At 32.5% G+C, this 57671-nt stretch carries 54 protein-coding genes, 1 riboswitch and 2 other annotated features (2 of these 57 only partly in view); of the genes, 6 read left to right on the top strand and 48 right to left on the bottom strand.

Annotation, left to right across the window (positions count from 1 at the left end):
• The 30 genes from LQ673_RS07070 to LQ673_RS07215 all read right to left on the bottom strand — a co-directional run.
• Positions 1–543: the beginning of a valine--tRNA ligase gene (locus LQ673_RS07070; protein ID WP_191835662.1), read on the bottom strand. The gene continues 2088 nt to the left of window position 1, outside the view; only the first 543 of its 2631 coding nucleotides appear in the window; its start codon is at positions 541–543; the stop codon falls past the left edge of the window.
• 40 nt (positions 544–583) lie between these two features.
• Positions 584–796, bottom strand: a binding site (T-box leader).
• Between the two features lie 48 nt (positions 797–844).
• Positions 845–1915, bottom strand: a complete 1071-nt coding sequence (locus LQ673_RS07075; RefSeq protein ID WP_191835663.1) for an AbrB family transcriptional regulator — start codon at positions 1913–1915, stop codon at positions 845–847.
• A 55-nt stretch (positions 1916–1970) separates the two neighbouring features.
• Positions 1971–3260, bottom strand: coding sequence for a glutamate-1-semialdehyde 2,1-aminomutase (hemL, locus tag LQ673_RS07080; RefSeq protein ID WP_037588456.1), 1290 nt, complete (start codon positions 3258–3260; stop codon positions 1971–1973).
• A 1-nt stretch (position 3261) separates the two neighbouring features.
• Positions 3262–4245, bottom strand: a complete 984-nt coding sequence (gene hemB, locus LQ673_RS07085) for a porphobilinogen synthase (RefSeq protein WP_025904284.1) — start codon at positions 4243–4245, stop codon at positions 3262–3264.
• On the bottom strand, positions 4242–4925 hold the full coding sequence (locus tag LQ673_RS07090) for a uroporphyrinogen-III synthase (protein WP_191835664.1): 684 nt from the start codon (positions 4923–4925) through the stop codon (positions 4242–4244). Before LQ673_RS07090 ends, hemB begins: the two co-directional genes overlap by 4 nt.
• 15 nt (positions 4926–4940) lie before the next feature.
• Complete coding sequence (gene hemC / locus LQ673_RS07095; protein WP_191835665.1) at positions 4941–5864, bottom strand: hydroxymethylbilane synthase; 924 nt, start codon at positions 5862–5864, stop codon at positions 4941–4943.
• Between the two features lie 18 nt (positions 5865–5882).
• Positions 5883–6716 carry a cytochrome C assembly family protein gene (locus LQ673_RS07100; RefSeq protein WP_037588464.1) on the bottom strand — a complete coding sequence of 278 codons (834 nt, stop codon included), beginning with the start codon at positions 6714–6716 and terminating at the stop codon, positions 5883–5885.
• A gap of 20 nt (positions 6717–6736) precedes the next feature.
• Positions 6737–8074: a glutamyl-tRNA reductase gene (hemA, locus tag LQ673_RS07105; RefSeq protein ID WP_204171241.1), complete on the bottom strand. Its 1338-nt coding sequence runs from the start codon at positions 8072–8074 to the stop codon at positions 6737–6739.
• A gap of 74 nt (positions 8075–8148) precedes the next feature.
• On the bottom strand, positions 8149–8736 hold the full coding sequence (yihA, locus tag LQ673_RS07110; protein ID WP_025904289.1) for a ribosome biogenesis GTP-binding protein YihA/YsxC: 588 nt from the start codon (positions 8734–8736) through the stop codon (positions 8149–8151).
• A 149-nt stretch (positions 8737–8885) separates the two neighbouring features.
• A complete protein-coding gene (gene clpX, locus LQ673_RS07115) occupies positions 8886–10148 on the bottom strand; it encodes an ATP-dependent Clp protease ATP-binding subunit ClpX (RefSeq protein ID WP_025904290.1) in 1263 nt (420 codons plus the stop codon).
• A gap of 123 nt (positions 10149–10271) precedes the next feature.
• Complete coding sequence (gene tig, locus LQ673_RS07120; RefSeq protein ID WP_025904291.1) at positions 10272–11552, bottom strand: trigger factor; 1281 nt, start codon at positions 11550–11552, stop codon at positions 10272–10274.
• A gap of 93 nt (positions 11553–11645) precedes the next feature.
• Complete coding sequence (locus LQ673_RS07125; RefSeq protein WP_191835667.1) at positions 11646–12575, bottom strand: hypothetical protein; 930 nt, start codon at positions 12573–12575, stop codon at positions 11646–11648.
• 2 nt (positions 12576–12577) lie between these two features.
• Positions 12578–13201, bottom strand: a complete 624-nt coding sequence (locus tag LQ673_RS07130) for an NUDIX domain-containing protein (protein WP_025904293.1) — start codon at positions 13199–13201, stop codon at positions 12578–12580.
• Positions 13202–13350: 149 nt separating this feature from the next.
• Entirely contained in the window at positions 13351–13710 is a 360-nt protein-coding gene (gene rplT, locus LQ673_RS07135; RefSeq protein ID WP_025904294.1) for a 50S ribosomal protein L20, read from the bottom strand.
• Between the two features lie 42 nt (positions 13711–13752).
• On the bottom strand, positions 13753–13953 hold the full coding sequence (gene rpmI / locus LQ673_RS07140) for a 50S ribosomal protein L35 (protein ID WP_016910907.1): 201 nt from the start codon (positions 13951–13953) through the stop codon (positions 13753–13755).
• A 25-nt stretch (positions 13954–13978) separates the two neighbouring features.
• The gene (gene infC, locus LQ673_RS07145; RefSeq protein ID WP_025904295.1) at positions 13979–14509 is read right to left on the bottom strand and encodes a translation initiation factor IF-3; all 531 of its coding nucleotides are present in this window, start codon (positions 14507–14509) and stop codon (positions 13979–13981) included.
• A 23-nt stretch (positions 14510–14532) separates the two neighbouring features.
• Positions 14533–14658 (bottom strand) — a sequence feature (ribosomal protein L20 leader region).
• Between the two features lie 52 nt (positions 14659–14710).
• Positions 14711–16204, bottom strand: coding sequence for an amino acid permease (locus LQ673_RS07150; RefSeq protein WP_159315695.1), 1494 nt, complete (start codon positions 16202–16204; stop codon positions 14711–14713).
• Positions 16205–16292: 88 nt separating this feature from the next.
• Positions 16293–16465, bottom strand: a riboswitch (Lysine riboswitch).
• 69 nt (positions 16466–16534) lie between these two features.
• Entirely contained in the window at positions 16535–18463 is a 1929-nt protein-coding gene (gene thrS / locus LQ673_RS07155; RefSeq protein WP_239745026.1) for a threonine--tRNA ligase, read from the bottom strand.
• A gap of 314 nt (positions 18464–18777) precedes the next feature.
• Positions 18778–19698, bottom strand: a complete 921-nt coding sequence (dnaI, locus tag LQ673_RS07160; protein WP_191835668.1) for a primosomal protein DnaI — start codon at positions 19696–19698, stop codon at positions 18778–18780.
• The gene (locus LQ673_RS07165) at positions 19698–21080 is read right to left on the bottom strand and encodes a replicative helicase loading/DNA remodeling protein DnaB (protein WP_191835669.1); all 1383 of its coding nucleotides are present in this window, start codon (positions 21078–21080) and stop codon (positions 19698–19700) included. The genes dnaI and LQ673_RS07165 overlap by 1 nt, the downstream gene beginning before the upstream one ends.
• A gap of 11 nt (positions 21081–21091) precedes the next feature.
• Entirely contained in the window at positions 21092–21550 is a 459-nt protein-coding gene (nrdR, locus tag LQ673_RS07170) for a transcriptional regulator NrdR (RefSeq protein WP_025904300.1), read from the bottom strand.
• Positions 21551–21729: 179 nt separating this feature from the next.
• Positions 21730–22764 carry a glyceraldehyde-3-phosphate dehydrogenase gene (locus tag LQ673_RS07175; protein WP_191835670.1) on the bottom strand — a complete coding sequence of 345 codons (1035 nt, stop codon included), beginning with the start codon at positions 22762–22764 and terminating at the stop codon, positions 21730–21732.
• A gap of 162 nt (positions 22765–22926) precedes the next feature.
• Positions 22927–23523 carry a dephospho-CoA kinase gene (coaE, locus tag LQ673_RS07180; RefSeq protein WP_191835671.1) on the bottom strand — a complete coding sequence of 199 codons (597 nt, stop codon included), beginning with the start codon at positions 23521–23523 and terminating at the stop codon, positions 22927–22929.
• An 8-nt stretch (positions 23524–23531) separates the two neighbouring features.
• Positions 23532–24404 carry a bifunctional DNA-formamidopyrimidine glycosylase/DNA-(apurinic or apyrimidinic site) lyase gene (mutM, locus tag LQ673_RS07185; RefSeq protein WP_126477565.1) on the bottom strand — a complete coding sequence of 291 codons (873 nt, stop codon included), beginning with the start codon at positions 24402–24404 and terminating at the stop codon, positions 23532–23534.
• A gap of 21 nt (positions 24405–24425) precedes the next feature.
• Entirely contained in the window at positions 24426–27047 is a 2622-nt protein-coding gene (gene polA, locus LQ673_RS07190) for a DNA polymerase I (protein ID WP_191835672.1), read from the bottom strand.
• 191 nt (positions 27048–27238) lie between these two features.
• The gene (gene pnpS / locus LQ673_RS07195) at positions 27239–28945 is read right to left on the bottom strand and encodes a two-component system histidine kinase PnpS (RefSeq protein ID WP_191835673.1); all 1707 of its coding nucleotides are present in this window, start codon (positions 28943–28945) and stop codon (positions 27239–27241) included.
• On the bottom strand, positions 28938–29648 hold the full coding sequence (locus LQ673_RS07200) for a response regulator transcription factor (protein WP_037588492.1): 711 nt from the start codon (positions 29646–29648) through the stop codon (positions 28938–28940). The genes pnpS and LQ673_RS07200 overlap by 8 nt, the downstream gene beginning before the upstream one ends.
• A gap of 144 nt (positions 29649–29792) precedes the next feature.
• Entirely contained in the window at positions 29793–30725 is a 933-nt protein-coding gene (gene mdh / locus LQ673_RS07205; RefSeq protein ID WP_191835674.1) for a malate dehydrogenase, read from the bottom strand.
• A gap of 62 nt (positions 30726–30787) precedes the next feature.
• The gene (gene icd / locus LQ673_RS07210; RefSeq protein ID WP_025904308.1) at positions 30788–32056 is read right to left on the bottom strand and encodes an NADP-dependent isocitrate dehydrogenase; all 1269 of its coding nucleotides are present in this window, start codon (positions 32054–32056) and stop codon (positions 30788–30790) included.
• A 47-nt stretch (positions 32057–32103) separates the two neighbouring features.
• Positions 32104–33222 carry a citrate synthase gene (locus tag LQ673_RS07215; protein ID WP_037588495.1) on the bottom strand — a complete coding sequence of 373 codons (1119 nt, stop codon included), beginning with the start codon at positions 33220–33222 and terminating at the stop codon, positions 32104–32106.
• 427 nt (positions 33223–33649) lie between these two features.
• Between LQ673_RS07215 and LQ673_RS07220 the strand changes: the two genes are divergently transcribed.
• The gene (locus LQ673_RS07220; RefSeq protein WP_037588496.1) at positions 33650–35005 is read left to right on the top strand and encodes an amino acid permease; all 1356 of its coding nucleotides are present in this window, start codon (positions 33650–33652) and stop codon (positions 35003–35005) included.
• A 189-nt stretch (positions 35006–35194) separates the two neighbouring features.
• Here the strand turns inward: LQ673_RS07220 and pyk are convergent, their stop codons facing one another.
• The 8 genes from pyk to LQ673_RS07260 form a co-directional block, all read right to left on the bottom strand.
• Entirely contained in the window at positions 35195–36955 is a 1761-nt protein-coding gene (gene pyk, locus LQ673_RS07225) for a pyruvate kinase (protein WP_191835675.1), read from the bottom strand.
• Between the two features lie 30 nt (positions 36956–36985).
• Positions 36986–37951 (bottom strand): 6-phosphofructokinase, encoded by a 966-nt coding sequence (gene pfkA / locus LQ673_RS07230; protein ID WP_037588500.1) that lies wholly within the window; start codon positions 37949–37951, stop codon positions 36986–36988.
• 238 nt (positions 37952–38189) lie between these two features.
• Complete coding sequence (locus LQ673_RS07235) at positions 38190–39134, bottom strand: acetyl-CoA carboxylase carboxyltransferase subunit alpha (protein WP_126477571.1); 945 nt, start codon at positions 39132–39134, stop codon at positions 38190–38192.
• Complete coding sequence (accD, locus tag LQ673_RS07240; RefSeq protein ID WP_025904314.1) at positions 39127–39996, bottom strand: acetyl-CoA carboxylase, carboxyltransferase subunit beta; 870 nt, start codon at positions 39994–39996, stop codon at positions 39127–39129. The genes LQ673_RS07235 and accD overlap by 8 nt, the downstream gene beginning before the upstream one ends.
• A gap of 18 nt (positions 39997–40014) precedes the next feature.
• Positions 40015–40470, bottom strand: coding sequence for a FadR/GntR family transcriptional regulator (locus LQ673_RS07245; protein WP_025904315.1), 456 nt, complete (start codon positions 40468–40470; stop codon positions 40015–40017).
• A gap of 19 nt (positions 40471–40489) precedes the next feature.
• On the bottom strand, positions 40490–41719 hold the full coding sequence (ystJ, locus tag LQ673_RS07250) for an NADP-dependent malic enzyme (RefSeq protein ID WP_025904316.1): 1230 nt from the start codon (positions 41717–41719) through the stop codon (positions 40490–40492).
• A gap of 134 nt (positions 41720–41853) precedes the next feature.
• The gene (locus LQ673_RS07255) at positions 41854–45045 is read right to left on the bottom strand and encodes a DNA polymerase III subunit alpha (RefSeq protein ID WP_191835676.1); all 3192 of its coding nucleotides are present in this window, start codon (positions 45043–45045) and stop codon (positions 41854–41856) included.
• An 11-nt stretch (positions 45046–45056) separates the two neighbouring features.
• Positions 45057–45983: a DHH family phosphoesterase gene (locus LQ673_RS07260; RefSeq protein ID WP_191835677.1), complete on the bottom strand. Its 927-nt coding sequence runs from the start codon at positions 45981–45983 to the stop codon at positions 45057–45059.
• A 74-nt stretch (positions 45984–46057) separates the two neighbouring features.
• On the opposite strand from LQ673_RS07260, the gene LQ673_RS07265 reads away from it, so the two are divergent.
• Positions 46058–46408 carry a YtpI family protein gene (locus tag LQ673_RS07265; RefSeq protein WP_191835678.1) on the top strand — a complete coding sequence of 117 codons (351 nt, stop codon included), beginning with the start codon at positions 46058–46060 and terminating at the stop codon, positions 46406–46408.
• Between the two features lie 34 nt (positions 46409–46442).
• Here the strand turns inward: LQ673_RS07265 and LQ673_RS07270 are convergent, their stop codons facing one another.
• Together LQ673_RS07270 and LQ673_RS07275 are read right to left on the bottom strand one after the other, a co-directional pair.
• Positions 46443–47738, bottom strand: coding sequence for a DRTGG domain-containing protein (locus tag LQ673_RS07270; protein WP_037588511.1), 1296 nt, complete (start codon positions 47736–47738; stop codon positions 46443–46445).
• A gap of 195 nt (positions 47739–47933) precedes the next feature.
• Positions 47934–48623 carry a metal-dependent hydrolase gene (locus LQ673_RS07275; RefSeq protein ID WP_037588512.1) on the bottom strand — a complete coding sequence of 230 codons (690 nt, stop codon included), beginning with the start codon at positions 48621–48623 and terminating at the stop codon, positions 47934–47936.
• Between the two features lie 108 nt (positions 48624–48731).
• Here LQ673_RS07275 and LQ673_RS07280 point away from each other — a divergent pair, with 108 nt between their 5' ends.
• Together LQ673_RS07280 and LQ673_RS07285 are read left to right on the top strand one after the other, a co-directional pair.
• Positions 48732–49790 carry a M24 family metallopeptidase gene (locus tag LQ673_RS07280; protein ID WP_371683274.1) on the top strand — a complete coding sequence of 353 codons (1059 nt, stop codon included), beginning with the start codon at positions 48732–48734 and terminating at the stop codon, positions 49788–49790.
• A complete protein-coding gene (locus tag LQ673_RS07285) occupies positions 49787–50416 on the top strand; it encodes a copper homeostasis protein CutC (protein WP_126477576.1) in 630 nt (209 codons plus the stop codon). Before LQ673_RS07280 ends, LQ673_RS07285 begins: the two co-directional genes overlap by 4 nt.
• Before the next feature lie 46 nt (positions 50417–50462).
• Here LQ673_RS07285 and ald read toward each other — a convergent pair whose 3' ends face one another.
• Entirely contained in the window at positions 50463–51575 is a 1113-nt protein-coding gene (gene ald, locus LQ673_RS07290) for an alanine dehydrogenase (protein WP_126477577.1), read from the bottom strand.
• 232 nt (positions 51576–51807) lie between these two features.
• Between ald and LQ673_RS07295 the strand changes: the two genes are divergently transcribed.
• Positions 51808–52314 carry a universal stress protein gene (locus LQ673_RS07295; protein WP_025904325.1) on the top strand — a complete coding sequence of 169 codons (507 nt, stop codon included), beginning with the start codon at positions 51808–51810 and terminating at the stop codon, positions 52312–52314.
• 25 nt (positions 52315–52339) lie between these two features.
• Here the strand turns inward: LQ673_RS07295 and LQ673_RS07300 are convergent, their stop codons facing one another.
• From LQ673_RS07300 to sppA, 7 genes are all read right to left on the bottom strand, one after another.
• Positions 52340–52567: a hypothetical protein gene (locus LQ673_RS07300; protein ID WP_126477578.1), complete on the bottom strand. Its 228-nt coding sequence runs from the start codon at positions 52565–52567 to the stop codon at positions 52340–52342.
• A 219-nt stretch (positions 52568–52786) separates the two neighbouring features.
• A complete protein-coding gene (locus LQ673_RS14795; RefSeq protein ID WP_257213200.1) occupies positions 52787–52915 on the bottom strand; it encodes a hypothetical protein in 129 nt (42 codons plus the stop codon).
• Between the two features lie 128 nt (positions 52916–53043).
• Positions 53044–54240: an acetate kinase gene (locus LQ673_RS07305; RefSeq protein WP_037588517.1), complete on the bottom strand. Its 1197-nt coding sequence runs from the start codon at positions 54238–54240 to the stop codon at positions 53044–53046.
• Between the two features lie 75 nt (positions 54241–54315).
• A complete protein-coding gene (locus tag LQ673_RS07310; protein ID WP_107577536.1) occupies positions 54316–55260 on the bottom strand; it encodes a class I SAM-dependent methyltransferase in 945 nt (314 codons plus the stop codon).
• A 60-nt stretch (positions 55261–55320) separates the two neighbouring features.
• Entirely contained in the window at positions 55321–55821 is a 501-nt protein-coding gene (gene tpx, locus LQ673_RS07315) for a thiol peroxidase (protein ID WP_025905504.1), read from the bottom strand.
• A 79-nt stretch (positions 55822–55900) separates the two neighbouring features.
• Positions 55901–56452 carry an RDD family protein gene (locus LQ673_RS07320; protein ID WP_037588520.1) on the bottom strand — a complete coding sequence of 184 codons (552 nt, stop codon included), beginning with the start codon at positions 56450–56452 and terminating at the stop codon, positions 55901–55903.
• Positions 56453–56464: 12 nt separating this feature from the next.
• Positions 56465–57460 carry a signal peptide peptidase SppA gene (gene sppA / locus LQ673_RS07325; protein ID WP_037588522.1) on the bottom strand — a complete coding sequence of 332 codons (996 nt, stop codon included), beginning with the start codon at positions 57458–57460 and terminating at the stop codon, positions 56465–56467.
• An 85-nt stretch (positions 57461–57545) separates the two neighbouring features.
• On the opposite strand from sppA, the gene LQ673_RS07330 reads away from it, so the two are divergent.
• A protein-coding gene (locus LQ673_RS07330) for an NAD kinase (protein WP_025905507.1) crosses the window boundary here: on the top strand, positions 57546–57671 show its 5' end (the start). It continues 678 nt past the right edge of the window; 126 of the gene's 804 nt are visible here — the first part of the coding sequence; it begins with the start codon at positions 57546–57548; the stop codon falls past the right edge of the window.

A 57671-nucleotide genomic window follows, 5' to 3' on the forward strand; every position in this document is an offset into this window, starting at 1 on the left:
TTTAGTTTGTGGATCCCAGTTAATAATTCTTTCACCACGATAGATAAGACCTTTGTTATACATATCAACAAACACTTTTTTAACTGCTTGAGATAAACCTTCATCTAACGTAAAACGTTCACGACTATAGTCTAATCCTAAACCTAATTTAGCCCATTGAGCTCTAATAAAGTCAGCATATTCTTCTTTCCATGACCAAGCATGCTCAAGGAATTTTTCTCTTCCTAAATCATGTCTTGATAAACCTTGTTCTCTTAATTTACCTTCAACTTTAGCTTGAGTCGCAATACCTGCATGGTCCATACCAGGTAAATACAATGTGTCATAGCCTTGCATTCTTTTCATTCTTGTTAAAATATCTTGTAAAGTTGTATCCCATGCATGACCTAAATGCAACTTCCCTGTTACGTTTGGTGGTGGAATAACAATTGTGTATGTTTCCTTTTCTTTATTTTCACTTGGCTTAAAATAATTATGATCTAACCAAAATTGATAACGGCCTTCTTCAACCTTTTTAGGGTTATACTTAGGTTCCATTTCCATTAAAATCACTCCTTTTATAATATAAAAAACCCGTCCTAATAAATAGGACGGGTTAAACCGTGGTACCACCTAAATTCAATATAATCACTTATATTGCACTCTAACGATTATCGCTCGCACACGCATTAACCTACTTAGTTTCAATTAACGTTCAATTTAAGGCTACCTTCAATCATCATTAATATGCATTTACACCAACCATGCACTCTCTATCATTAATCAATGATTTACTCTTCCTTGATAAATATTCGATTACTTTAATAATATAAGCAGAATCCATATAAGTCAATATTGATTCATTTTAATTTCCATATTTTCTAGATCTAACTGTTAAGAATATTTTAATTAATGGTGCAACGATCAACAGAATAAAGAATATCCTAAATATGTGATAACTTGATATCATCGCAACATCTCCACCAGTTTCTAATGCTACAACGATGATTTGAGCCATACCACCAGGTGCTGCACTTAAGAATAAGTCGTTTATATTGTCGTCTATAAATATCTCAAATACAAAAACTAGTACAAATGCACCAATAATCAGTGATACATTTTGAAATGCGATAGCAAATATCGTCTTTTTCGTTAAATTATTAATCAAATCAGATATTTGAACACCTATTCTTATGCCAAATAATACTTGTGCAACAACAATGATCGGATAATCCAATGAAAAGATTTGTCCAGTATATAAATTCCATACTAATAATACAAATATCGGTGCTAGTAACTGAGGTACAGGTACTTTAATTTTATAGAATATATAAAATAAAGCGAGGATACTCATTAGTATCACAAATAGTCCTGAGATATCTAGCGCTGTAAATATAGATGGCGCTTTTTCAATTTGTCCTGACGCCGTACCATCATTACCATAAATAGATGAAATAATTGGAACTAATATGACGACAAACATGATTCGAGATGTTTGAGTCAATGTAACGATTAATAAATCTGCTTTTTTATTTTCTTCTGCCATTATAACCATCTGACTTAAAGCACCTGGAATTGCACTTAATAATGCTGTTTCGAATGTAACATTTGCAATTTTTCTAAATGCTATAGACACAATTAACGCAAGTATTAAAATAAATACTGACATTAATATAATTTGTAGCCATTCATCTTTAATATCATGAAGGACAGTAGGCGTAAATGTTGAGCCCATTTGTATCCCTAATATAAGTAAACCGATATTACCTAACCATACTGGCCATTTAATCGTGCGTTTTAATACTTTAATCATTATTAAACTCGCAAATATAGGTCCAAACATCCACGGTAATATCATGTGAATACTTTGTAACACAAAACCGAGTATAATGGCTAACAAGCATACAAATACAATGTTCCATTTATTTCTATTCATGATTAACACCTCAAAAAGATTATATCATTTATGTTTCTATATTTTGAGGTAAGTTTTATTCGTTTGTAATTCTTTCTAATGCTGTATCAAAAGCTTGAATTGTTTTTTCAATATCTTCTTTAGTATGAGCAGTAGATAGGAATGTACCTTCAAATTGTGAAGGTGGTAAGAATACGCCCTCTTGAGCCATTTCTCTATACATTTTACTGAATAGTTCTAAATCTGAAGAATTTGCTTCTTCAAAATTAGTTACAGGTCCTTCATTTAAGAAATAACCGATCATTGAACCTGCTCGATTAACCGTAATCGGTACAGCGTGTTTCGCAAATACTTCTTTAAGACCTTTTTCAAGTAAATCTCCAAGTTCGTTAAAATATTGATAGCTTTCTTCAGTTAATTCACTTAGTGTTGCGTAACCACTTGTCATTGCTAATGGATTACCTGAAAGTGTACCAGCTTGATATACATTACCGACTGGTGCTATTTCTTCCATAATTTCTCTCTTACCACCGAATGCGCCAACTGGTAGTCCACCACCAATAACTTTACCTAAGCATGTTAAATCTGGTGTCACACCAAAGTAACCTTGTGCACAGTTATAGCCAACTCTAAATCCAGTCATGACTTCATCGAAAATAAGTAATGAACCGTATTCTTTCGTAATATCACGTAAACCTTCTAAGAAGCCTTCAACAGGTGGGACAACGCCCATGTTACCAGCAACTGGTTCAACAATAACGCCTGCAATATCTTCACCAAAGTGTTCAAACGCAACTTTTACTGCTTCAATATCGTTATATGGTACAGTTACAGTGTTTTTAGCTGTGCCTTCTGGTACACCAGGAGAATCTGGTAAACCTAAAGTCGCGACGCCAGAACCTGCTTTAATTAATAATGAATCACTATGTCCGTGATAGCATCCTTCAAATTTCAATATTTTATTTCTGCCAGTGTATCCTCTAGCAAGACGTAATGCGGCTAATGTCGCTTCAGTACCTGAAGAAACCATTCTTACCATTTCAATAGATGGCACACGTTCAATAACAAGTTTAGCCATTTTATTTTCAAGTTCAGTTGATGCACCGAATGAAGTTCCTTTATCAACTGCTTCATGTAATGCAGCTTTTACTTTTTCATGTGTATGACCTAGAATTAACGGGCCCCAACTTAACACATAATCAATATATTCATTACCATCTACATCATAAATTTTAGATCCTTGTCCGTGGTCCATAAAAATCGGTGGTGTATCTACTGATTTAAAAGCACGTACTGGACTATTTACGCCACCTGGCATTAAATTTACAGCTTCATCATAGGCATTTATTGAACGTTCATATCTCATATTAGTAGTCTCCTCCGTCTAAGTATTTACAAATATCTTTAGCAAAATAAGTAATAATCATGTCAGCGCCAGCACGTTTCATTGACGTCATTTGTTCCATCACGATTTTTTCTTCATCAATCCAGCCGTTTAATGCAGCTGCTTTTGTCATACTGTATTCTCCACTTACATTATATGCAACAATTGGTAAGTCTGAGCGATTACGAACATCTCTAATGATATCTAAATAGCTTAGTGCTGGTTTAACAATCATCATGTCGCAACCTTCTTTAATATCACTTTCTAATTCTCTGAATGCTTCTAATCGATTACTTGGATCCATTTGATAAGTCTTACGATCACCAAATGAAGGTGCTCCTTCTGCTGCTTCTCTAAATGGGCCATAGAAGCTAGATGCGTATTTAATACCATAACTCATAATAGGAATATTTATAAATCCTGCTTGATCTAAGCCTTCTCTAATTTCAGCAACAAATCCGTCCATCATATTACTTGGCGCAATAATATCTGCACCAGCTTTAGCTTGTGATACAGCTGTTTTCACAAGTAATTCTAATGATTGGTCGTTATCTACATCTTTTGTTTCTTCGTTTATCACACCGCAATGTCCGTGATCTGTATATTCACATAAACACGTATCCGCTACAACTAACATATCTGGAAATTTACTTTTAGATAATCGTGTTGCTTTTTGTATAATACCATCATCAATAAAAGCACCTGTTCCACAAGCATCTTTCTCATTAGGTATACCAAAGAACATAACACCTCTAATGCCTAAATCATAAGCTTCTTTAAGCTCTTGTTCTAATAAGTTTAAACTTAATTGATAAATACCTGGCATTGAAGATATTTCGTTTTTAATATTATCTTCTTCAATTACAAAAATCGGATATATTAAATCTGATTTATGAACATACGTTTCTTTCACCATATTTCTCATAACTTGAGATGATCTAAGTCTTCTATGTCTATCAAATTTCATGATTTTACCTCTTTCAAAATTGTATTTATCATGCCTTCTAATGTGTATTCTTCTGCTACTTTAGAAGGTTGATGATATGTATTTAACTTTCGCTCTGTTATCGCACCAATTGCATAAACTTCGACTGAGTCTGGAATTCGATGATAGTTATCAAAATAACTTGATACAGCCGATGAACTTGAAAAAGTAACATGCGTTACTTCTTGCTGTTGAATCAATTCATGTACTTTTCTAACATTTTCTATATTTGTAACAGGCTCATATAGATGCAGTACTTGTACTTGATTATCCCATTTCATAAGTTCTTTCGCCAGTTTATCCCTAGCTTGTTTACTACATGGAATTAATATAGATTGATTGGTGAACTGATCTTTAAATTCATGTAATAAACCTTCTTGAGTAAATGAATCTGGCATTAAATCTACTGGGATATTGTACTGATCTGCTATTTTTTTAGTTTTTGTACCGATAACAGCAATACGATCGACTTCTATTTGATTTAAATATGGTTCAAATATTTTGATCGCATTTACAGACGTAAAAATAAGCCAATCATAGTGCGGTTTTAAACAAGATTGTTCAAATTTGATAGGAACAATATCAATGAACGGATAATGACGAATTTCGACATCTTCACGTTGAACAGTTCTTGTACTTGTAACCACAATGATTGGCTTCATGTTAACGACTCCTTATTATGCTTCTTCGTTCAATTTCTTAATGATTTCATATGCACCTTGTGCTTTTAATTCTTCAGAAACTTGTTTACCTATTTCAACAGGGTCAGTTCCTTTTATTGTTGATTCATATCTTTCTTTACCATCTGGAGACATGATTAAACCTGTAAATGAAATTTCATCATTTTCAAGTGTTGCGTAACCAGCTATTGGCACTTTACAACTACCATCCATTTCATTTAAGAAAGTTCTTTCACATGTTACACATGTTTCTACATTCTCATCATGAACTGATTTAAGAATATCTAATAATTCTTGATCATCACTTCTACATTCGATACCTAGTGCACCTTGCCCTATAGCAGGTACCATCGTATCTTCTTGTAAATATTCAGTAACGATATCATCACTCCAGCCCATACGTTTTAATCCAGCTGCAGCAAGTATAATCGCATCGAAGTCTTCAGTTTCTAATTTATTTAAGCGTGTATCAATATTTCCACGAATCCACTTAATTTCTAAATGAGGATATTTTGCTAATAATTGTGCACCACGTCTTAATGAACTTGTACCAACGATGCTACCTGGTTTCAAATCCGCAAGTTTAACATGGTTATTTGCAATATATGCATCAAATGGATTTTCACGTTCTGGAATACATCCTAAAGTTAATTCTTCAGGTAATTCACTTGGAACATCTTTTAAGGAATGAATAGCAAAGTCAATTTCATGATTGAATAATGCTTGTTGGATTTCCTTAACGAATAATCCTTTACCACCGACTTTAGATAATTGAACATCAACAATTTTGTCACCTTTCGTAACGATTTCTTTAATTTCAATATCTAAATCTGGGTGTTTTTCTTTTAATTTATCTATAAATTGCTGACTCTGCGTCATAGCTAATTTACTTTTTCTAGAACCTACAATAATTTTACGCATAATTTCCTCCACCATTGTTTAGTTAAACCATTGATGAAATCCTGAAAATTTTGAGACCACCAAATAATTTATCATACACACGAGAAACATCATAATATTTGCTATAACTAACGTTTTTGTGTTGATTGATTTTCTTACTCTTAAAAATAAATAAATACCATAAAGTAGTAAGACAATTAAAGAACCGACTACTTTACTATCAATCCAAATTTCACTACCAATTATAATAAGTCCCCATTGAATGCCAAGTATTAAACTAATTAATAAGACTAAAAATCCTACTAATGTAAATCTAAATACATTTTGTTCTAATTGGTCAATACTGCCCATTCTAAAGAACTTTTGATTAAATTTTTTCTCTTTTAAATTTTTTCTTTGTAACAAATACAAAATTGCATGTGATGTACTCAATGCAAAAAGAACATAGCTTAAAATAGCTAAAGAAATATGTATTAAAAGTAATTCATTCATTATATTTGCAGCAGTATTTTCTGTGTCATACTGTTCTGGTCTAAATGTATGAATAACTAAAAATACAAATCCAATCAAATTGATAATAAAGACTGTTAAATCTGTGGATTTAAAATAATTTAAAACTAATGAAACAGTGATAATCATCCATGTATAAAAATAAAATCCTTCAAAAATTGTTAGTACAGGGAATTGTTTCGTTGTAACAATATACATGCACAAAAAGATTGTTTGAAAAATCCAAACAATCCCTAGCGCATAATACCCAAACTTTCTAACTTTAGAATTCTTTTGAATAAAGTCATAAAAATAGCACCCTAAACAAATCATGTAAATAATTAATACTATTTCATGCAAACGTACAGAAATTACATCTTGCATAGCATCACCATTATTTTGTATTAAGATTCAACTGTTTTAGGAGACAATTGATCTTGTTTTAATTCTTTCTTAGTTTCATTTATTCGCTCAACTTCACTTGAGATATTGAAGATTTCTTGGAATAATTCTAATTTTTCTTTTGATTTTTTGTCCGTTGATAATTCTTTTGCTTGTGTAATCGGATCTTTTAATAGTTGATTGACGATACTCTTCATGTGTTTAGAAATAACTTTACGCTCTCTGTCAGTCATATCAGGAAGCTTTCTTTCAACACTCATCATTGTATCTTGTTGTATATGTGATGCTTTGTCTCTTAATGCCGTAATAATTGGCACAACACCTAACATATTCACCCATTCATCGTGTTTATCAATTTCTTTAGCAATTAATAATTCAATTTCACTTGCTGCTTGTTCACGTTCTGCTAAATTAGCATCAACAAGTCCGTTTAAATCATCCACGTCATAATTAAACATTGAATCTAAATCATTTACTGCTGGGTCTATATCTCTAGGTACCGCAATATCAATTAATACTAACGGTTTATTTCTTCTAAAACGCTCTACATCACGCATCATATCTTTAGTTAATACATAATGTTCAGCACTAGTAGAACTGATCACAATATCAGCTTCCATTAATGAACATTGTAATTCATTGATGCTTTTCGCTACGCCTTTATATTGCATTGCAAGAGATTCTGCTTTAGCTACTGTACGATTTAAAACAGTGATGTCTTTAACGCCACTGCCATTTAAATTCGCAACAGCTAACTCAGCCATTTCCCCTGCACCAATGATTAATGCTTTCTTATTATCTAATTTACCTAAAACTTTTTTAGATAATTCAACAGCTGCATATGATACTGAAACAGCATTTGACGCAATATCAGTCTCATGATGCGCACGCTTAGCTAAAGTAATTGCTTGTTTAAACAGACGGTTAAACATCGTTCCAGTTGTAACCTCTGTTTGAGCAATTTGAAATGCGTCTTTCATTTGACCTAGAATTTGAGTCTCTCCTAGAACCATAGAATCTAATCCTGAAGTCACTCTAAATAAATGTTCCACTGCATCATTCTCAGTTAAAACGTTCGTATATTGTTTAATTGTATCTAAAGATTGATCAAACCAATCTGCTAAAAATGACTGAATATAATATTTACCAGTGTGAATTTGATCTACAACCGCATATACTTCAGTTCTATTACAAGTCGATAAGATTACACATTCTAATATAGATTTTTGATTGTTTAGTGTTACAAGCGCATTCTCAATTTCTTGATCATTAAAAGCTAGTTTTTCACGCATTGCAACATCTGCAGTCTTATAGTTTACGCTTACTACAACAACATGCACTTCTAACGCCCCCATTAATTTATGTCCAATGTCTAAATTATAACATTTCTAATCTAGAAATGTGAGTAATTTGTTTAAATAAATTGTGACAATAATGCCCAAATATTGTCTGTCTTATCTTTGTTTAAAGATGAGTAACTAATCAATTTATCTTCAGGATCTAATTCTAAGGTTTGTCTAATGATTTTTAAATGCTTTTGTACTTTACCTTTAGGAATTTTATCCTCTTTAGTCGCAATGACGATAGTTGGTATTTCAAAATGTTTCAGATAGTTATACATCAACACATCATCTTGAGTCGGTTTATGTCTAATATCAACTAATTGAATTACACATCTTAATGCTTCTCTAGTTGTTAAGTACTGTTCAATCATCTTACCAAACTGTTCTCTTTGTTTTTTACTAACTTTAGCATATCCATAACCTGGCACATCTACAAAGATAAGTTGCTCATCGATATTAAAGAAGTTTAATGTTTGTGTCTTACCTGGTTTCGATGACGTTCTTGCCACTTTTTTTCTTGAAATTAACGTATTGATAAATGTTGATTTCCCAACATTTGAACGTCCGCTAAGTGCTATTTCTGGCAAACCAGTCTCAGGATATTGTTTTGGATCTACTGCACTGATTATAATATCTACATTATTCGGATTAATTTTCATCGTTTTCTCCTACAAGTTTGTTTCTTTTATTATATCTTATCTTACTTATATTTTAAACACAGTAACGATAGGTCTATCAAATCACTTTTAAACATTAAAGAAGGCTGAGACAGTTAATAACATGTCTCAGCCTTTATAATCATATGTGATTATGCTGATGTTTTTTCATCATTGATTAAATTACCTTCACTATCATATAAGTTTGGTAATTTATGATCTCTAATTGTATCTTCAGTAATAACTACTTTACTTACATCAGAGCTAGATGGAATATCAAACATAATATCGATTAAAGCTTCTTCAATAATTGAACGAAGTCCACGTGCACCTGTTTTACGTTCTATTGCTAATTCACTAATAGCCGTAAGTGCTTGTTCATCAAATTGTAGTTCAACATCATCTAATTCAAGCATCTTAGTATATTGTTTAACTAACGCATTCTTAGGTTGCGTTAAAATATTTTTCAATGCATCAACATCTAATGTTTCAAGGTTAGCTACAATTGGAATTCTACCAATAAATTCAGGAATTAAACCATAAGCCTGTAGATCTTCAGGTCTAATTTGTGATAATAATGATTCTTCGTCACTAATTTCATCACCTGAACTACTAAAGCCGATAACTTTTTCACCAAGTCTACGTTTAATAACTTCATCAATACCATCAAAGGCACCACCAAGGATAAATAGAATATTTGTTGTATCTATTTGAATAAACTCTTGGTTTGGATGCTTTCTTCCACCTTGTGGCGGTACACTTGCTGTCGTACCTTCTAAGATCTTAAGTAACGCTTGTTGTACACCTTCACCAGATACGTCACGTGTAATTGACGTATTCTCTGATTTACGTGCAATCTTATCAATTTCATCCACGTAAATGATACCTTTTTCAGCACTTTCAACATCGAAATCTGCTGCTTGGATTAATCTTAATAATATATTTTCAACGTCTTCACCAACGTAACCTGCTTCAGTTAAACTTGTTGCATCTGCAATTGCAAATGGTACATTTAATGATTTAGCTAACGTTTGTGCAAGCAATGTTTTACCACTACCAGTAGGTCCGATTAATGCAATATTACTTTTCTGTAATTCAACACCATCTTCACTTTCAGAAGGTTGTTGTACACGTTTATAATGATTATAAACAGCTACAGCTAATGATTTTTTCGCATTTTCTTGACCGATAACATAATCATTTAATTGTTCCATAATTTCTTTAGGTGTAGGAACATCAGTAAACTGTTCTGGTTCTTGTGACTTTAATTCTTCCTCTACAATTTCAGAACACAATTCTATACATTCATTACAAATATATACGCCACTACCAGCAACAAGTTTTTTAACTTGATCCTGTTCTTTACCACAAAAAGAACATTTTAAGTTTTCTTCACCATCGTTAAATTTAAACATTTTTACACCCCTATTCTTTTTAGACTATACTAAATGTTTTTTACTTTTTCAAATTAAACGGACTAAAAAAGAATAGTAGCAGAAATATTCTGCTACTATAGTTACTTTAATACCGAATAATTATTATTCTCCAGCTGATTCAGCTACTAATAAATCGATAACTTTTTGGATTTTAAGGTCATTAACTAAAATATCGTTATTACCTAATGTTGCTTTAATATCTTCAACAGATAATCCAAATTGTTCGCTCATTTTAGCGAATTCAGCTTCAACATCTGCATCAGATACTTCGATATTCTCTGCATCAGCAATAGCTCTTAAAGTTAAATTAGTTTTAACGCGTTTTTCAGCATCTTCTTTCATTTGTGCTTTAAGTTCTTCTTCTGATTGACCTGAGAATTGATAGTATAACTCAAGGTTTAAACCTTGTTGAGAAATACGTTGTTCAAATTCTTGCATCATACGATCTAATTCTGTATTAATCATAGCTTCTGGAATATCAACTTTTGCATTGTCAGTAGCTTTTGTAATAGCTTCTTCTTTTTCAGTTGCTTCTGCTTGATTAACTTTAGCTTCTTCTAAGTCTTTACGTAATTTTTCTTTATATTCATCAACTGTGCTAACTGATTCATCAAGTTCTTGTGCTAACTCGTCATCTAATTCTGGAATTTCTTTAGATTTCACTTCGTTAACTTCACATTTGAAAGTAGCTTCTTTACCAGCTAATTCTTCAGCGTGGTATTCTTCTGGGAATGTGACAACAACATCTTTGCTATCGTTAGCTTTAAGACCGATTAATTGTTCTTCAAATCCAGGGATGAATGATCCAGAACCAATTTCAAGATCATAACCTTCTGCTTGACCACCTTCGAAAGCTTCACCATCAACATAACCATCAAAGTTAATGTTAACAACGTCTCCTTCAGCGATTTCGCCTTCTTTAACTGTTAATTCAGCTTGACGGCTTACTGCATCTTCAATTGCTTGATTGAATTCTTCGTCAGTTACTTCACGATCTTGTTTCTCGATTGAAAGACCTTTATAGTCTCCTAATTCAACTTCTGGTTCAACAGTTACAGTTGCTTCAAAGATAAGTTCTTTACCTTTTTCCATTTGTGTAACGTCGATTTCTGGACGATCAACTGGGTTGATTTCTGCCTCTTCTACTGCATTGCCATATGCTTCAGGTAAAATGAAATCTAAAGCATCTTGGTATAATGATTCAACACCAAATCTTTGTTCAAATAATGGTCTTGGCATTTTACCTTTACGGAAACCAGGTACATTAATTTGTTTAACAACTTTTTTGAATGCTTTGTCTAATCCTTTATCTACTTCTTCTTTAGGAACCGTAACAGTTAATAAACCTTGGTTACCTTCTTTCTTTTCCCATGTTGCTGTCATGAATAAAAACCTCCGTGATTATCCTAATTTTATAAATTTTCAACTCTTTAATTATAACATAGCTTTCTAATGTTTCAACTATAGTGTTTATATTCATTGCAATTTTTGAATGACTTCAATGAATATGTCCCAATCTTGTTGAGTCACACTTTCGTAGTTAGCGTCTATATTAAAACGTTCTGATAAAAGTTTCAAGTAACATGCAACTAAAACATCATCATTTATATCATTTAGTGTAATTGGATACATAATAATGGCATGTTGGTTTAATAAACTTTTAGCTAACTCTATAGATGAAGGACTATCAATTTCAAGTTGATCAATTACTTTAGGAATGATATTTTGTGTAAAATTTGTTCTTTCTATACCAGGTAATTCAGTCGGTATAACAGTAATATTCTCATCTATTTTATTGAATTTAACTTCAGCTGACCATTCACTTAATCTTAAATATTCTAATATTAAACTTTGCACATTAGGATGTAATACTTCATTCTCAATAATTTGAGCTAAAGTTAAATTAAATATACCTAAGTGATGATCAATTAAATCTATAAGTAGATTAATTTGTTCTTCAAATTGTGTTTCTTGAAATGTTCTCAATACCTCTGAAGCTTTCAATTGCCTTTGGTTCAACTTTTCTTTAGCCATATCTTGAATAGGTAGCAATGCCATTCTCGTAGCGTGTTCGATATTTTCATCTTTAATTTGATTAATAATTTCAACTACTGTTTGATATTGTTCTAAAAAGTATAAACTTTCTACAAAATAAATGACTATTTTGTCATAGAATGGATGACCTTGATTCAGCAATATACTCGCTTCTTCTCGCAATTCAAGATAGTAACCGCAAGATTTTAAGACTTCACATTTCTTTATTGATAAGTCATCATCCATCTCAAAATGTTGCTCGTATGTTTCAAACAATTCATACGCTTCATCAAATTGTTCATTTCGAATCGCAAGATTAATATTGTTAACCAGTTGTTTTTTTAATTTTGGAAATGGAATAATTTCACTCAAGGTTACTCACCTCTTCTGTATATACCATCTATAATTAGACTACTCCATGTTTCATAATTCTTATGATTCAACAATTCTGTTTGATCAGCCCACTTAATTTTTAATGTATCTGTTTCGACTGCTTCAACGCTAGATTTATTAACTTTTAATTTAAAAACAACACCAATATGAACTTTACCTACTTCATCTTGATCATCATTTATAAATCCAATTAACTCCATGTTTGCTACATCTTGTTTATTTAAACCAACTTCTTCTTCAAGTTCTCTTGCAGCATTCTCTCTGATTACCTCTTCAACTGTCACAGCTTCAGGAACATCATTCATATGTCCGCCTACTCCTATTGAACTTAAACCATGTAATCGACTTTCGCCACCACCAGTTAACCTTTCATATACAAGTACTTCGTCGTCCTCATTTTCTAATATACAATATGAAATGAGTTGTTTATATGAAGGATCTTCTTCCATATCACCACGACGTTTTGTTTCAAATTGACTAATTGTTTCATAAATATATTTAGTTTCTTCATCTTGAATAGATTTAAACCCATCAAATTGATAAGCTTCGTCTTTAAATATTAATTTACGTGGTACTACTGTAATCATTTCATCAAATTTAGACATAATAAACTCCTTATTCTTATTTCTACACTATTTTATCAAAGCGAATTTGAAGCGTAAAGAAGACGCACTTTCTACTATATTATTTCATAAAAAAAGCCATCAATAAAGTTAATAACTTTATTGACAGCTTATACAACAATGAAATGCAATTATTTAGCTAAAGCGTCTTTAGCTTTAGTAGCTAATTCAGCAAATGCTTTTTCGTCTGAAATAGCGATTTCAGAAAGCATTTTACGGTTAATTTCAATACCAGCTACTTTAAGACCATTCATTAAACGGCTATAGCTGATGTCGTTTTGACGAGCTGCTGCATTAATACGTGCAATCCATAATTTACGGAATTCACGTTTTTTCTGACGACGGTCACGGTAAGCGTAGTTACCAGATTTCATAACTTGTTGCTTAGCAACTTTATATAATGTATGTTTTGAACCAAAGTAACCTTTAGATAATTTTAAAACTTTTTTACGACGAGCTCTCGTCACTGTTCCACCTTTAACACGTGGCATGATAATTCCTCCTTAAAATGGACCATTAGTCCGCTATGTTTATTATTTTACGTACGTTAACATTTGTTTAACTCGTTTAGTATCTGATTTAGAAACTAATGAAGCTTTACGCAATTTACGTTTTGCTTTTGTAGATTTGTTTGCGAATAAGTGTGAAGTGAACGCTCTAGAACGTTTTAATTGACCTGAACCAGTTCTTTTAACACGTTTTGCTGCTCCACGATGAGTTTTCATTTTAGGCATTGAGATTTCCTCCTATAATTTCGGTTTATTTGTCGTTTGAAATTGGCGCTAACATTAAGAACATTGAACGCCCTTCCATTTTAGGTCTTTGTTCAACTGTTGCTATGTCTTTACAAGATTCTGCAAAGCGTTCTAACACACGTTGACCAATTTCTTTATGCGTGATCGCACGACCTCTAAATCTAATAGATACTTTAACTTTATCTTCTTTAGATAAGAATTTTTGAGCATGTTTCAATTTAGTTTCGAAGTCATGTTCTTCGATAGTTGGACTTAATCGAATTTCTTTAACATTGACTACTTTTTGTTTCTTACGCATTTCTTTTTCTTTCTTCTGCTGTTCGAATTTGTATTTACCGTAATCCATAATTCTTGCAACAGGTGGTTTAGCATTAGGCGCTACGATTACAACATCTAAATCTACTCGTTCAGCCATTTCAAGGGCTTCATATTTAGATTTAACACCAATTTGCTCACCATCTTGGCCAATAAGGCGAAGTTCTTTTGCACGAATTTTGTCGTTAACTTGAGTCTGATCTTTAGCTATGGTTGACACCTCCTAGAATTTTACGAAGTCGTCCAAGAAAAAAAGAACGAATGCATAATGCACCCGTTCTCATCCATAAACTTTAAAGGTTTATTGTACCTGCTAACTGCTTTACGCGTCACTACAGGTGAGAAGCGGGTATGCTTCTACTTGGTCCGTTTCGTATTCAACAAAACTTATCTTACCAATTATAAACCCTTATGTCAATGTTTATTTAATATTCTTTTCAAATTCTTTCATATCCACATCTTGACTTAAGTCAACTTTATCAAGTGGAATCATTTTAGTTCTATATTTTAGTTTATGGAAAATATAAAACGCTAAAAATACAGGAATACCCATATAAGTAATAAAGAATCTTCTTGGTTCGAATTCACCAGTTTGGATGAAATCAACATCTTGTCCTACAATTACAATCGCACATAAAGCAAATGCAAACAATGGACCAAATGGGAACCATTTAGCTTTATATTTTAATTTAGTCTTATCATAATCTTGTAGATCAAATGCTCTTCTAAATCTATAATGGCTGATTGCGATTCCTAACCAAGCAATAAAGCCTGTCATACCTGAAGCAGCGATAATATATTCGTATGCGCCACCACTTAAATGCTCAATTGCAAATATAAGTATAACAACTACTGCTGTTGCAAATAATGCTGTGTATGGAACACCTGATTTATTTGTTTTTGAAAATACTGGTGATGCTAATTTATCTTTACTCATTGAGAATAGCATTCTAACTGAAGCGTACATACCAGAGTTACCTGCTGATAATACTGAAGTTAAAATAACAGCATTCATAAATGAAGCAGCAAATGCTAAACCTGCATTCTCAAATACTAGTGTAAATGGTGATTTCGCAATTTCGTCTCCACCCATTAAGTTTGGATTTGTATAAGGAATAATCATACCAATTACAAAGATTGCTAAAATGTAAAATAATAAAATTCTCCAGAATACTTGTTTAATCGCTTTAGGAACTGCTCTTTCAGGATTTTCAGATTCTCCAGCTGTAATACCAATTAACTCGGTACCTTGGAATGAGAATCCCGCAACTAAGAATACACCTAATACAAGTAAGAATGTATTAACGTTCGAGTCACCTAAGAATGGTGCATCACCTGCTACAAAGTTATCGAATCCTAAGTATTCGCCACCTAGTAAACCAAATATCGTTAATAAACCTACACCAATGAAAATAATTACTGTAGCTACTTTAATAAATGCAAACCAGTATTCACTTTCCCCGTATACTCTAACTGAAAGTGCATTAAGGCCAAATATGATAACCATAAAAATGATACTCCATAACCATGATGGAATGATTTCTAATGGTTCCCAGTAACTCACAACTTGAGATGCAATTGTAATATCAGCTGCAACTGTAATAACCCAGTTAAACCAATAGTTCCATCCCAATGCAAATCCTAGTGAAGGATCGACAAATCGAGTTGCGTAAGTACTAAAAGAACCTGAGACTGGTAAATAAGTCGCCATTTCTCCTAATGATGTCATAAGGAAGAAGACCATCAAGCCAACTATTGCATATGCTAGTAATGCACCACCCGGTCCAGCATCTCTAATCGCTCCGCCAGAAGTCATAAATAAACCAGTACCAATACAACCACCGATGGCTATCATAGAGATATGTCTATCTTTGAGTTTCCTTTGAATATTGTTCGTTGATTTTTCTTGATTCATTGCTATTTCCTTTCTCCATTCCACAATCGAGCCACTAAAAAAGTCGCATATCTCAAGAGATATGCGACCGATATATGAACATTCCATACAAATTGGTAGCACATCACTTAGTGTGACAGTCCAGTATCTATTAAACACTGACCCAACAAATCATATTATGGATATGATTCGTTTCGGCGATGCACCCTTTCATTATTTCAACATACGCGCCATTTCGCTTCTGAATAATTACTCTTGAACATCGCAACCTCTAACTCATTACTGAGGAATATTTAATTAAATTTCACTATTAAAACTATACCCGATGATTCCAGAAATTTCAATAGGATATTACTTTTTTAGTCGAATTTCATCCACAATATTCCAGATGAATTCGCCTTTTTCAACTGTTTTTGAATCTTTAGATCCGTATTGACGTACATTTACTTCTTGGTTTTCTACTTCTTTATCACCGACTACTATTTGGTACGGTATTTTTTTCATTTGAGCTTCACGAATTTTATATCCCATTTTTTCGTTACGGTCGTCAATATGAACACGCACACCTTGAGATTTTAATTCATCGTTTAATGCTCTTGCATAATCGTAATGTAAGTCAACATTTACAGGTATAATTTCCACTTGTTTTGGTGCTAACCAAAGTGGGAATGCACCTTTAGTTTCTTCTATTAAGAATGCAGTAAATCTTTCCATAGTAGAAATTACGCCTCTATGAATAACAACTGGACGATGTTCTTCACCATCATTACCGATATAAGTTAAATCAAATTTTTGTGGTAATAAGAAATCTAATTGAGCAGTAGAAAGTGTTTCTTCTTTACCCATTGCTGTTTTAACTTGAACGTCTAATTTAGGGCCATAGAATGCCGCTTCACCGATTGCTTCTTCGTATGGTAATGCCATTTCATCGATTACTTCTTTAAGAACCGCTTGTGCTTTATTCCACATTTCGTCATCATCGAAGTATTTTTCTTTATCTTCTGGATCGCGATAACTTAATCTGAATTTGTAATCCTCGAAACCGAAATCTTTATACACATCAAGAATCATGTTAACAACACGTTTAAATTCTTCTTTAATTTGGTCTGGACGAACAAAGATATGTGCGTCATTTAAAGTCATACCTCTAACACGTTGTAGACCAGATACTGCTCCACTTGCCTCATATCTATGCATCATACCTAATTCAGCTATACGAATTGGTAACTCTCTATATGAATGACGACTATTTTTATAAATCATCATGTGATGTGGACAGTTCATAGGTCTAAGCACAAGTTCTTCATTACCTAAATCCATTGGTGGGAACATATCTTCGTGATAGTGATCCCAATGTCCAGATCTCTTGTAGAAATCTACATTAGCCATAATTGGTGTATACACATGGTCATACCCCATTGCGACTTCTTTATCTACAATATAACGCTCTAATTCACGTCTAATTGTCGCACCATTTGGTAACCATAAAGGTAATCCAGCACCAACATCTTGGTTAGTAGTAAATAATTCTAGTTCTCTACCGATTTTACGGTGATCACGTTCTTTTCTTTCTTCTAATACTTTCAAGTATGCTTTTAATTCCTTTTTATCAAAGAATGCTGTTCCGTATATACGTTGCAACATCTTATTGTTTGAGTCACCTCTCCAATAAGCACCTGCAGTAGATAACAATTTAAATTCTTTAATTTTTGAAGTTGAAGGAACATGTACGCCTCGACATAAATCTGTAAATTCACCTTGAGAATAAAGTGTTACGTTTTCGTCTTCAGGAATAGCATCGATCAACTCTAATTTATACTCATCATTTTTAAAGAATGCTTTCGCTTCATCGCGACTTACAACTTTACGTTCAATTTTAAAGTTTTCATTCACAATTTGTTTCATTTCTTTTTCGATAGTTTCAAAGTCGTCACTAGAAATTTTATGTTCTGTATCTACATCGTAGTAGAAACCACCTTCGATTACAGGACCTACGCCAAACTTCACATCTCCGTATAATCTTTGTAAAGCTTGTGCCATTAAATGTGCAGTTGAATGTCTTAACACTTCTAAAGCTTCATCGCTTCCTGGTGTAACGATTTCAATTTCTCCATCATTTTCTAAAGGTCTTGTTAAATCTACTAACTGACCATTAAATTTACCAGCTACAGCTTTCTTTCTTAAACCTGGGCTAATAGATTGAGCGATTTCTTCAGTAGTTGTGCCTTGCTCAAACCCTTTTACATTACCGTCCGGAAACTTAATATTTATCTCACTCATAACGACTTCCTCCTCTTTTTTATTAAAGAACACAAAAAAGAGACCTCATCCAAAGGGACGAAATCTCTCGCGGTACCACCCTCATTAACGTACTTAACAAATAAGCACGATAACTCTACATAAGATAACGGTCTTGAGCCGAATGTGGATTAACACATCATGTATTGAGGGAGTAACTATTTATATTGCATTATCTCAATTTCAGCTCAATGAGACTCTCTGTGAATGCTTTATAGACGTCATGTCCTCTAAATTTGTATATTCATTTAAGATAATTCAATTATACAACTCTACTGTAAAATATCAAGCTAAAATTAAGCGCGATAGTTTTTACCATCTAATTCATATGGCTCAGAGATTGTTTTAATACGTTCCATTATTCGACTAGCTTTCGTTATTTCTGAACCTTGTCGTGTTTTGCTCAAATGAAATTCTAACTCTTCAAAGTTAAAATTCGAACTAAAGAATGTCGGTAATTTATGGACCATTCTATAATGCAATAATGGACCCAATATTTCATCACGAACCCATGGTGTCAGTTCTTCCGCACCTATATCATCTAGCATCAACACTTTAGCTTCACGTGCCGCTTCAAATCGACTACTGAATGATCCGTCATTAAATCCATTTTTAAGCACTCTAATAAATTCAGGCAAATATATAATTGTAGAAGGTTGCTTTTTGACTTTTAGCTGATTTGAAATTGCACCTAATATATACGATTTACCCGTTCCGAATGGACCATGAATATATAGTCCTTTAACTTCATCACCAGCTACAATTTTATTACAGATATCCATAGCCTTCTTAATAATTTGCATACGAGATTCATTATCGATATATATATCTTTGATCGTCGCTTTCAACGTTTCTTCTGGCATTTGGAATGATGTCACTAAACTTGATTCAAATCTTTGTTCATCGTATTCGATTTTGTTCGGACATGGTAAGTACCTTGTTTTGATGTGGTCATTCTCAATGTATAGTTCAGGTACATGACCTTTCACAAAGTTGATACAAGTGCCATAACTCCCACATTTCTCACAACATTTCGATTGATCTTTATATGCTTGTAATTGATCTAAATCTCTATCAATCATTTCGTTCGTTAATTCAGATTGATGTTCTTCTAAAAATGCCTTTACTTCATTATGAGACAATGTATCTTTTTTAATTTTTTCTAATCGTTTTTGAAAATCTTTATTTTGTTTCAAATGTTGTCCAAGTGGTTCCATTATTGATCACCTTCTTTCCAAAAAGCTTCCATTTCTTTTTGAAGCGCTTGTTTTCTTTTTTCAAACGCAGCATCAGATTCATGATCATTTTGTTTCTCTTCTTTAGTTGATTCAGAAGATTTTTGTTTTAATAACCATTCTGGTGTCTTTTCAATTGATTTTAATTTATAAGGGTTATTTGCATTACTTTTACGTTCTTTTTTCTTCTCTGCTTTTTGTTTATCGAGATTTTTAACGTAATGATAAGCTTCTTCAGCTGAAGATAATTTAAGCTTTTTCCAATTCGAAGCAATTTCTTCAATATATGCTTTCGGTAATTGCATATTATTTTTAAACATTACATACTCTAACAATATGTTAATTACACCATACGGTAATTTTTCGCGTGTAATAATATCTTCAACAGTTCTCTTTTGTGATATTGTCGGTTCAGACTGCGTAAATGATGATAACACGTCTATTGGACTTGTCGTATCCAACAGTTCAAACCAAGACAATAAAGAGTTCACTTCACTGTTTTCAGCATGCGCATTTGTTTTAGGCTTTTCATTTTTTAAATCTAATGTTGGTAGTTCACCTTCATGCTCAATTTGATAAATTGTACGTGCATGTTTTCTTAAATCTTGTAATGAAATCGTTTGGTTTTCTGTAATGGATTTTAAAATAATAGACTTCATTTCAACTGGTGTAATACCATATAACGTAGCAATTTGTATGATGACTTCTTTCGTCTGTTTATTTAAAATCTCTTTAGAAATCAAATGATTACTCAACAATAATTCTAACATTTCAAAATCAAATTGAACGTCTGACAAATCGAGACCTTTACTTTTATATTCGGGTCGAATATTGATATCATCTTGTTGTTCAACATTCGTCAACTTTGGCACTTTAAATACATCAGTAAAGCTCTTGGTCACTTCATGAAAACCTTCTGTTGTCACACTGTCATCTTTATATCTATTTTTTAATCTAATATATCTCGACTTCCCAATTTGTTGATATAAAAATACAGATAATAAAGGATCATTAAAAAATTGTTCTGCTGTAGCAGGTTGCTCTAATTGATAAATAAATGATTGCGCTTCTTGATTCGTCTTAAAATATGTCTTCAGTAAGCCAATACCTTCTAACAAGTCTAAAGCATCTCTAAAGCTAGATAAATTTATTCTTAAATCATTCATAATTGTATAATGATTATACGCTTCTGTTTCATGATGATAATTAAACTGCGATAAATATAAATAAACACCAATTGCATCAGTTCCAATTAATGGCGTATATAAACTAACTAATATATCTTGATGTACATGTGTATAATTATAATTCGATTTAACATAGAAGCCATCACTTGGCTTGATACCACTAAAATATTCCGCCATTAATACTCACCTTACTTTCGGTCTTTCAATATGCCTTGCATAGACTTTAATAATTGATCGACATCTTTAAATTCTCTATATACTGATGCAAATCTTACATAAGATACTTGATCGACATCCATTAAATGTTCCATAACTTTTTCACCAATATCATTTGAAGATACTTCTGTGTTACCTTCAGATCTTAATTCTTTTTCAACTTGATTTGTAATTTCTTCTAATTTTTGATAAGCAACCGGTCTTTTTTCACAAGAACGTACTAAACCGTTTAATATTTTATCTCTATTAAATGTTTGTCTTGCGCCGTCTTTTTTTACGACGATTAAAGGTGTGAGCTCTACTCTTTCAAAAGTTGTGAAACGAAATCCACATGATTCACATTCTCTTCGTCTTCTAATTGCTACTAAATCATCCGCGTGTCTAGAGTCTACAACTTTGGAATTTTCATATTTACAGTTTGGACATCTCATTCGTTTCACCCCTCATATACTTATTACATAGGTTGATTATACAGTAGTTTGTTATTTTTTTAAACGCTCACTACTTTTCAAAATGCACTTATAGATACTTAACAGTATTATTATTCAATAAAAAAACGTAATGCGGTATTTAATTTACCACATTACGTTTTAAATGTACCTTATATCACTTATGAAATTTTTTGTTCTCTCACTTCTGAAAGTATTTGAGCAATTTGTTTTGCTAGTTCAACAACTCTCATTGAGTAACCCCATTCATTATCATACCAAGCAAGTACTTTCACTTTATTATCTGCAATGACCATTGTAGATTGTTCATCAACGATTGCTGAATGTGGATTCGTTTTGAAATCAATTGAAACAAGCGGCTCATCATTAACATCCATAATCCCTTTTAATGGTCCATTACTAGCTTGACGTAATGCTTCATTCACTTCTTCAACTGTTACATTTTGTTTTAAATCGACAACTAAATCTACAAGAGAAACATTAGAAGTTGGTACTCTTAATGCCATTCCATGCATTTTCCCTTCTAATTCAGGTAATACAAGTGACAATGCTTTTGCTGCACCTGTTGAAGTTGGAATGATACTATCCGTACAAGAACGTGCTCTTCTCAAATCTTTATGAGGATTATCTAAGTTCTTTTGGTCATTCGTAAATGCATGTACAGTTGTCATCAATCCATTTTCGATTCCAAATGTATCATTTAAAACTTTGACTACCGGGCTTAAACAATTCGTTGTACAAGATGCATTTGAAACAATATCAAAATCATTTAAATCAAGTGCATCATCATTTACACCTCTAACAATTGTTTGAACATGGCCACCTTTAGATGGTCCTGTTAAAATAACTTTCTTAGCGCCAGCGTCAATATGTGCAATAGCTTTATCTCCATGATTAAATTTACCAGTTGCTTCTATAACAATATCAATTCCTAAAGTTCCCCACGGTAATAATTTAGGATCTCTTTCAGATACAAGTAAAATTTTATGACCATCAATGATGATGCCATCTTCAACTGCTTTAATTTCTCCATCTAATTTGCCATGTGTAGAATCATACTTAATTAAATGAGCAATTGTTTCTGGTGGATATGAAGCATTAATAGCCACAATATTTAAATCATTTGATTTAAGTGCACCTCTTAAGACCATTCTTCCAATTCTTCCTAAACCATTAATTGCGATATTTTTCTTCATAGTCGAGAACCCCTTTTAATGTGATATACTATTTATTGCAATTAGTATATCACATTAAAAGTTTGTTGAAAACGTTTTCTATTATCTTTTTCTAAAATAATTTAAAAAAGTGGAAGAATAACAAATGCTATTCATCCACTTTCATTTTAAGCTTATTTAATTTTAAAGATTTAATGCCTTATTATTAAGTAAATCATCAATATTTTGATGTAAATCCTCTAAACTTCCATTGTTATCAATTATACAATCGGCTAATGCTTTCTTTTCATCTATTGGTATTTGTGATTGTATTCTTGCTTCCGCTTCTTCATCACTTAACTGATTACGTTCTTTAAGACGTTGTATTTGAGTTTCTTGATCTGTATAAACTAACCAAGTTTCATCGACTGTATTTTGCAATTTGTTCTCAAACAATAACGGAATATCCATTATGACATTTTTACCATGATTTAATGCCTCTTCTTTTTCTTTATCCATTATTGTTCTTACTATCGGGTGAATAATATTGTTTAGCTTTTCTCGCATTGTTGAATCTTTAAATACAATAGAACCAATATATTGTCTATTCATTTCACCATCTATAATTGCATCTTCTCCAAATACTTCTTTAACTTGTTGTAGACCAACGCTACCTTTTTCGACTGCTTTTCGACTAGCTACGTCGGCATCTACTATACAAAACCCTTTATCTTGTAAAATACGAGATACTGTAGACTTGCCGGTAGCAATACCTCCAGTTAAACCTATTACTTTCGCCATTTTTACACCTACTTTTGACAATTTGGACAATAGTGCGTGTTTCTTGTGGCAATGACTTTTTGTAATACTTGCCCGCCACATTGACCACACACTTTTTTACCATATATTCTATGCTTTTCTTGCATTGTCCCTTTTTCACCATCTGCATTGTAGTAATCAGATATACTTGAACCACCGTTATCGATACCTTCTTGTAACACGTTAACCACTTCATCAAAGACCGCTTTACGTTCTTTTGAAGTTAAGTCTTTCACAGGTCTCATCGGTAGAACGCCCGCTCTTAACAAAGCTTCACAAGCATAAATGTTACCGCAACCTGATATAACTGTATGGTCCAATATCGCGACTTTAATTGGTTTATTGATAAATTTATTTGACATCACTTTATTTAAGTAATGTTGGTAAGCTTCTTCAACAAACGGTTCTGGTGCAATTTTTAAGACTGAAGGATATTCACTTAAATCTTCCAATGCTCTTAATTCACCAAACCTTCTAATATCTGTGTATATAAGCTGTAATCCGTTATCTAATTCAAATATAACGTGCCAATGCTTCCTATGGTTATCAACTTCAATATGACTTAAATCTGGAACTGTAAAAAATGCCCCCGTCATACCGAAGTGACACATGATAACATTGCTATTTTCACCGTTATCAATTTCCATAAAAATATATTTACTTCTACGATAGACACTCATAATCTTGTAATGTTCAGTACGTTCTTTGAATACAGCTAATGAACTACCTTTTATAATTGTTTCTTTACCTGTCGATTTGCCCAATTCAACTTTTTCTGAAAAAGTTACATTTTGTATTGTGGCACCGACAATTTTAGGTTCTATCACTTTTTTAACACTTTCTACTTCTGGTAACTCAGGCATATATAATCTTCTTTCCTTTTATTATTTAGCATCATACCATGTTTGTCCTGAACTAGATTCTACACTTAATGGCACAGATAACTCGAGTGCATTATCCATGATGTCTTCTACAAACGGTTGAAATGCTTCTAATTCATCTTCTGGAACTTCAAATATTAATTCATCGTGTACTTGTAATAATAATTTAGCTTTAAAATCTTTATCTTTCATCTTATTCGCAAATTGTACCATTGCTAATTTAATAATATCCGCTGCACTACCTTGAATTGGTGTATTCATAGCTGTTCTCTCAGCAAAACTTCTTAAATTAAAGTTACGATTTGTGATGTCTGGTGTATATCTTCTTCTGTGAAGTAGCGTTTCTACATAACCTTTTTGTTTAGCATCTTGTACGATTGTATCCATATATTCTTTTACTTTAGGGAAACTGTCTAAGTAATCATCAATAAATTGCTTAGCAGCTTTTCTTGTAATACCTAAACTTTGACTTAAACCATAATCACTAATACCATACACAATACCAAAGTTAACTGCCTTTGCTTGTCTTCTCATATTTGAAGTTACTTCGTCTTTACTGACATTGAACACACGCATTGCAGTTGTCGTATGAATATCTTCATTAGCAGTAAAGGCTTCTTTCATATGCTCGTCACCAGTAATATCTGCTAATACACGTAATTCGATTTGAGAATAGTCAGCAGCAAAAATAACGTGATTTTCTTTACTTGGTCTAAATGCTTTTCTAATTTTTCTACCTTCTTCTAATCTTATAGGTATATTTTGTAGATTAGGATCTACAGAACTTAAACGACCCGTTTGAGCTAATGTTTGATTAAATCTTGTATGAATCTTACCTTCAGACGTAATCATTTTTTGCAATCCTTCAATATAAGTAGATTGAAGTTTAGCGAGTTGTCTATAGACTAATATATCTTCAATAATTGGATGTTCATTGCGCAGTTGTTCTAACACATCAACTGCAGTTGAGTATCCTGTCTTTGTCTTTTTAATAATTGGTAGTTTTAAATCTTCAAATAATACGACACCTAACTGTTTTGGTGAATTAATATTGAATTCCGAACCAGCATGATGATGAATTTGTTCAATCAATTTATCGATACGTACTTTCAAGTCTTCTTGCATTTCAACTAAAGTATCTTTATCAACCGTTATGCCGATATATTCCATTTCAGCTAATACACGTGCTAACGGTAATTCTAAATCATCGTGTAGACTTAATTGATCTTTTTCATCTAGTAATTCAGTCATTTTATCTTTTGTTTCATAAACTGCTGTTACCTTTTTAGCGATACTTTCAAAAAGCATATCTTCTTCTGGGACGTGCAACTTTTTACCTTTGCCATATATACTTTCATCATTCGGTACATAATAAATGCCAAATTCTGATACAACTGAGTATACATCATCAATTGTTCTAGAAGGATCTAAAATGTAACTCGCTAACATTGTATCGAACTGAATACCATTAATTTCAATACCTAATCTTTTACATAATATAATCGTTTTTTTAGCATCATAAGTTGCAAATGTTACTTGATCATTTTCAAGCCATTGTTGTAATTTTTTATGTTCTTTTAAAACATCAAGAGAAACAACATAAGTTTCGTCATTTGCATGAATCGCAAATCCAAGTATATCTGCTTTTAAATAATTAGCTTCGTTCGTTTCAAAATGAATAGCCGCTTCAGTTACATTATCAAAATCAAAGTCATCAATATCAGTTGAGTATTTAATCTCTCGGTCATCTGTTGCTTCAGCACTTGCATCCATTTGATCAAGCAATTGTTTGAATTCTAATGTCTTAAATAACTTTATCTTCTCGTCATTACTTTGTTCTGTAAGTTTCAAGTCATCAATTGTGACTTCAATAGGAGACTCACGATTAATCGTAGCTAGCTCTTTACTTAACTTAGCATTGTCTTCGTTATCTATTAATTTTTCTTTCATTTTTGATTTCTTTAACTCATCAATATTTTCATAAACACCTTCTACAGTCTCAAACTGTTTCAGTAATTTAATCGCTGTCTTCTCACCAATTCCAGGCACACCTGGTATATTATCTGACTTATCACCCATAAGCCCTTTCATATCAATAATTTGGTTAGGTACTAAACCATCATATTTTTCAGCGATAAATTCAGGTGTGTAATGATCAATATCTGTTACACCTTTTTTTGTATAATAAATCGTTACATTTTCACTTGCTAGCTGAGTTAAATCTCGATCACCCGTAATAATAATCGTCTTAATATTTTTCTCATCCGCTTCACGAGATAATGTACCGATAATATCATCCGCTTCATAATTTTCTAATTCATAATGTTTAATATGATAACTTTCCACAAGTTGACGGATATATGGTAATTGGCTTCTTAATTCATCCGGCGTCTTCTCACGACCACCTTTATATTCACTGTACATATTATTTCTGAAAGTTGTTTTTCCAGCATCAAAAGCAACCATAAAATGAGTTGGCTCTTCTTCTTTAATTATTTTATCTAAAATCATCGTAAAACCATATATAGCATTAGTATAAACGCCAGCTTTATTTGTTAATAAAGGCAAAGCAAAAAATGCTCTAAATGATAAACTATTACCATCAATCAGTACCAATTTTTCCACAATAAGATACCTCCATCTTTATATTGATTATATTTTATCATATCTCACAATATAATAAGATTGTTTCGCATAAATAAAAAAAGCGAAATACACAATGTATTTCGCATAATCATCAAAATGAAGGGGTCTATGTTTATTCTATCTGTTCATGATTAATTCAATATGAATAAATTGTAAAGATTGTATGAAGATTACTTATTAAAGAGTTTCACAATAAAGTTAGATCCTTTTCCAACTTCTGATTCAACTTTGATTTGTCCATTATGCGCTTCTACAATATGTTTCGTAATGGATAAACCAAGTCCTGTTCCTCCTGAATCTCTACTACGCGCTTTATCTACACGATAAAATCTTTCAAAAATTCGTTTTTGTTCATCTTTAGATATACCTATACCATTATCTTTCACAGAAATGATTTGACCATCATCTACTTCTTTAATGGTTATAATAACTTCACTAGATTTCGGTGAATAACTAATGGCGTTCGTTAATAAATTAATCAACACCTGTGTTAATTTATCTTTGTCACCATATCCATACACTTCTTTATCGATATGATTTGTAATGTGTATGTCTTTTTTAGAAGCAACATTTGATACTGTATTAATCGAATGTTCGCCAATTTCTGTTAAAGATATTTGTTCTTTCGGTATCTCGCTATTTTGTTCGATTTTTGATAACTCGAGTAAATCTTGAACAAGTGATTGAATTCGATTAGATTCATCTAACATAATATTTAAGAACATATCTAACGATTCGGGATTATTTTTAGCACCATCTAATAATGTTTCCGCAAATCCTTTTATCGATGTAATTGGTGTTCTTAATTCATGAGATACATTAGCCACAAAATCTTTTCGCATATGTTCTAATTTCTTCAACTTCGTTATATCATGCATAACGACAACTAAACCTAATAGATTTCGTTTTTTTCGGGATAATACTGGAATAACTGAAACTTCAAAGAACTTATTATGAACATCATTGATATACATTTCGACTTGTTCAAACATAGGTTTTTCTAATTTTAACGCTTCGTTCATCATCTGTATAATCTCAACATTAGGCATTGCTTCTTTAAATAACTGTCCTTCTGAATGACTGTTTCTATCAAATAAGTCATGATACGTCTTGTTTGCGATGACAATATAACCTTCTCTATCTAACATTAAAATTGCACTTGGAATATTCTCTAAAGTCGTTTCCAATCGATTACGTTGCAATTTCTGTTCATTATTTAAATTATCTAATGTTCTAGCAAGTTCATTCGTATTAACAAAGAGTTCTTTCGTTTCTTTCACATTACTTTCTGGCACTCTAACACGATATTTACCAGAAGCCAATAATTTAGTAGCGTATGTCACTTCTTTAATTGGATGAATATAAGAAGTGTTAATATATCGAACGACAAAATAAATTAAAGGTAATGTAAAACATAAGACTAACAATAAATATTTCCAAATATCTTTTTGAATAATCGCTATCGTATCTGTATGTTTTGCAATGACAACTGTATAATCACCATACGTTCTTGCATACATGACTTCAGATTCTGACTTGTCTACTGCAAAATATTCATCAAAAGCTTTTGCATCAGATATAGCTTGCTTTTTATTTTGATTAAATATATTTGTATCTTTTTCACTTGAACGATATAACACTCGTCCATCTTTTTGCAGTAAAATATCTTGATCAAAGACACTTAAAATATCTTTAAGATTTTCAGGATTATTTTTTGCAATATCGTAAACTTTTTTGGATTCAGTCTTTAATAATTTTTGCTGTTGTTTAGAAATTAAATCGTAACTAGAATTATGAAGGAAAAACCCTAATATAAGAAAACTTACAACAGTAACCGTTGTAAGTATAATTAGTAATTTATTATAGAACTTAATCATTATTCTTTGGTCTTTCTAACTTATAGCCTAAACCTCTCACCGTTTTAATGAATTGAGGTTGTTTAGGATTTTCTTCAAGTTTATCCCTCAAATGACTAATGTGCACATCGACTATTCTAGAGTCTCCAGCAAATTCATAATTCCAAACTGAATTCAACATATGTTCTCTAGTTATCACACGACCTTGTCTCTCAATAAGGTAAAGTAAAAGTTCGAATTCTTTTGGTGTCAATTCTAATAACTCATCATTTCTATACACTTCAAAGAAGTCAGGTCTAATTCTAATTGCACCTAGAATAATATCTTCATCATCATCTATGTTTTTATTTTCAACTTGCCCAACGCGTCTTAATATAGCTTTAACACGTGCTACAACTTCACGAGGTGAAAATGGTTTAGTCATATAATCATCTGCACCTAATTCTAGACCTAATACTCTATCAAATTCATCGTCTTTAGCTGTAAGCATAAGAATGGGAACTTGGTTTTTATCTGATCGAATCGTTTTACAAACTTCAATTCCATCTTTCTCAGGTAACATTACATCTAATACTACTAAATCTGGTTTCTCTTCATTAACTTTCTCTAACGCTTGAACTCCATCATAAGCTACAATTACTTGGTAACCAGCTTGTTCTATATTATATTTAAGCAATGTAACGATAGATTGCTCATCGTCTACTACCAATACTTTTTGTGACATTCAAGGTCCTCCTTAAGCGATTTAATATAATTATAACTTAAATTATTAAAAAAATAATGGTTATTTAGAGAACTTTACAAAAAGTTAACACTAGCTAAATAAAACAGACGCATTCAAAGCAGAATGCGCCTTTTAACTGTTATTTTATTGTAAAATATTCTTTACTGCTTCAACAGATTGAGCAGATTCATCAAGTAATTGCTTTTCTTCGTCAGTTAAGTCTAACTCAATGACTTTTTCAATACCTTTAGCACCTAATACAGTTGGTACACCTAAATAGATGTCTTGATAACCATATTCACCTTCTAAATAAGCAATTGAAGGTAATACTCTCTTTTGATCTTTCAATATTGCTTCTGTCATTTCAATTAAAGCTGCTCCTGGTGCATAGTATGCCGAACCGTTACCAAGTAAATTAACGATTTCAGCTCCACCTTTTCTTGTTCTATCAACAATTTCAGCAATTTTTTCTTCAGATAATAACTTTTCTAAAGGTACGCCACCAGCTGCTGAGTATCTAATAAGTGGAACCATTGTATCTCCATGACCACCTAATACAAATCCTGTTACATCTTTAACAGAAAGGTCTAATGCTTCTGCAACAAATGTTCTAAATCTAGCAGTGTCTAATACGCCAGATTGACCAATTACGCGCTCTTTCGGAAATCCTGATTCTTTATACACTGTATAAGTCATAGCGTCTACAGGGTTTGTTAAGACTAAGATAACGCAATTAGGTGAGTATTTAACAATTTCTTTCGTTACAGATTTCATAACATTTTGATTCGTTTGTACTAAATCATCACGTGACATACCAGGCTTTCTTGCAATACCCGCTGTAATAATGACGACATCTGAATCTTTTGTATCTTCATAATTAGCAGTACCCGTTACTTTTGAATCAAAGCCTAATACCGGTGCGCTTTCTGCAATATCTAACGCTTTCCCTTTTGTTGGGTTTTCAGATTGAGGCATATCAACAAGTACAATATCACCTAACTCTTTTTGGGCTGCTATAAATGCAGCTGTAGCGCCAGTAAATCCTGCTCCAATAATTGAAATTTTCTTTCTTGCCATGTTGTTCATCTCCTTATAATAAAAGGAAGGTTAATAAATAACCTTCCTCAAATAACAATCTATTATGGTAAATTTTTAATTAATTCATCAGCGAATTCTGAAGATTTAACTTCAGTTGCGCCATCCATTAAACGAGCAAAGTCATATGTTACTACTTTAGAAGCAATTGTAGCTTCAACAGATTGTGTTACTTTGTCAGCAGCTTCTTGCCAACCTAAGTGTTCTAACATTAATACACCACTTAATAATACTGATGAAGGGTTAACTTTATCTAAACCAGCATATTTAGGAGCTGTACCGTGTGTCGCTTCGAAAATTGCATGTCCTGTTTCGTAGTTAATGTTTGCACCTGGTGCAATACCAATACCACCAACTTGAGCTGCTAATGCATCTGAAATGTAGTCACCGTTTAAGTTCATTGTAGCTACTACATCAAATTCAGCAGGACGCGTTAAAATTTGTTGTAAGAAGATATCAGCGATAGAGTCTTTGATAATTAATTTACCTTCAGCCTCTGCATCTGATTGTGCTTTATTAGCAGCATCTTTACCTTCTTCTTCAACAATTTTATCGTATTGTTGCCAAGTGAATACGCGATCTCCGAATTCACGTTCAGCTAAATCGTAACCCCATTTTTTGAAAGCACCTTCAGTGAATTTCATAATGTTACCTTTATGAACTAACGTAACATTTCTACGATTATTATCGAATGCATAGTTAATTGCTGCTCTTACTAATCTTTCAGTACCTTCTTTAGATACTGGTTTAATACCGATACCTGAAGTTTCAGGGAATCTAATATTTTTAGCACCCATTTCATTTTGTAAGAAGTCTATAACTTTTTTAGCTTCATCTGAGCCTTCTTGGAATTCAATACCAGCATAAATATCTTCAGTATTTTCACGGAAGATAACCATATCTGTATCTTCAGGACGTTTAACAGGTGAAGGAACACCTTTGAACCAACGTACTGGACGTAGACAAGTGAATAAATCTAACTCTTGACGTAAAGCAACGTTTAATGAACGAATTCCGCCACCGATTGGTGTAGTTAATGGACCTTTAATAGCGATTAAATATTCTTTAATCGTTTCTAAAGTTTCGTTTGGTAACCATTCACCAGTTTCATCGAATGCTTTTTGACCTGCTAATACTTCTTTCCATTCGATTTTCTTTTCGCCATTATATGCTTTTTCTACAGCTGCATCTAATACTCTACTTGCTGCATTCCAGATATCTGGTCCGATTCCATCCCCAATAATAAATGGGATAACTGGATTATTTGGAACATTTAAAACGCCTTGATTTGTTGTAATTTTTTCTGCTGTCATTATATGATTCCTCCATTAAATTTGTTAGTTATATTATATTCATTAAATTAACGATTTTCAATTGGTTCATATTTACGATCACGTTCACCAGTATATTCAGCTCTTGGTCTCATAATTCTATTTGTTCTATATTGTTCAAGAATATGTGCTGTCCAACCTGACATACGGCTAATCGCAAAAATTGGTGTGAATAAGTCGTGATCAATACCCATGCTGTGATATACAGTTGCACTGAAGAAGTCAACGTTAGGTAATAATCCCTTTTCTTCTTTCATAATTTCAGCAATTCTTAAAGAAATTTCAAACAGTTCTTTTTGACCTGATTCATCTGTAATACGACGACTCATTTCTTTTAAGTACTTCGCTCTAGGATCACCATTTTTATAAACTCTGTGTCCGAAGCCCATAATTTTTTCTTTGTTTGCGATTTTTTCTTTAATGTAATCATCAGTTTTGTCGACAGTACCAATTTCAGTTAACATTTTCATAACTTGTTCGTTAGCACCACCATGTAATGGGCCTTTCAATGCGCCAGCTGCTGCTGTCACACCTGAATACATATCAGATAATGTCGAAACCGCTACACGTGCTGTAAATGTTGAAGCATTGAATTCATGGTCAGCATGTAAAATTAATGCTTTGTTAAAACCTTCTACTTCAACATCAGTTGGAACTTCACCTCTTAACATATATAAGAAGTTTGCTGCATATGTTAAATCTTTTTTAGGTTTTACAACTTCTTTACCTTGTCTTACACGAGAAAATGCTGCAACTAACGATGCAACTTTTGCTTGAATTCTAATTGCACGTTCATAGTTCATTTCTTCATCAAATTTTTCAGCATCTGGATCGAAATGCGCTAAATAAGATAATGAAGTACGTAATCCAGTCATTGGATGAACTTTATCAGTCGCATAATCTTCAAAATGTGTATACATTCTAGGGTTTAGAGTCATATATCCTAGTAGTTTCTCATTTAGTTCAGCTAATTCCTCTTTGTTTGGTAATCTTAAATTCCATAGTAAAAACATAACTTCTTCGAATAAAGCATTTTCAGTTAAATCATCTATTTCATAACCTGCATAAGTTAATTGATTATCTATGATTGAACTAATTTGAGTTTCAGAAGCAATGATGCCCTCTAACCCTTTTGCTACTTGTGCCATAATAATATCCCCCTTACTAAATAATTGCCCATATATGTAATGGCTTTCATCTATCATTATATATAATTTCTTGAGTTTTGTGAATGCGAAGGACTTTTAAACTTTAAATTCTTTAGTAATTTTAGATGAATAAAAATAAACAGTTGTAATTTTATAATTTTTATAATATTGCTATAGTAAATTAAATATATCCCGAAAACGTGAACACAAAAGGATTTACGAGTGAGTAATACCCTATCATTTTTATCAGAATACGTCATTTCGTCGTTCATCCATTCATTTTTATTATTATATATGATAAAAATAATAAATCATGTTAACAGGTATCAAACAGTTGTTAAACATTCATTTTTTAATTGCTATTTTCTTACAGTAAGCGCATAATAATAACATAAAAGTTTGTATATGAAAGAGGGATAAATTTTATATGGCTAACAATTTACAAAGGGAGTTAAGCAATAGGCATGTACAACTTATTGCGATAGGTGGTGCTATAGGTACAGGCTTATTCTTAGGTGCTGGTGAAACAATCAGTTCAGCAGGCCCTTCAATACTACTGACCTATATTATAATAGGTTTAATTTTATTTCTGTTTATGAGAGCTTTAGGGGAAATATTACTCTCAAACACTGATTTTCATTCTTTTGCAGATGTCACACATACATATATCGGCCCATTCGCGGGATATATAACAGGATGGACTTACTGGTTCTGTTGGATTGTCACTGGTATGGCTGAAGTAACTGCAGTAGCAAAATACATAAGTTTTTGGTTTCCTGACATACCAACATGGATTACAGCATTATTTACAATACTCATATTAATGACAATGAATTTAATGACTGCTAAACTATTTGGTGAATTAGAGTTCTGGTTCTCTATTATTAAAATAACAACGATCGTAGCATTAATCGTTGTCGGTATTATCATGATCGTAATGGCATATGAAACACCATACGGTACAGCTTCACTAACACATATTTGGGATCATAATGGTATTTTCCCAAATGGTATGAATGGTTTCTTCTTATCATTCCAAATGGCAGCATTCTCATTTGTAGGTATTGAATTAATCGGTGTTACAGCTGGTGAAACGAAAGATCCACATAAGACGATACCAAGAGCGATAAATAGTGTTCCAGTTAGAATTATGCTTTTCTATGTAGGTTCACTTATTATCATCATGTCAATTACACCTTGGGACAAAATCGACCCTGCCGAAAGTCCATTCGTAAAATTATTTGGACTGATTGGTATTCCAATCGCAGCAGCAATTATCAACTTTGTTGTTTTAACAGCTGCAGCTTCATCTTGTAATAGTGGTATTTTCTCAAATAGTAGAATGCTTTATGGATTATCACAAAATGGACAAGCAAATAAAAGTTTTGGTCAAACAAATAAAACTGGTGTCCCTTATAAAGCAACACTATTTAGTTGTTTCTTATTAATGATCTCAGTACTTTTAAATTACGTAATTAAAGACGCTGGTGAAGTATTTAAATATGTAACATCAGTTTCAACTGTTCTTTTCTTAGTAGTATGGTCATTAATTATTATTGCTTATATTAGATATCGTAAAATATCACCAGAATTAAACAAAGCTTCTGATTTCAAATTACCTGGTGGTGTTCCAGTAGCATGGATTACATTAATATTCTTTATTTTCGTATTCGTGTTATTGATGACTAATAAAGTGACATTAATCGCTATATTAATTACACCAATTTGGTTTATCATTTTGACATTCATGTACTTTAATCAAAAACGTAAAGTATTTAAATAAAGTAAATTAAAAACATCTCATTTTCTTGAGCAAATCAGAAAATGAGATGTTTTTTTGTAGCCTTATTTAGTAGTCATATATAGGAACCAGTATTTGCACTTTTGACCAGGACTGCTAATAACGGCATATACATTCATAAAATCAAAAAAGAGACTAGGATATCATATCCCAATCTCTATCTCACATATATTATAATACGTTAGCATATCCTTCGAACACTTTGTGTTGTTTTGGATCTAATGTAATTAATGTACCATCTGCTATTTTTTCGCGAGCGCCTTCTACACCTACGATAGTTGCTACGCCTAAGTTAAGGCCTACAACTGCAGCGTGTGAAGTTAATCCGCCTTCTTCTGTTACAATTCCTTTAGCATTTTCTAAATATGGAACCATATCAGCATCTGTTGATTGTGTAATTACAATTGACTCACTTAAATCTTTTCCTTTTAAGTCGTCAGCAGTATTTGCTACTACAGCTTTACCTACTGTTGAATGATGACCGATTCCTTGACCTTTAGCCAATTCGTCACCTACTAAATGAATCTTCATTAAGTTAGTTGTACCTGTTTCACCTGTTGGTACACCTGCAGTAATAATGATTAAATCACCATTATCAACTAAACCTGTGTTAACAGCTGTTGATACAGCATTATTTAATAATTCATCAGTTGTTTGTTTACCTTTTTTCACAACTGGTAATACGCCCCATACTAATGTCATATGACGAGCAGTTGTTTCATTAGGTGTAACTGCAATAATGTGTGAATGTGGTCTATATTTAGAAATTGTTTGCGCTGTAGCTCCACTTTCAGTTGCTGCTACGATTGATTCAACGTTTAAGTTTAAAGCTGTATGTGCAACTGATACACCGATTGCATTAACTAAATTCGTATCGATCATTTTTGAACGATCAGATAATAATTTTTTGTAATCTTGAGCTTCTTCAGCAGCTACTGCAATATTTTGCATTGTACGTACTGCTTCTTCAGGATATAATCCCGCTGCAGTTTCACCAGATAACATGACTGCATCTGTACCATCGTAAATAGCGTTCGCTACGTCACTGGCTTCTGCTCTTGTACAACGTGGGTTTCTTTGCATTGAATCTAACATTTGTGTTGCTGTAATAACTGGTTTACCTAATTTATTACATTTTTGGATTAATTGTTTTTGTACCATTGGAACTGCTTCTGGTAAAATTTCAACACCCATATCACCACGAGCAACCATTAAACCATCTGAAACTTGAAGAATTTCATCGATATTTTCAATTCCTTCTTCATTTTCAATTTTAGGAATAATTTTAATAAAATTATTTTCTTTTTCTTCTAAAATTGCACGAATATCTAATACATCTGATGGACGTCTTACGAAACTAGCTGCGATAAAGTCTACACCTTGTTCGATACCGAAGCGGATATCACTAGCGTCTTTATCCGTAATACCTGGAAGGTTTACTTTAACACCTGGTAAGTTAACACCTTTTTTATTTTTTAATTCGCCAGTATTTTGAACGTCACAGTGAACTTCACCTTTAGCGATATCAATAGATTTAACTGTAAGCTCAATTAAACCATCATCAAGTAGAATTGTTGATCCAACTTCTACATCTTCTGCTAATTTTTCGTAAGTAACTGAGAACGCTTCAGGCGTACCTTCTACTTCAGTTGTTTTAACTGTTACTTCACTACCTTTAGTAAGTTCAATTAAACCATCTTTCATGTTATGTGTTCTAATTTCAGGACCTTTAGTATCTAATAAGATACCAATATTTTTATTTAATTTAGAACTTACTTTTCTAATTGTATCTATACGACCTTTATGTTCTTCATGACTTCCGTGTGAGAAGTTCAATCTAGCAACGTTCATGCCTGCAAGCATTAATTTTTCTAACATTTCTTCTGATTCTGATGCTGGACCTATCGTACATACAATTTTTGTCTTTCTCATATTAAAATGACCTCCGTAGTTTTTCTTTTTTTATATAGATAATTGATGTGCTAAATTATACATTTTCTTGTCGATGTTGTGTTCTGCTTGGAATATTTCATCAAAATGCGTACATGTTAATTCATTTTGTTGGATTCCAACTGCTTTAGCACTATCACCTTGCATAAGTAATTCAACTGCATAACCGCCTAAACGAGAAGCAAGTACTCTATCCATTCCAGTAGGTGTACCACCTCTTTGAATGTGGCCTAAACATGAAACGCGTGTATCAATGTTAATAAATTTCTTTAATTCTTCCCCACATTGATGACCAGTCATGACACCTTCAGCACAAATAATGATAGAATGTTTTTTCCCTCTATCCATACCATGTTGAATTTTTTCAGCGATTTCTTCAATGTCTGATTTAACTTCTGGAATTAAAATTGTTTCCGCTCCAGCTGCTAATCCTGACCATAGCGCTAAATCACCAGCGTCTCTTCCCATTACTTCAATAATAAAAGTACGTTCATGACTTGATGCTGTATCTCTTATTTTATCGACAGCATCAATGATTGTGTTAAGTGCTGTATCAAAACCAATTGTAAAGTCTGTACCATTAATATCGTTATCGATAGTACCGGGTACACCGATAGTTTTAAGATTTTTAGCTTCTTCGCTTAATCTTTGTGCACCTCTATAACTTCCATCTCCACCGATAACAACTAATCCTTCTATACCTCTTTTTTCAAGGTTTTCAATTGCTTTCGCACGCACTTCTTTTTCTTTAAATTCTGGACATCTAGCAGAATAAAGGAATGTACCACCTCTTTGAATCATGTCACCAACTGAACCTAATTCAAGTTTTTTGATATTATCATTTATTAAGCCTAAGTAACCTTGGTATACACCATAAACTTCAATATCATGATAAATAGCTTTACGAACAACTGCACGAATTGCTGCGTTCATCCCTGGTGAATCTCCACCGCTCGTTAAAACCGCAATTTTTTTCATAAATATACAGACCTCTCTTGTTATATGATTGTTAATTTAAAAATAACACAAATATTGGCTTGATTCCATTAAAACTACTGTTATTTAAATATGTAAACGTCTTCTTAAAAAAAGATTCCAACTTTTGTAATTTTTCAAAAGTTGGAATCGCTTAATTTTAATTCAATTATGCACATATACATAAATTTATGAAAAGAAATTATATCAGTATAAATGATTACTTGTCATTTTAAATATCCTAATCGATATAACTTCCTATATTACGATACTTATTAAAACGATCTTCAACTAAACTTTCTGCATTTAATGTTCTTAAGTCTGAAAGATGTTTTTCAATTGATGTCTTTATAAGTGATGCTTGTGATTCTAGATGTTTATGAGCACCACCAAATGGTTCTTTAACAACTTCATCTACAACATCTAAATCAAATAAGTCAGGTGCTGTAATTTTCATTGTTTCAGCTGCCATTTGAGCAAGCCCAGAATCTTTCCATAACAATGCTGCTGCACCTTCTGGAGAAATAACTGAATAAGTACTATTCTCTAACATAAGTAGACGATTGGTTACGCCTAATCCAAGTGCGCCACCACTTCCGCCTTCACCAATAACTATAGAAATAACAGGTACTGTTAAAGATGCCATTTCGACTAAGTTTTTAGCAATAGATTCACTTTGTCCACGTTCTTCTGCAGCTTTACCTGGGTATGCGCCTTTCGTATCAATGAACGTAATGATCGGTCTATTAAACTTTTCAGCCTGCTTCATTAAACGCAATGCTTTACGATATCCCTCAGGATGTGCCATACCAAAGTTTCTATAAATATTATCTTTAGTGTCTTTACCTCTTTGATGACCTATAACAGTCACAGGTAAGCCATTAAAGTAAGCCAATCCACCTATTAATGCTGGATCATCACGGAAAGTACGATCACCGTGAAGTTCGATAAAATCATCAAATATGTAAGGGATATAATCTAAAGTTGTAGGTCTTTCTTGTAATCTCGCAACTTGTACTCTATCCCAAGGCTTTAAATTATTATAAATGTGTTCAGTTTCTTTTGTTAAAGTGGCTTCCAATATTTCTATTTCATCTGTTAAGTCTACACCATGTTTTTCTTGATAAGATTGTAGAGATGCTATTTTTTCTTTAATTTCTTCTAAAGGTTTTTCAAATTCAAGCATTGTCTTTCACCTCGTTATGATGCATCTTAAGCACAGTACTTAAAGTTTTATACATATCTTTTCGATGTACAACTTTATCTAATTGGCCATGTTCTAGTAAAAATTCTGCAGTTTGGAAATCGTCAGGTAGTTTTTCACTTATCGTTTGTTCAATGATTCTTCTACCAGCAAATCCAATTAAAGCTTTCGGTTCTGCAAAGTTCAAATCACCTACTGAAGCAAAGCTTGCTGAAACGCCTCCAGTTGTAGGGTGTGTCATGTATGAAATGAATAGTAAGCCTTTATCACTATGACGTTTAATGGATACACTTGTCTTTGCCATTTGCATAAGTGAGATGATGCCTTCTTGCATTCTTGCACCACCACTTGCTGTGAACAATACAAATGGTAAATTGTGATCTGCACAATAATCGACAATTCTACAAATTTTCTCTCCTACTACTGCACCCATACTACCCATTCTAAATCTTGAATCCATAACACAAATACCATAAGGAATACCGTCAATTGACGTTACACCAGTAACGACTGCATCATTTAAACCAGTGCTTTTTCTATCTTTTTCTAATTTTTCTTCATATCCAGGAAATTCTAATGGGTTTGAAGCAGTCATACCAACATCAAACTCTTTAAATGCATCTTCATCACTCACAGCTCTAATTCTATCGTGAGCAGTTAATGCAATATGATGATCACAGTTAAAACAGACATTTAAGTTTTGAACGAGCTCTTTTGTATACATGATTTTTTTACATTTAGGGCATTTAGTCATGATACCTTCAGGCACGTCATTATCTTTACTGTTTTGAACAGTTACATATTTTTTCTTTTTCTGGCTTCGATTGAACAAGTCTTTAAACATGTCACTATCCCCCTGATTTTATTTACAATTGTCTCTTTCAAATCTATCACTATATTGAGAGAGTAGCTTCCAAATCATATACATAATTTGATTATTATTATTTGAAACAAGTTCTTCTTTTGAATTTGTTTCAATGTTATTGTGTTCTTCACAGAAATTTTCAATCATCCATTTTAATTCATTGATTTCATCTAGTTGTGATTCATTATGAATTAAGAACCTTCCGATTAAATCAAAAAGCTGGTGTTGGTACATATCACTTAAGAATGTACCTTCACCTCTTCTAGTATGTATCACCCCTAAAAGTTCTAATGCTCTTAGGGCTTCTCTGATACTTGAACGTCCAACATTTAAGGTTTCACTTAAAAATCTTTCGGAAGGCAATTTTTCACCCACTTGAATATTTTTTTCAACAATAATTGACTGAATTTGTTCGACAATCTTGATTAATCCTTTTTGCTTTTCTTTATCCAACGTGAGTCTCCTTCCAAAATTATGACAAGTCTGCTAATTCATATGTTCTACGTTCTATTTCATCAACATCAACTTCAATACGTGCTACACCTGATTCCATACCAGCTTTTGCTACTGCTTTCGCAACATATGGTGCAACTCTTGGATCGAATGGCCCAGGAATGACATAATCAGCGTTTAATTCTTCCTCTGAAACAAGGTTAGCAATTGCTTCTACTGCAGCTTGTTTCATTTCTTCATTTATATGAGTTGCACGAATATCTAATGCACCTCTAAAAATACCAGGAAATGCTAATACATTATTAATTTGGTTAGGGAAATCAGAACGTCCTGTACCAATAACTTTAGCACCCGCTTCTTTTGCTATATCTGGCATAATTTCAGGAACTGGGTTAGCCATAGCAAAGATAATTGGATCTTCAGCCATAGTTTCAACTAATTCTTTAGTTAATGCGCCTTCAACAGATACACCTACAAATACATCCGCATCTTTAATAACATCTGATAATTGACCTTCTGTTTTGTCTTTGTTTGTCCATTTCGCAACAAAGTCTTTAGTAGGATTCATACCATAAGGACGGTCTTCGTAAATCGCACCTCTAGAATCACACATAATCATATTTCTTACACCATAACTGTATAATAATTTAATAATTGCAATACCAGCTGCACCTGCACCGTTTAAAACAACTTTTATATCGGATAATTTTCTGTCAGTAATTTTCAATGCATTAATCAAACCAGCAACAGTTACGATCGCCGTACCATGCTGATCATCATGAAAGACAGGTATTTTAGTTTCTTTTTTTAGACGTTCTTCAATTTCAAAGCATCGAGGTGCTGAAATATCTTCTAAGTTAACGCCACCGTAGTTAGGTTCTAATAATTTAACAGTATTCACAATTTCATCAACGTCTGTCGTATTAAGTGCAATTGGCACACCATCTACACCAGCAAAGCTTTTGAATAAAACTGCTTTCCCTTCCATTACAGGTATACTTGCTTCAGGACCAATATCACCTAAACCTAATACAGCTGTTCCATCTGTAATTACAGCTACTGCATTTGATTTCATTGTATAGTCATATACTTTTCTTACGTCTTCATGTATATCTTTACATGGTTCTGCAACACCTGGAGAATAAGCAAGACTTAATTCCTCTTTATTAGTGACTTTAACTTTGGCATAAACGCCTAATTTACCTTGTTTTTCTTTATGCATATATAGTGCATCATCTCTTAATGACAAAATAATCATCCCTTCATTGTATGTATCTATCCCTTTATTATACATTAAATTTCTATAATTAAATTAAAAAATTCTTCATAGTGGTCAGACCACCATGAAGAATACTATAGCATAAATTATTTAATTAATAAAGCCTATAAAAGACGTACATTTTCATAACCTATTTTATGAATAAATTCTTCAAAGTTACCATGATTTAAGTTTAAATAACCAAGCATTTTTGAACTATAATCTTTATCATTAAAATACGTTACTTTAATATGACGATCGTGGTCATTTGTTATCCACTCTGCTAAATCTTCTACATTTCTTACGACGACTTCTTTTGTCGTATTAAATTTATGTTGTTTAAATGCTTCTAATGTATCTATTTGATTAATAATCATTTGTGTCTTACCATTTCTTTTTTCGAATTTGCCATTGATAATTACTGGGACATTGGTGATATCAGTTGTTTCAATTTGTTTATATGCATCAGGGAATATAACCCCCTCAACTTCATTTAATCCGTCTATTAAATTGACGAACGCCATATTTTGACCTTTTTTAGTTCTAATTTTCCTTAGTGATGCAATCATTACGAGCATCGGTACTTTATTATGGTCTATTCTTAATGGATAAATCGATAAATATTGATGTTGATTGAATAATGAAATGATTGGATGCTCAGTTGCATAGAACCCTAAGTATTCTTTTTCATACTCACTTTTCATAAGATTAGGCATTTCTTCAACTTCTTTAAATTCTTTCTTTACGTTCAATCCTAACTCTTTTAATAAATTATTAGAATCTCCGACAGACTCACTACTTTCATAAACATCGTCAATAGACTGTAACAAAGTCGCTCTAGTCTGACCAAAATCATCTAAAGCGCCTGCATATATAAGCGCTTGTATCAATTTCTTACTTTTAGCCTTACTTGGTAATCGATGTACAAGATCAAACATATCTTTATACGTTCCGTTTGTTTTTCTTTCATCAACAATCACTTTTACACTTTGATAACCAACGCTTTTAATTGCACCAAGTGACGTATAAATACCTTTTTTAGTTGCTTTATAGAACCATTCACTATGATTTATGGACGGTGGATATATTTTCACACCAATTCTTTTAAGTTCCGTTACCATTTGTTCTGTCTTAACTTCATTACCAACTACATTAGAAAGAATCGCAGCATAAAAATATGTCGGATAATGTACTTTCAAATAAGTCATGATATACGCAATTTTACTATATGCAACTGCATGTGCTTTTGGATAACCATAGTCTGCAAACTTCAGTATTAAATCAAATATTTTTACAGCTGTTGATTCCTCGTAACCTCTTTCCAAGCTACCATTCACGAAATGTTTTCTTTCATTTTCTAACACTGCTCTGTTCTTCTTACTCATCGCACGTCTCAAAATATCCGCTTCACCATATGAGAATCCTGCGAACTTACTCGCAATCTGCATAATCTGTTCTTGATAAATAATAACGCCATATGTTGATTTCAATATCTCTTTTAAATCTGGATGTAAATATTCTATCTCTGCATTTTGTCTACGTCTTTTAATATATGTTGGTATTTCTTCCATTGGTCCAGGTCTATATAGAGAGGTAACTGCTACAATATCGAGAAAATGGTCAGGCTTTAACCTTTTTAATACACTTCTAACACCTTGAGATTCAAGTTGGAAAATACCTGTTGTTTCACCTTTAGACAATAGTTGAAAGACTTTAGGATCATCAAAAGGAATTTTTTCAATATCTACAATTTGATTTTCTTGATATTTCACTTGATTGACCACTTGTTGAATAATCGATAAATTTCTTAAACCAAGAAAGTCGATTTTTAATAAACCGATCTTTTCAGTTTCTGTCATCGTCCATTGCGTTAAGACACCTGTATCACCCATCATCGTAGGTACAAATTGGTGTAAAGACTGATCATTAATAATGATACCTGCTGCATGGGTCGATGTATGTCTCGGTAAACCTTCTAATTGTTTACTCAATTGAAACCATTTTTCATGCAAATGATTCTGGTTAACAAATTGTTTAAACGCATCATCTTCAAATGCTTCGTCTAATGTAATACCTAATTTATGCGGAATTAATTTTGAAATGTAATTGAGTGTAGCATCATCAAACTGCAATATTCTACCTACATCTCTTGCTACTGCTCTCGCTTGAAGATGACCGTAAGTTACAATCCCAGCAACACGATTATCGCCGTATTTTTCTTGAACATATTGAATCACTTTATCACGCTTAGTATCTTGAAAGTCGATATCAATATCCGGCATCGTCACACGTTCTGGGTTTAAAAATCTTTCAAATAACAAATCAAATTCAATCGGATCAATAGTTGTAATATTTAAAATAAAACTAACTAGAGATCCACCAGATGAACCACGTCCAGGTCCAACTAATACATTTTGATCTTTCGCATAATTGATTAAGTCACTAACGATTAGGAAATAATCTGAATATCCCATTTTTACAATAATATCGTATTCGTATTGAAGTCTTTTTTCATATACTTCATTAAATTGTGGATACTTTGCTTTATTCATCATTAATAATTCCCAAAGATATTCATCACTTGATTGATTATCAGGCGTTTTATATTTTGGTAATAAATCTTGATGATACTCAATTTCGACCTGACATTTTTGAGCTATTTCATCTGTATTTTGTATGTACGCTTCATCTATATTAATTTGCGATATATCTTGTTTAGTTAAAAAATGATGATTTAAGTTTTGTTGAAAATCACTCATCGTTAATTTTTCATTATTTTTAATTGCGTGAAGTGCAATTAAACTATCACCATCATTTTCATTCAAATAAAGTGCAGACTTCATAAAGACTTTTTTATGATCCATATCAATCGTAGAATCATGAGAAATATATTTATCATTGTCATCAATTGTTATAGCTTGGAATAAATAATAGTTGGCTTCATTGATTTGTTTACCAATAATTATAAGACCTTCTGAATATGCATTTACCCATTCAATTGGTGCTGAAAATCGTTCTTTAATGGATATAGCAGACGATAACTTAATTAAATTATGATAGCCCGTTTTATTTTTAGCTAAGACCACACATTCAACTTGATTGAGTTGGTCATCTAAATAAATAGTTAATCCGAAGATAGGTTTTATATTTTGTTTTATACATGCATCATAAAATTGTAAAGCACCGTGCAGAACATTTAAATCTGTAAGAGCAAGCGCTTGATAATTTTCATTTTTAGCTTTTTGAACAACATCTGGGATTCTAATACTTGAATTAAGCAAATCATATGATGAATGAATATTTAAATGACTTACCATGCGCTCACCTCCTATATTTCAGATTTAATATCTGCTGCTAATGCATCAAACTCTTCCCAACTATATACAGATGCACCTGAAGCATTTGGATGTCCTCCACCGTTATATTTAGCTGCGATATGATTAATTTTTATGCCTTTTGAACGAATTCTACATCTTATTTCTTTACCTTCATCGACAGCAAATACCCATGCTTTTAATCCATTAATATCTGAAACAGTATTCACGAATAATGAAGCTTCATTAGGTTGCAAGTTGAATTGTTCAAGTATATCTTTCGTAATTTTAATTGAACAGAATCCCTCACCATCATATTTGAAATTCTGAAGAATATATCCTTGGAAGTGAAGTAAAGCTGGGTCTCTTTCACTCAATTGGTTAAGTAATTTAGTACGTTCAAATTCTTTCGTCATTAACTCTGCTGCAACTTCCATTGTATGTGTAGACGTATTATCAAATAAGAATCTACCTGTGTCACCAACGATGCCTAAATATAAGACTCTACTTGCTTTCTCACTTACATTTGAACCATTTAAATTCCATGATTTATTTAAATCAAAGATAATTTCACTTGTAGATGATGCTTCTGTATTTACAAAATTAATATCACCATATGAGTCAACTGGAGGGTGATGGTCAATCTTAATTAATTCGTCACCAGTATTATAGCGACTATCATCAATACGTGGTGCGTTTGCTGTATCACAAACAATCACAAGTGCGCCATTATATGTGTCATCTGCAATTTCATCCAAATCCCCAATAAATGTTAGCGTCGGTTCAGGTTGACCGACTGCATATATATGCTTTTCAGGAAAAGCCTCTTGTAATATATATTTCAAGCCTAATTGAGAGCCGTATGCATCAGGGTCTGGTCTAACATGCCTATGTATGATAATTGTTTCATATTGCTTTATTTTATTTAATATTTCTTCCATTGTTATCCTTCTTTCTTTATATTTACTTATATTTTATTAATTGATATAATTCGACTTGGTAGGAGGAATCAAACATGTCATCTGAAATTATGTCTACACTAGTTGCTTTAGCAGTAACTGTTATGATTATTGCTTTAATATTTGCTATCTTAAATTTAGCACGTTCATTTAGAACGAAACGTGACGTTAGAAAAGCTTATCATAAAGCACGTTCAAGATTTTACTTTGGTATATTTATGATCGCATTTGCAGCAGACCAAGTATTGTTATTCCCAACATTAGTCACTTATATTATTGTTTTAGTATTATTATTCTTTGGTATTTTAAACGTATCTTATGGCTATAGAGCAAGTAAATACTTTAAAGGTAACTTACCTATCGAGAACAAAGCTTGGGAAGACTTCGAACAAAAAAAGCATCAATAATATTTTAAAAAGCGTTGTATCACATAACGCTTTTTTATTTTTCGAGAATTTGACACATCAGTAATGCTTTCGCAACAGTCGCACTACCGCTCACCATCGTAACTTCGAATTTAGCAAATATTCTACCGATATCTAATGTTGTAATTTTCACTTCTACATCGTCATCAATTTGAACAGTTTTTAAATAATAAATATCTATATGTTCAATCATGATTTCTGATTTTTTCATTTTTCTTATTTCATAACGCAACGCTTCTTCAATAACTGCAATATAGACGGATTTCGTTAACATACCGAATTGATTCGTTAATTGTGGAGATATATTCACCACAACATTACCATTGTCCATTGTGATTTGCTTTGCAATTTGGTCATGAATCGTTTCACCTATTTGTGGTTGTCTACTCATTAATTGCATCGTCTTTAATACATCTTCACGAGAAATAATTCCGATTAATACTTTAGAGGTTGATACAACAGGCAATAATTCAATCCCTTCCCAAATCATAAGATGGGCACAAGTTGCGATTGTCGTATTTAAATGCGCAATGATAGGTGATTTCGTCATCAATGTTCTGATACTTTTATCTTGTTCTTCGTTAACAATATCTTTACTCGTTAAAATACCTACAACTTTCATTTCGCTATCAACAACTGGAAAACGCGTATGAGATGTTTGTTGAGATAATTCATTCCAATCTCGCACTTTTTGTTTGTCATCTAAATAAGAAGTTGATTCAATAGGAATCATAATATCTTCAACCATTAAAATTTCTTTTTTAATCATTTGATCATATATAGCTCTATTAATAATATTGGCAACTAAAAATGTATCATAATTTGATAAAATAATCGGAAGTTCGTGTTCGTCAGCGTAGTTTATAATATCTTCATTCGCTTCAAAACCACCCGTAATTAAAACAGCAGAACCTCTTTTTAAAGCTTCCATTTGTACATCTGATCTATTACCAACAATCAGCAATGTATTTTTAGTTAAATATTTAACGACATCATTTAATTCCATTGCACCAATTGCAAATTTTGATAAAGTTTTATATAAGCCTTGTTTACCGCCCAATACTTGACCATCCACAATTTTAACAATTTCATTAAATGTTAAATTTTCAATTTGTTCTCTAGATTTTCTCTCAATTCTAACTGTCCCTACTCTATCAATAGATGCTACAAGCCCTTGATTATCCGCTTCTTTAATTGCACGATAGGCTGTACCTTCAGAGACGTTTAAATCTTTCGCTATCTGTCTGACAGAGATTTTATGTCCAACAGATAACGATTCAATATACTTAATAATTTGCTCATGTTTCGTCATGTTTATACCCTCTATCAAATTTTATGAATTACTTTCTATTATACATTTTTAATGTCTTAAATGATATCTTAAAAATTAAATAAAAGATTGAAACAACGCTTATTAAATTAAGTATTTTATACAGATTTACTTCTTAAACTTAAAAGCTGAGATGACAAAATCATCTCAGCTTACTAAACTTACTACCATATTCATTTATAATTCTACCGATTCACCAGGTTTTAAAATGTGAACTTCTGATTCCGTTACAGCTTTTTCAAAATCTTTAGGGTCTTGTTTAATAAAGTCAAATGTATCGTAATGAATAGGTACTACTTTTTTCGGCTTGATAAATTCATTAACTGCATAACTTGCATCATCAATGCCCATTGTAAAGTTGTCGCCTATCGGAATAAAGCACAAATCAACTGGGTGTCTATCTGCAATTAATTTCATATCGCTGAATAAACCAGTGTCACCTGTATGATAAATTGTACCCGCTTCAGTTTCTAATACAATTCCAGCTGGCATACCTAAATAGATGATTTCTCCATTTTCTTCTGTAAAGCTATTACTATGAAAGGCTTGCACATATTTTACTTTTCCAAAATTAAATTCAATATTCCCACCAATATTCATTGGATGTAAGTTTTCTAATCCGTGTTTATTAGATAAATAATCAATCGCTTCAGGTAACGCTATAACAGTTGCACCAGTTCTTTTTGCAATGCTAACAGTATCACCTAAATGATCGCCATGACCATGAGTTAATATAATATAATCTGCTTCTACTTCATCTGCCGTTAAATCTGATAATGGATTCCCTGTTATAAATGGATCCACAATCACTTTATGTCCTTTACTTTCAAAATAGATTACTGATTGTCCATGAAATGATACTTTCATGAATCTCCCTCCTCACATTGTCTTTTCCGTATATTATATACCCTAAATTTGAATTTATGAATCAAGAAGTCTAAAATAATGATGTAAGAAAGAGATTTGGGAGGAAGAATAATGGAACATAATGAAATTGCAACATTTTTAAAAGATAAAGGTGCGGACGCAGCATGGATTACAACGCCTTTAAACATCTTTTATTTAACAGGTTATTTATCTGAACCACATGAACGTCTATTTAGTTTATTAGTCACTAAAGATGGTGAAGAAACACTATTTTGTCCAAAAATGGAAGTAGAAGAAGCTAAAAATGCAGGCTTCACTGGAAACATCGTTGGATACATAGATACAGAATCACCATTCGATTTAATTGAACAACAATCTTATAAAACTTTCGCGATTGAATCAGAGCATTTATCAGTTAAAAGACTTCGTGAAATTGAAAAAGCATTTAATGTTGAAACAATTGTTGATATTGATCAAGTATTGAAAGATATTAGAAATGTAAAAACAAATGACGAGATTGAGTTGTTACAAGAAGCGGCTAAATATGCAGATTTAGCGATTCAAGCTGGCGTTGATAAATTAGAAGTTGGCGTTTCTGAAATTGAAGTATTAAATCATATTGAAACAACTATGAAACAACATGGTATTTCTAAGATGAGCTTTGATACTATGGTATTATTCGGCGATCATGCAGCAGCTCCTCATGGTACACCAGGAGAAAGAACTTTAAAAGAAAACGAATATGTACTATTTGACCTAGGTGTCATTTATAAAGGTTATTGTTCAGATATCACTAGAACTGTTCCATTTGGTACACCTTCTGAAAAAGCACAAGAAATTTACAATGTCGTACTTGATGCTAATAAACAAGCGATTGAAATGATTAAACCAGGTGCTAAAATTGCTGACTGCGATAAAGTAGCTAGAGATATTATTAGCAATGCTGGTTATGGTGAATACTTCCCACATAGACTTGGTCACGGACTTGGATTAAGCGTCCATGAATTCCCAGACATTTCCAGTGCTAATACGGATGAATTCAAACCAGGCATGGTATTAACAGTTGAACCTGGAATATACGTTCCTGGTGTTGCTGGCGTTAGAATTGAAGACGATATCGTTGTAACTGAAGACGGACATCGCATACTAACAGGCTACCAAAAATGATTAAAGAAGCTTGTGTAGAAACAATTTCGCAAATTGAACATGCGATTAAAAACGGTGCAAATCGAATAGAACTTTGCGATAACCTTTCAGTTGGTGGTACAACACCAAGTTACGGAATGGTAAAGATTGCAGTAGAACTTTGTCATCAACATAACGTCGAAGTCGCTGTCATGATTAGACCTCGCGGTGGAGATTTTAACTATAATTATTTCGAATATGAAATCATGCGACAAGATATATTACAATTGAAAGATTTGAAAGTTGATGCATTTGTATTTGGCTGTTTAGATGAACACGGACATCTTGACGAATGGAAGATGAAAGCATTAAAAGAAACATGTGGTATCATACATGCCGTTTGTCATATGGCGTTTGATTCTATTAATCCATATCATCAATTAAAATCATTAGACTGGTTAATTAAACACCAATTCAGTCGCCTACTAACACATGGCGGACCTAGTGATAGTGTGATATTTGATAACATTAACCATTTAGGTAAATTGTTGATTTATTCAAAAGGCAATATCACAATTATGCCAGGTGGCGGACTCAATAAAGATAACTTATCTCAACTCATAGAAGACATACCATTCGATGAAGTACACGGTACAAAAATCGTATAATAAGAAAAACCTGAGACGAAATTCGTCTCAGGTTTTTTTGGTGGAGTTATCTCAAAACTTCTTGATAAGGAGTGTATTCTTTATCAAAAGCTTTTGCAACTTCTTTATATGTTAGTTTACCGTGTATTGTGTTTAAACCTTTAGCAAGCGCTTCGTTATCTTGACATGCTTTAACGTAGCCTTTGTTTGCTAATTGAATTGCATAAGGAGTTGTTGCATTATTTAATGCAATTGTAGATGTTCTTGGAACTGCTCCTGGCATATTAGCAACTGCATAGTGTACGACACCATGTTTAACATATGTTGGATCATCGTGTGTCGTAATTCTATCTGATGTTTCGAATGAACCACCTTGGTCAATCGCGATGTCTACTAATACTGAACCTGGTTTCATTTTCTTAACCATATCTTCAGTTACTAGTTTCGGTGCTTTAGCACCTGGGATAAGTACTGATCCAATTACTAAATCACTTTCAACAACTGCTTCTTCAATATTTAGTGGTGATGACATCATCGTTTGCACGCTTGCACCAAATAAATCATCTAATTGTTGTAAACGTGTAGGATTTAAGTCAATAATCGTAACGTCTGCTCCAAGACCAACTGCCATTTTAGCAGCATTTGTTCCTGCTTGACCTCCACCGATTATTGTTACTTTCCCTCTTTTAACACCTGGTACACCAGATAATAATATTCCAATGCCTCCGTGTGTTTTTTGTAGGAATTGCGCACCAATTTGAGTTGACATTCTTCCTGCTACTTCACTCATTGGCGCTAGTAATGGTAATGAACGATCGCTTAACTGAACAGTTTCATAAGCAATTGCAGTTACTTCATTTTCTAGTAATGCATTTGTTAAAGATTCTTCAGCAGCTAAATGTAAGTATGTAAATAGGATTAAGTCTTTCTTGAAGAATTGGTATTCTTCTTGTAATGGTTCTTTAACTTTCATAACCATTTCAACATTCCATGCTTCTTCTTGACTTACAATTTCTGCTCCAGCTTGTTGATAATCTTCGTTAGTAAATTGTGAACCTAATCCTGCCTCAGTTTCTACTTTAACAACATGATTTTGTGCAACTAAACTTGCCACGCCACTAGGTGTTAATGCCACCCTATTTTCGTTATTTTTTATCTCTCTTGGTACTCCAATAATCATTTTTCATTCCTCCTTGTTTTTATCATAACGCCACAAATTTGAAAGCGCAATCATTATTATTCAATTTTTATATTATCCTTATTTTCTAAATTTTTTAAATTTTCTTACTAAAACCAATTTTAACATACATTATATAAAAATCGTGTAAATTCCCTATTATTTAAAAGTTTATAATGTTATTTTTTCAGAAAATTATGATATAATTAAACAAAAGAACTAGGAGGCGGTTTCTATGTTAAGTTACAAAAATATTTTAATTGCAGTAGACGGATCAACTGAATCAGAATGGGCTTATAATAAAGCTGTAGCCGTTGCTAAACGTAATGACGCTAAATTAACAATTGTTAACGTTGTAGATTCTAGATCATATGCAAGTGTTGAAGCCTATGATACTCAAATAGTAAATAAAGCAACAAGTTTTGCTGAAAGTTTATTATCTGGATATAAAGAATTCGCTGAGAATAATGGTGTTCATAACGTAGCGACTAAGCTTGAATTCGGATCTCCAAAAACAGTTATTCCTAAAAAATTAGCAGTAGAATTTGACGTAGATTTAATCATGTGTGGTACTTCAGGATTAAATGCAGTAGAACGATTTATCGTTGGTTCTGTATCAGAATCAATTGTAAGAAACTCACCATGTGACGTTCTAGTAGTAAGAACAGAAACAATGCCTGAAGATTTCGAACCAGTTGTAGCAACAAAAGAATTATTCGAAGAACACCACGAAGGTAAATAAATAGACATAAGAAAAGCGTTCAGTCTTAATGGCTGGACGCTTTATCTTTTTTCTTATCGAAAAAATCTTTTTTAATTAAAAAATCAAAAATCACAATAATTATTACTACTCCAAAGGGCATAATTATGTATCGAATACTTTTATTTATATCATCGATAGATTCCCCATAAATATTTAAAATAAAATACATTATAAAACAATAAATAATCGCTACTAGTATACCTGTTTTATTTCTCTGTCTTTTTTTTCGCATGATACGCTCCTTTCTTTGAATTTAGTAAAATTTGGAAATGCATAAATTAATTATAATACTACTTCCAATTTTTGTATATAATAATTGTCAGAATTTTGAATAAATTGATATTTTTGTCTAAGTATAATACGTAGAATACCTTTCTAATAGCTTAACTTCCTCCTCTTAACAACATTCCAAATAAAAAAACATTCAACCTTATGGCTGAACGCTTTTATATTAGTTTTGATTATTATTTTGATTTTTTAAGTTTTGATTATTTTCTTGTTTTTGTTTTCTTGATTGTTCTTTAACGACTCTACGTGTAACGATTCTAACTAATTTCATTAATGCTCTTTCTGGTCTCATTTATATATCCTCCTTAGAACATGCATTACTTACATATAACCGTAGAATCACTTTTTAAACATAAAAAAACGAGACTGGCATCTTATTCACATATAAGATACGCCTGCCTCGCTTTAAAATATACTTTATTATCCTAAGTTACCAAATTTCACAACATCACGTGCGATCATAACTTCTTCGTCAGTTGGAATTACAATAACTTTTACTGGTGAATGTGGGTAGTTGATGAACGCTTCTTCTCCACGTAAACCTGTGTTTAAGCGTTGATCCCAATAAACACCCATAAATTCTAATCCTTCTAATACTTTAGCACGAACTGTGTCAGAGTTTTCCCCTACACCAGCTGTAAATACAATTGCATCTAAGCCGTGCATTCTTGTAGCATATGATCCCATGTATTTATGGATTCTAGATGCGAATACATCTAATGCTAATTTAGCACGTTCGTTACCTTCGTTAGCGTCTTGCTCGATATCTCTTAAGTCACTTGATGAACCTGAGATACCAAGTAAACCTGATTCTTTATTAAGGATATTTAATACTTCTTCAGCATTTTTACCAGTTTTCTCCATGATATATGGAATTAAAGCTGGGTCAAGGTTACCTGAACGTGTACCCATTGTAACACCTGCTAATGGTGTGAAGCCCATTGAAGTATCAACTGATTTACCACCGTCAATTGCAGCAATAGAAGCACCATTACCGATATGACAAGAGATAATTCTTAATTGATCTAAAGGACGATCTAATAATTCTGCTGCTCTTTCAGATACATATTTATGACTTGTACCATGGAAACCATATTTACGAATACCGAAATCTTTATAGAAGTTGTAAGGTAAGCTGTATAAATATGATTCTTCTGGCATTGTTTGGTGGAATGATGTATCGAATACTGCAACATGTGGGATACTTGGCAATAATTTTCTAAATGCTTTAATACCCATGATATTTGCAGGATTGTGTAAAGGTGCTAAATCAGTTAATGATTCGATTTTAGCTAATACATCATCAGTAACAAGTGCTGATTCTGGGAATAATTCTCCGCCATGAACAACACGATGACCAGTACCTTGAATATCATTAATGTCTTCGATGATATTGTGCTCTTTTAAAGCTTCAATCATGATGTTTACTGCAACTTCATGATTTTCAATATCTAATGTTTTTGTGATTTTTTCCCCGTCAACCGTAATTGAGAAAATTGAATTTTTCAATCCGATACGTTCGATTAATCCTTTTGTGATAACTTTTTCTTCAGGCATCTCAAATAATTGGAATTTTAAAGATGAGCTACCAGCATTAATTGCTATAATTTTTGTCATTTAGACTTCCTCCTGATAATACTATTCTATACTATTTAAACACTAATACAGTTATGAATCAAGCATTAATACAGTTTATAAAGAATGATTTTCTTTCATCCATTCATCTACTTCTGATAAAAACGTTTGCAATTGAGATTGTGCCTTGAAATCTGGTATGTTTGCTAGCAATACTTCAACGCTCTTAGTAATTCCAGGGTCTTTCTTCTGTAAAATCAATAGTGATTTACGTGATTGTTCTGTCTTGAACAGTGAATTAGGAAAGTTTAAAAATGCTTGCATTTCTGTTTCTGTTGCAATATATTTTTGAAGCTGTTTCACTTCTTCACCTTCAAAGATATTTGTTGGTACGATTAAGAATACATAACCACCTGGTCTTGTTGCTGTAACAGCTTGTTCTAATAATAAATAATGACTATAACTATGCCCTTCATCAAAGCCTAATTTCATCTCTTTACTGCGTTCATCAACTGGATAATATCCGACAGGTAAATCGCCGACAATGACATCCGCTTCTTCTAAAGGTAGTGGCATTATAGCATCTTGTGGGTATACATCAAATGGTATTTCTAAGAAGTTAGCTAAATGTATACTTACACGTTGTAATACAGGATCTACTTCAATCAAGTGGTGCATCAATGTCTTGTCTTGATTTTGTTCATTGATTGTTGCACTCAAATGTCCTGTACCACTTGCAATATCTACAATGTTTAATTCTTTTTTGTTTTTATTAAATAAGTTTACAAGGTAGCTTAAAATAAACCCAATTGAATCTGGCGTCATTTGATGATTGGGTTGTATTACTTCTTCTTTTAATAAACTTAAATAAGCAAATTGGAACGCTTTTCTTCGTTCTTGTAATGTTGATTGTTCTAAAAGATCTCTTTGGTTTGTATAAATGTCTTCCATCGCCAAACCAAGATTCTCTATATAACTTTGTCCATTCTCGTCGTGGAGGTCTTTACTTTTTACATCAAGTTTTTCAAATAATACTTCCATCATATTCTTTTCTTCAGTCATAATTGCCCTCTTTCGTATAAAAAGCTGTCCACTAAATGGACAGCAGTTTATGGTTGTTAATTAGTCTAAATTTTTGAATGCTTCTAAAGCTTTGTCATAGTCAGGATGGTTTGTACCTTCACTCACTATTTCTGCATAAACAACTTTATTATCTTTGTCCAAAACAAATACTGAACGTGCTAATAAACGAAGTTCTTTCATGATAACACCATAGTTCTCACCAAATGATAAATCACGGTGGTCACTTAATGTAATCACATTATCTAAACCTTCAGCTGCACACCATCTTTTTTGAGCAAATGGTAAGTCGTTAGAAATTGTTAAGACAACGCCATCTTGTTCATTTGCAGCTTCTTCATTAAATTTACGTGTTTGTTGACTGCACACGCCTGTATCTAAAGAAGGTACGGCACTAATAAGTTTCTTTTTACCTTCATAGTCTTTTAATGTCTTTTCAGATAGGTCGTTTGCTAATACAGTAAAATCAGGTGCTACTGAACCTACTTTAACTTCCTCACCTAATATTGTAATTGGTTCATTCTTGAATGTAACTTGCGCCATAAAAAAAGCCTCCTTATTCTTGATAAATATATTTTATCATGATTAAAGAGACTTTAAAATTCTTTTGATTATAACTTAGTTATCCAATCACATTTTGGAAGTCTTTTCTCATTTGAACATATTTGTTTTTGAGAACGACTGTTTCCCCAAAATAGTCATGAATACCTTTATGCTTTTTCGTAAATGCTACTACAATATATGGAATGCCTAATAATGCACCAGAAATAATTCGTCCGATCCATTCTCTAAATAGGACATCCTTCAATTTGAGCGGTTGAGCATCTTCTCGATAGACACTTAAACCTAAAATCATCTTGCCTAGTGTTGCTTTAAAATAATACGTCATCAACACGAAATATAAATAAAATATTAAGGCACTAGCCATATTTTCAACACTGAAGTATGGCACCCATAGATAAGAATCATTGATATCTGTAAGTGCAAATATCGGACTTAGTACAATACCTTTAAATCCTGCTAAAGCTAAAATATCGATGATATAAGCTAAAAATCGGACCCAGAATCCAGCAAATACGATGGATTTAATATCAGACATATATTTATTGACAGTACGCTCAATTTCACTTTGTTGACGTGTAGTAGCGACTTGTTCATAACTTGTTTCTGTCATTACAATCCCTCCTTATTCACCGTATAAATACATAGGTTGTGGTGATTTATTCGCTTTAATTAAGGCTTCATATTTAGTCATATCATCTAAACCTATCATAGAAGAAAGTTTACTTTTAGCAGCCATTGGGAAGTTTAAGAATCCGCCTGTTGTATCATATGTTACAACTTGTGCATGTTTGGATTTAATGTCACTTCTTAATGCTTTAATAGCATCATCTTCATAACCAATTTCATCAATTAAACCGTTTGATTTAGCTTGTTGTGCTGAATAAATTCTACCATCAGCTAATTTCTTAACTTCTGATTCTGACATATGTCTACCATCTTTAATAACATTTACAAATTGTTTATAACTATCATCGATGATAGATTGCATGATCTCGCGTTCTTCTTTCGACATTTCTTTCATTGGGTTCAAGATTTGTTTATGTTTACCAGAAGTGACAGATTCATCTTTCACACCTAAATCATTCGCAAGTTCAGAATAATTAATACTTGAAATAATTACCCCAAGTGAACCTGTTAAAGTTTGTGAACCTGCATAAATTTTGTCTGCTGGTGTTGAGATATAATAGCCACCTGATGCTGCCATATTTTTCATTTGAACATAAACTTTTTTATCTTTAGCTTTAATTTCTTCTAATTTTTTATGTATTTCATCACTTTCATATGTTCCACCACCTGGTGAATTCACAACTAGAAGTACACCTTTAACTTGATCGTCTTTTTTAATTTTATCAAGTTGTTTTAAGAAGGATTGATGATTATACCCTCCTCCACTAAATAATGACTCTTGGACACCTGTATCTTGAATGGTACCATCTACTGATAATTTAACAATTTTGCTACTACTATCACTACCAGATACGACAGACTCACTTATGCCATCTGAATCTGTTACTGTTTTTTTCCACGAATCGTCTAAAAATATGCCAACTGTGCTGACAACTATACCACCTACAACTAAAACAGCTGCGATGATTATCGCAATAATTCGTTTAGACATAGTATCATCCTTTCTATTTTAAATATTTACATTTATAATAATAACAGACTTTAATAATAACTGTAACTTTTGGGAGGAACAAATTATGACTTCGTATAAACGTATTTATTTATTTAGTTCAAAAGACCGTGACGTATTAGAAACACGTGAAAAAATCCAGAAAGAAATGGAACCACACGGATTTGAATTTGTTTCAAATTACGATGATGCA

The sequence above is a fragment of the Mammaliicoccus sp. O-M54 genome (assembly GCF_022386035.1).
GTDB lineage: Bacteria > Bacillota > Bacilli > Staphylococcales > Staphylococcaceae > Mammaliicoccus > Mammaliicoccus sciuri_A.

What these genes read in the sequence shown, in the direction of transcription:
- LQ673_RS07075 (WP_191835663.1), bottom strand. Translation starts at nt 1,915, where the DNA reads ATGAATAGAAATAAATGGAACATTGTATTTGTATGCTTGTTAGCCATT.
- hemL (WP_037588456.1), bottom strand. Translation starts at nt 3,260, where the DNA reads ATGAGATATGAACGTTCAATAAATGCCTATGATGAAGCTGTAAATTTA.
- hemB (WP_025904284.1), bottom strand. Translation starts at nt 4,245, where the DNA reads ATGAAATTTGATAGACATAGAAGACTTAGATCATCTCAAGTTATGAGA.
- LQ673_RS07090 (WP_191835664.1), bottom strand. Translation starts at nt 4,925, where the DNA reads ATGAAGCCAATCATTGTGGTTACAAGTACAAGAACTGTTCAACGTGAA.
- hemC (WP_191835665.1), bottom strand. Translation starts at nt 5,864, where the DNA reads ATGCGTAAAATTATTGTAGGTTCTAGAAAAAGTAAATTAGCTATGACG.
- LQ673_RS07100 (WP_037588464.1), bottom strand. Translation starts at nt 6,716, where the DNA reads ATGCAAGATGTAATTTCTGTACGTTTGCATGAAATAGTATTAATTATT.
- yihA (WP_025904289.1), bottom strand. Translation starts at nt 8,736, where the DNA reads ATGAAAATTAATCCGAATAATGTAGATATTATAATCAGTGCAGTAGAT.
- clpX (WP_025904290.1), bottom strand. Translation starts at nt 10,148, where the DNA reads ATGTTTAAATTTAACGATGGTGAAGAAAACTTAAAATGTTCTTTTTGT.
- tig (WP_025904291.1), bottom strand. Translation starts at nt 11,552, where the DNA reads ATGACAGCAACATGGGAAAAGAAAGAAGGTAACCAAGGTTTATTAACT.
- LQ673_RS07130 (WP_025904293.1), bottom strand. Translation starts at nt 13,201, where the DNA reads ATGTCTAAATTTGATGAAATGATTACAGTAGTACCACGTAAATTAATA.
- rplT (WP_025904294.1), bottom strand. Translation starts at nt 13,710, where the DNA reads ATGCCACGTGTTAAAGGTGGAACAGTGACGAGAGCTCGTCGTAAAAAA.
- rpmI (WP_016910907.1), bottom strand. Translation starts at nt 13,953, where the DNA reads ATGCCTAAAATGAAAACTCATCGTGGAGCAGCAAAACGTGTTAAAAGA.
- LQ673_RS07150 (WP_159315695.1), bottom strand. Translation starts at nt 16,204, where the DNA reads ATGAATCAAGAAAAATCAACGAACAATATTCAAAGGAAACTCAAAGAT.
- thrS (WP_239745026.1), bottom strand. Translation starts at nt 18,463, where the DNA reads ATGAGTGAGATAAATATTAAGTTTCCGGACGGTAATGTAAAAGGGTTT.
- dnaI (WP_191835668.1), bottom strand. Translation starts at nt 19,698, where the DNA reads ATGGAACCACTTGGACAACATTTGAAACAAAATAAAGATTTTCAAAAA.
- LQ673_RS07165 (WP_191835669.1), bottom strand. Translation starts at nt 21,080, where the DNA reads ATGGCGGAATATTTTAGTGGTATCAAGCCAAGTGATGGCTTCTATGTT.
- nrdR (WP_025904300.1), bottom strand. Translation starts at nt 21,550, where the DNA reads ATGAGATGTCCAAACTGTAAATATGAAAATTCCAAAGTTGTAGACTCT.
- LQ673_RS07175 (WP_191835670.1), bottom strand. Translation starts at nt 22,764, where the DNA reads ATGAAGAAAAATATCGCAATTAATGGTTTAGGAAGAATTGGAAGAATG.
- coaE (WP_191835671.1), bottom strand. Translation starts at nt 23,523, where the DNA reads ATGGCGAAAGTAATAGGTTTAACTGGAGGTATTGCTACCGGCAAGTCT.
- mutM (WP_126477565.1), bottom strand. Translation starts at nt 24,404, where the DNA reads ATGCCTGAGTTACCAGAAGTAGAAAGTGTTAAAAAAGTGATAGAACCT.
- pnpS (WP_191835673.1), bottom strand. Translation starts at nt 28,945, where the DNA reads ATGATTAAGTTCTATAATAAATTACTAATTATACTTACAACGGTTACT.
- LQ673_RS07200 (WP_037588492.1), bottom strand. Translation starts at nt 29,648, where the DNA reads ATGTCACAAAAAGTATTGGTAGTAGACGATGAGCAATCTATCGTTACA.
- mdh (WP_191835674.1), bottom strand. Translation starts at nt 30,725, where the DNA reads ATGGCAAGAAAGAAAATTTCAATTATTGGAGCAGGATTTACTGGCGCT.
- icd (WP_025904308.1), bottom strand. Translation starts at nt 32,056, where the DNA reads ATGACAGCAGAAAAAATTACAACAAATCAAGGCGTTTTAAATGTTCCA.
- LQ673_RS07215 (WP_037588495.1), bottom strand. Translation starts at nt 33,222, where the DNA reads ATGGCACAAGTAGCAAAAGGGTTAGAGGGCATCATTGCTTCTGAAACT.
- LQ673_RS07220 (WP_037588496.1), top strand. Translation starts at nt 33,650, where the DNA reads ATGGCTAACAATTTACAAAGGGAGTTAAGCAATAGGCATGTACAACTT.
- pyk (WP_191835675.1), bottom strand. Translation starts at nt 36,955, where the DNA reads ATGAGAAAGACAAAAATTGTATGTACGATAGGTCCAGCATCAGAATCA.
- pfkA (WP_037588500.1), bottom strand. Translation starts at nt 37,951, where the DNA reads ATGAAAAAAATTGCGGTTTTAACGAGCGGTGGAGATTCACCAGGGATG.
- LQ673_RS07235 (WP_126477571.1), bottom strand. Translation starts at nt 39,134, where the DNA reads ATGCTTGAATTTGAAAAACCTTTAGAAGAAATTAAAGAAAAAATAGCA.
- accD (WP_025904314.1), bottom strand. Translation starts at nt 39,996, where the DNA reads ATGTTTAAAGACTTGTTCAATCGAAGCCAGAAAAAGAAAAAATATGTA.
- LQ673_RS07255 (WP_191835676.1), bottom strand. Translation starts at nt 45,045, where the DNA reads ATGGTAAGTCATTTAAATATTCATTCATCATATGATTTGCTTAATTCA.
- LQ673_RS07260 (WP_191835677.1), bottom strand. Translation starts at nt 45,983, where the DNA reads ATGGAAGAAATATTAAATAAAATAAAGCAATATGAAACAATTATCATA.
- LQ673_RS07265 (WP_191835678.1), top strand. Translation starts at nt 46,058, where the DNA reads ATGTCATCTGAAATTATGTCTACACTAGTTGCTTTAGCAGTAACTGTT.
- LQ673_RS07270 (WP_037588511.1), bottom strand. Translation starts at nt 47,738, where the DNA reads ATGACGAAACATGAGCAAATTATTAAGTATATTGAATCGTTATCTGTT.
- LQ673_RS07275 (WP_037588512.1), bottom strand. Translation starts at nt 48,623, where the DNA reads ATGAAAGTATCATTTCATGGACAATCAGTAATCTATTTTGAAAGTAAA.
- LQ673_RS07285 (WP_126477576.1), top strand. Translation starts at nt 49,787, where the DNA reads ATGATTAAAGAAGCTTGTGTAGAAACAATTTCGCAAATTGAACATGCG.
- ald (WP_126477577.1), bottom strand. Translation starts at nt 51,575, where the DNA reads ATGATTATTGGAGTACCAAGAGAGATAAAAAATAACGAAAATAGGGTG.
- LQ673_RS07295 (WP_025904325.1), top strand. Translation starts at nt 51,808, where the DNA reads ATGTTAAGTTACAAAAATATTTTAATTGCAGTAGACGGATCAACTGAA.
- LQ673_RS07300 (WP_126477578.1), bottom strand. Translation starts at nt 52,567, where the DNA reads ATGCGAAAAAAAAGACAGAGAAATAAAACAGGTATACTAGTAGCGATT.
- LQ673_RS14795 (WP_257213200.1), bottom strand. Translation starts at nt 52,915, where the DNA reads ATGAGACCAGAAAGAGCATTAATGAAATTAGTTAGAATCGTTACACGT.
- LQ673_RS07305 (WP_037588517.1), bottom strand. Translation starts at nt 54,240, where the DNA reads ATGACAAAAATTATAGCAATTAATGCTGGTAGCTCATCTTTAAAATTC.
- LQ673_RS07310 (WP_107577536.1), bottom strand. Translation starts at nt 55,260, where the DNA reads ATGACTGAAGAAAAGAATATGATGGAAGTATTATTTGAAAAACTTGAT.
- tpx (WP_025905504.1), bottom strand. Translation starts at nt 55,821, where the DNA reads ATGGCGCAAGTTACATTCAAGAATGAACCAATTACAATATTAGGTGAG.
- LQ673_RS07320 (WP_037588520.1), bottom strand. Translation starts at nt 56,452, where the DNA reads ATGACAGAAACAAGTTATGAACAAGTCGCTACTACACGTCAACAAAGT.
- sppA (WP_037588522.1), bottom strand. Translation starts at nt 57,460, where the DNA reads ATGTCTAAACGAATTATTGCGATAATCATCGCAGCTGTTTTAGTTGTA.